Source organism: Embleya scabrispora DSM 41855, from assembly GCF_000372745.1.
Lineage (GTDB): Bacteria > Actinomycetota > Actinomycetes > Streptomycetales > Streptomycetaceae > Embleya > Embleya scabrispora.
On record NZ_KB889671.1, the window covers coordinates 57672 to 115342 of the forward strand.

At 71.9% G+C, this 57671-nt stretch carries 50 protein-coding genes and 2 pseudogenes; 25 read left to right on the forward strand and 27 right to left on the reverse strand.

The genetic code is table 11. The features are described from left to right. Nucleotides 1-104: 104 nt before the first annotated feature. Nucleotides 105-758 (reverse strand): TetR/AcrR family transcriptional regulator, encoded by a 654-nt coding sequence (locus A3IC_RS0123440; protein ID WP_026218635.1) that lies wholly within the window; start codon nt 756-758, stop codon nt 105-107. A gap of 249 nt (nt 759-1007) precedes the next feature. Here A3IC_RS0123440 and A3IC_RS0123445 point away from each other — a divergent pair, with 249 nt between their 5' ends. Together A3IC_RS0123445 and A3IC_RS0123450 are read left to right on the forward strand one after the other, a co-directional pair. Then, a complete protein-coding gene (locus A3IC_RS0123445; RefSeq protein ID WP_020552500.1) occupies nt 1008-1631 on the forward strand; it encodes a TIGR03086 family metal-binding protein in 624 nt (207 codons plus the stop codon). Next, nucleotides 1628-2503, forward strand: coding sequence for an alpha/beta hydrolase (locus tag A3IC_RS0123450; protein WP_020552501.1), 876 nt, complete (start codon nt 1628-1630; stop codon nt 2501-2503). Before A3IC_RS0123445 ends, A3IC_RS0123450 begins: the two co-directional genes overlap by 4 nt. An 8-nt stretch (nt 2504-2511) precedes the next feature. Here the strand turns inward: A3IC_RS0123450 and A3IC_RS62575 are convergent, their stop codons facing one another. The 7 genes from A3IC_RS62575 to A3IC_RS56155 form a co-directional block, all read right to left on the reverse strand. Next, nucleotides 2512-3234 carry an NlpC/P60 family protein gene (locus tag A3IC_RS62575; RefSeq protein ID WP_158696071.1) on the reverse strand — a complete coding sequence of 241 codons (723 nt, stop codon included), beginning with the start codon at nt 3232-3234 and terminating at the stop codon, nt 2512-2514. 133 nt (nt 3235-3367) lie between these two features. Continuing rightward, entirely contained in the window at nt 3368-3994 is a 627-nt protein-coding gene (locus tag A3IC_RS0123460) for a hypothetical protein (protein WP_020552502.1), read from the reverse strand. A gap of 202 nt (nt 3995-4196) precedes the next feature. Further along, nucleotides 4197-5012, reverse strand: a complete 816-nt coding sequence (locus A3IC_RS56145) for a hypothetical protein (protein WP_158696072.1) — start codon at nt 5010-5012, stop codon at nt 4197-4199. Beyond that, a complete protein-coding gene (locus A3IC_RS0123470) occupies nt 4999-5529 on the reverse strand; it encodes a SigE family RNA polymerase sigma factor (protein ID WP_020552504.1) in 531 nt (176 codons plus the stop codon). Before A3IC_RS0123470 ends, A3IC_RS56145 begins: the two co-directional genes overlap by 14 nt. A 657-nt stretch (nt 5530-6186) precedes the next feature. After that, the gene (locus tag A3IC_RS0123480) at nt 6187-6750 is read right to left on the reverse strand and encodes a rhodanese-like domain-containing protein (protein ID WP_020552506.1); all 564 of its coding nucleotides are present in this window, start codon (nt 6748-6750) and stop codon (nt 6187-6189) included. A 117-nt stretch (nt 6751-6867) separates the two neighbouring features. Next, nucleotides 6868-8124 (reverse strand): homoserine O-acetyltransferase MetX, encoded by a 1257-nt coding sequence (gene metX / locus A3IC_RS56150; RefSeq protein ID WP_020552507.1) that lies wholly within the window; start codon nt 8122-8124, stop codon nt 6868-6870. A gap of 27 nt (nt 8125-8151) precedes the next feature. Beyond that, nucleotides 8152-9501, reverse strand: coding sequence for a bifunctional o-acetylhomoserine/o-acetylserine sulfhydrylase (locus A3IC_RS56155; protein ID WP_020552508.1), 1350 nt, complete (start codon nt 9499-9501; stop codon nt 8152-8154). Nucleotides 9502-10342: 841 nt separating this feature from the next. On the opposite strand from A3IC_RS56155, the pseudogene A3IC_RS71245 reads away from it, so the two are divergent. From A3IC_RS71245 to A3IC_RS0123535, 10 genes and pseudogenes are all read left to right on the forward strand, one after another. Continuing rightward, a pseudogene (locus tag A3IC_RS71245) lies at nt 10343-11167 on the forward strand (isopenicillin N synthase family dioxygenase); the annotation flags it as partial. Nucleotides 11168-11323: 156 nt separating this feature from the next. After that, on the forward strand, nt 11324-12691 hold the full coding sequence (locus A3IC_RS71250) for an O-acetylhomoserine aminocarboxypropyltransferase/cysteine synthase family protein (protein WP_245599407.1): 1368 nt from the start codon (nt 11324-11326) through the stop codon (nt 12689-12691). Further along, entirely contained in the window at nt 12688-13530 is an 843-nt protein-coding gene (locus A3IC_RS56165) for an alpha/beta fold hydrolase (RefSeq protein WP_020552510.1), read from the forward strand. Before A3IC_RS71250 ends, A3IC_RS56165 begins: the two co-directional genes overlap by 4 nt. 237 nt (nt 13531-13767) lie before the next feature. After that, on the forward strand, nt 13768-15321 hold the full coding sequence (locus A3IC_RS0123505; protein ID WP_020552511.1) for an ABC transporter substrate-binding protein: 1554 nt from the start codon (nt 13768-13770) through the stop codon (nt 15319-15321). A 79-nt stretch (nt 15322-15400) separates the two neighbouring features. Next, nucleotides 15401-16369 (forward strand): ABC transporter permease, encoded by a 969-nt coding sequence (locus tag A3IC_RS0123510; protein ID WP_020552512.1) that lies wholly within the window; start codon nt 15401-15403, stop codon nt 16367-16369. Beyond that, the gene (locus A3IC_RS56170) at nt 16366-18171 is read left to right on the forward strand and encodes a dipeptide/oligopeptide/nickel ABC transporter permease/ATP-binding protein (RefSeq protein ID WP_020552513.1); all 1806 of its coding nucleotides are present in this window, start codon (nt 16366-16368) and stop codon (nt 18169-18171) included. The genes A3IC_RS0123510 and A3IC_RS56170 overlap by 4 nt, the downstream gene beginning before the upstream one ends. After that, nucleotides 18168-19295, forward strand: coding sequence for an ABC transporter ATP-binding protein (locus tag A3IC_RS56175; RefSeq protein WP_020552514.1), 1128 nt, complete (start codon nt 18168-18170; stop codon nt 19293-19295). The genes A3IC_RS56170 and A3IC_RS56175 overlap by 4 nt, the downstream gene beginning before the upstream one ends. Next, the gene (locus A3IC_RS0123525) at nt 19181-19660 is read left to right on the forward strand and encodes a (2Fe-2S)-binding protein (RefSeq protein ID WP_026218637.1); all 480 of its coding nucleotides are present in this window, start codon (nt 19181-19183) and stop codon (nt 19658-19660) included. The genes A3IC_RS56175 and A3IC_RS0123525 overlap by 115 nt, the downstream gene beginning before the upstream one ends. Nucleotides 19661-19666: 6 nt before the next feature. Next, complete coding sequence (locus A3IC_RS0123530) at nt 19667-20770, forward strand: FAD binding domain-containing protein (RefSeq protein WP_020552516.1); 1104 nt, start codon at nt 19667-19669, stop codon at nt 20768-20770. Then, nucleotides 20767-22959, forward strand: coding sequence for a xanthine dehydrogenase family protein molybdopterin-binding subunit (locus A3IC_RS0123535; protein WP_020552517.1), 2193 nt, complete (start codon nt 20767-20769; stop codon nt 22957-22959). Before A3IC_RS0123530 ends, A3IC_RS0123535 begins: the two co-directional genes overlap by 4 nt. On the opposite strand, the gene A3IC_RS0123540 is transcribed toward A3IC_RS0123535, so the two are convergent. Both A3IC_RS0123540 and A3IC_RS0123545 read right to left on the reverse strand, forming a co-directional pair. Beyond that, a complete protein-coding gene (locus A3IC_RS0123540; protein ID WP_245599390.1) occupies nt 22942-24645 on the reverse strand; it encodes a sensor histidine kinase in 1704 nt (567 codons plus the stop codon). The two genes, A3IC_RS0123535 and A3IC_RS0123540, sit on opposite strands and share 18 nt — an antisense overlap. Before the next feature lie 147 nt (nt 24646-24792). Then, a complete protein-coding gene (locus A3IC_RS0123545) occupies nt 24793-25368 on the reverse strand; it encodes a hypothetical protein (protein WP_020552519.1) in 576 nt (191 codons plus the stop codon). Between the two features lie 258 nt (nt 25369-25626). Here A3IC_RS0123545 and A3IC_RS0123550 point away from each other — a divergent pair, with 258 nt between their 5' ends. The 6 genes from A3IC_RS0123550 (at nt 25627) to A3IC_RS0123575 (ending at nt 31819) form a co-directional block, all read left to right on the forward strand. After that, nucleotides 25627-26580, forward strand: a complete 954-nt coding sequence (locus tag A3IC_RS0123550; protein WP_020552520.1) for a GlxA family transcriptional regulator — start codon at nt 25627-25629, stop codon at nt 26578-26580. A 201-nt stretch (nt 26581-26781) separates the two neighbouring features. Next, the gene (locus tag A3IC_RS0123555) at nt 26782-28527 is read left to right on the forward strand and encodes a glycoside hydrolase family 13 protein (protein WP_020552521.1); all 1746 of its coding nucleotides are present in this window, start codon (nt 26782-26784) and stop codon (nt 28525-28527) included. Nucleotides 28528-28556: 29 nt separating this feature from the next. Further along, the gene (locus A3IC_RS66835; RefSeq protein WP_020552522.1) at nt 28557-29078 is read left to right on the forward strand and encodes a DUF4232 domain-containing protein; all 522 of its coding nucleotides are present in this window, start codon (nt 28557-28559) and stop codon (nt 29076-29078) included. 121 nt (nt 29079-29199) lie between these two features. Next, the gene (locus A3IC_RS0123565; RefSeq protein ID WP_020552523.1) at nt 29200-30351 is read left to right on the forward strand and encodes a N(5)-(carboxyethyl)ornithine synthase; all 1152 of its coding nucleotides are present in this window, start codon (nt 29200-29202) and stop codon (nt 30349-30351) included. Nucleotides 30352-30395: 44 nt separating this feature from the next. Then, a complete protein-coding gene (locus A3IC_RS0123570) occupies nt 30396-30677 on the forward strand; it encodes a hypothetical protein (RefSeq protein ID WP_020552524.1) in 282 nt (93 codons plus the stop codon). 236 nt (nt 30678-30913) lie between these two features. After that, a complete protein-coding gene (locus A3IC_RS0123575; RefSeq protein WP_020552525.1) occupies nt 30914-31819 on the forward strand; it encodes a Gfo/Idh/MocA family protein in 906 nt (301 codons plus the stop codon). A 100-nt stretch (nt 31820-31919) separates the two neighbouring features. Here the strand turns inward: A3IC_RS0123575 and A3IC_RS0123580 are convergent, their stop codons facing one another. From A3IC_RS0123580 to A3IC_RS0123620, 8 genes are all read right to left on the reverse strand, one after another. Continuing rightward, nucleotides 31920-33203: an MFS transporter gene (locus A3IC_RS0123580; RefSeq protein ID WP_158696073.1), complete on the reverse strand. Its 1284-nt coding sequence runs from the start codon at nt 33201-33203 to the stop codon at nt 31920-31922. Between the two features lie 666 nt (nt 33204-33869). Then, nucleotides 33870-34907, reverse strand: a complete 1038-nt coding sequence (locus A3IC_RS0123590; protein WP_020552528.1) for an N-acetylglucosamine kinase — start codon at nt 34905-34907, stop codon at nt 33870-33872. Then, nucleotides 34895-36199 carry a 6-phospho-beta-glucosidase gene (locus tag A3IC_RS0123595; protein WP_020552529.1) on the reverse strand — a complete coding sequence of 435 codons (1305 nt, stop codon included), beginning with the start codon at nt 36197-36199 and terminating at the stop codon, nt 34895-34897. Before A3IC_RS0123595 ends, A3IC_RS0123590 begins: the two co-directional genes overlap by 13 nt. Next, nucleotides 36196-37101 (reverse strand): carbohydrate ABC transporter permease, encoded by a 906-nt coding sequence (locus A3IC_RS0123600; protein WP_020552530.1) that lies wholly within the window; start codon nt 37099-37101, stop codon nt 36196-36198. Before A3IC_RS0123600 ends, A3IC_RS0123595 begins: the two co-directional genes overlap by 4 nt. A gap of 101 nt (nt 37102-37202) precedes the next feature. Next, the gene (locus A3IC_RS0123605) at nt 37203-38168 is read right to left on the reverse strand and encodes a carbohydrate ABC transporter permease (protein WP_020552531.1); all 966 of its coding nucleotides are present in this window, start codon (nt 38166-38168) and stop codon (nt 37203-37205) included. A gap of 4 nt (nt 38169-38172) precedes the next feature. Beyond that, on the reverse strand, nt 38173-39459 hold the full coding sequence (locus A3IC_RS0123610) for an ABC transporter substrate-binding protein (protein ID WP_020552532.1): 1287 nt from the start codon (nt 39457-39459) through the stop codon (nt 38173-38175). A 244-nt stretch (nt 39460-39703) separates the two neighbouring features. Next, the gene (locus A3IC_RS0123615) at nt 39704-40915 is read right to left on the reverse strand and encodes an ROK family transcriptional regulator (RefSeq protein WP_020552533.1); all 1212 of its coding nucleotides are present in this window, start codon (nt 40913-40915) and stop codon (nt 39704-39706) included. Nucleotides 40916-41050: 135 nt separating this feature from the next. Then, the gene (locus A3IC_RS0123620; protein WP_020552534.1) at nt 41051-41563 is read right to left on the reverse strand and encodes a VanZ family protein; all 513 of its coding nucleotides are present in this window, start codon (nt 41561-41563) and stop codon (nt 41051-41053) included. 167 nt (nt 41564-41730) lie between these two features. Between A3IC_RS0123620 and A3IC_RS0123625 the strand changes: the two genes are divergently transcribed. Further along, nucleotides 41731-43164 carry a sugar porter family MFS transporter gene (locus A3IC_RS0123625; protein ID WP_026218641.1) on the forward strand — a complete coding sequence of 478 codons (1434 nt, stop codon included), beginning with the start codon at nt 41731-41733 and terminating at the stop codon, nt 43162-43164. A 108-nt stretch (nt 43165-43272) separates the two neighbouring features. On the opposite strand, the gene A3IC_RS0123630 is transcribed toward A3IC_RS0123625, so the two are convergent. Next, nucleotides 43273-44916 carry an ABC transporter permease gene (locus A3IC_RS0123630; RefSeq protein WP_020552536.1) on the reverse strand — a complete coding sequence of 548 codons (1644 nt, stop codon included), beginning with the start codon at nt 44914-44916 and terminating at the stop codon, nt 43273-43275. Next, nucleotides 44913-45827 carry an ABC transporter ATP-binding protein gene (locus A3IC_RS0123635; protein ID WP_020552537.1) on the reverse strand — a complete coding sequence of 305 codons (915 nt, stop codon included), beginning with the start codon at nt 45825-45827 and terminating at the stop codon, nt 44913-44915. The genes A3IC_RS0123630 and A3IC_RS0123635 overlap by 4 nt, the downstream gene beginning before the upstream one ends. A gap of 101 nt (nt 45828-45928) precedes the next feature. Between A3IC_RS0123635 and A3IC_RS56185 the strand changes: the two genes are divergently transcribed. After that, nucleotides 45929-46453 carry a GbsR/MarR family transcriptional regulator gene (locus A3IC_RS56185; protein ID WP_052173749.1) on the forward strand — a complete coding sequence of 175 codons (525 nt, stop codon included), beginning with the start codon at nt 45929-45931 and terminating at the stop codon, nt 46451-46453. A 34-nt stretch (nt 46454-46487) separates the two neighbouring features. Here the strand turns inward: A3IC_RS56185 and A3IC_RS62580 are convergent, their stop codons facing one another. Beyond that, nucleotides 46488-47207 carry a DUF4097 family beta strand repeat-containing protein gene (locus A3IC_RS62580; RefSeq protein WP_020552539.1) on the reverse strand — a complete coding sequence of 240 codons (720 nt, stop codon included), beginning with the start codon at nt 47205-47207 and terminating at the stop codon, nt 46488-46490. Nucleotides 47208-47287: 80 nt separating this feature from the next. Further along, nucleotides 47288-49846, reverse strand: coding sequence for an ABC transporter permease (locus A3IC_RS0123650; protein WP_020552540.1), 2559 nt, complete (start codon nt 49844-49846; stop codon nt 47288-47290). A 342-nt stretch (nt 49847-50188) separates the two neighbouring features. On the opposite strand from A3IC_RS0123650, the gene A3IC_RS0123655 reads away from it, so the two are divergent. Continuing rightward, nucleotides 50189-51388 (forward strand): sensor histidine kinase, encoded by a 1200-nt coding sequence (locus A3IC_RS0123655; RefSeq protein WP_020552541.1) that lies wholly within the window; start codon nt 50189-50191, stop codon nt 51386-51388. After that, nucleotides 51385-52086, forward strand: a complete 702-nt coding sequence (locus A3IC_RS0123660) for a response regulator transcription factor (RefSeq protein ID WP_020552542.1) — start codon at nt 51385-51387, stop codon at nt 52084-52086. Before A3IC_RS0123655 ends, A3IC_RS0123660 begins: the two co-directional genes overlap by 4 nt. A 176-nt stretch (nt 52087-52262) precedes the next feature. On the opposite strand, the gene A3IC_RS0123665 is transcribed toward A3IC_RS0123660, so the two are convergent. Further along, a complete protein-coding gene (locus A3IC_RS0123665; RefSeq protein WP_020552543.1) occupies nt 52263-52910 on the reverse strand; it encodes an HNH endonuclease family protein in 648 nt (215 codons plus the stop codon). Nucleotides 52911-53121: 211 nt separating this feature from the next. Between A3IC_RS0123665 and A3IC_RS0123670 the strand changes: the two are divergent. Then, nucleotides 53122-53313: pseudogene (locus A3IC_RS0123670) on the forward strand (RraA family protein); the annotation flags it as partial. Nucleotides 53314-53329: 16 nt separating this feature from the next. On the opposite strand, the gene A3IC_RS0123675 reads toward A3IC_RS0123670, so the two are convergent. Further along, nucleotides 53330-54031 carry a hypothetical protein gene (locus tag A3IC_RS0123675; RefSeq protein WP_020552545.1) on the reverse strand — a complete coding sequence of 234 codons (702 nt, stop codon included), beginning with the start codon at nt 54029-54031 and terminating at the stop codon, nt 53330-53332. Between the two features lie 49 nt (nt 54032-54080). Further along, nucleotides 54081-54524, reverse strand: a complete 444-nt coding sequence (locus tag A3IC_RS73600) for an ATP-binding protein (RefSeq protein ID WP_079026635.1) — start codon at nt 54522-54524, stop codon at nt 54081-54083. Nucleotides 54525-54765: 241 nt separating this feature from the next. Between A3IC_RS73600 and A3IC_RS0123685 the strand changes: the two genes are divergently transcribed. Beyond that, the gene (locus tag A3IC_RS0123685) at nt 54766-55626 is read left to right on the forward strand and encodes a helix-turn-helix domain-containing protein (protein WP_026218644.1); all 861 of its coding nucleotides are present in this window, start codon (nt 54766-54768) and stop codon (nt 55624-55626) included. Continuing rightward, complete coding sequence (locus A3IC_RS56200) at nt 55623-55817, forward strand: DUF397 domain-containing protein (protein WP_020552548.1); 195 nt, start codon at nt 55623-55625, stop codon at nt 55815-55817. Before A3IC_RS0123685 ends, A3IC_RS56200 begins: the two co-directional genes overlap by 4 nt. Nucleotides 55818-56044: 227 nt before the next feature. On the opposite strand, the gene A3IC_RS0123695 is transcribed toward A3IC_RS56200, so the two are convergent. After that, a complete protein-coding gene (locus A3IC_RS0123695; RefSeq protein WP_020552549.1) occupies nt 56045-56659 on the reverse strand; it encodes a TetR/AcrR family transcriptional regulator in 615 nt (204 codons plus the stop codon). Further along, nucleotides 56659-57507, reverse strand: coding sequence for an oxidoreductase (locus tag A3IC_RS0123700; RefSeq protein ID WP_020552550.1), 849 nt, complete (start codon nt 57505-57507; stop codon nt 56659-56661). Before A3IC_RS0123700 ends, A3IC_RS0123695 begins: the two co-directional genes overlap by 1 nt. Nucleotides 57508-57671 lie beyond the last annotated feature (164 nt).

Genomic DNA, 57671 nt, shown 5'->3' on the forward strand with positions numbered 1-57671 from the left:
GGAACCTCTGCGCCGTCGATGAACTGCGCTTCAACCGCGAGGGGTTGGTGTCTCCGGTCGATCCCGGCAGGGGCCGCGCGCGGCCGTCGCGGGGCGAGGCCCGGCTACCGATCCGTGAGGTGGGGGGCGAGGGCGGTCGGATCGGTGGCCGCGCCGAGGAGCCGAGTGCGGATCGCGGTGCAGGCTCGGGAGTAGGCGCTCTCGTCGTCGTGCAACATGCTGATGCCGTTGGCGGTTTCCAGGAACGCGATCAGTTCGAAGACGAGTTGGGCCGTGTCGAGGTCGGTCGGCGCCTCGCCGGTCGCCTTCGCGGTTTCGACCTCGGTGATCAACAGTTTGCGCCAGCCCTGCCAGGCGCCCGCGAGGGCGTCCCGGACTCGGCCCGGTCGTGCGTCGAACTCGGCCGAGGCGTTGAAGAAGAAGCAGCCGCCGGGGAACACCCGGTCGCGCGAGTAGGCGATCCAGCCATCGGCCAGGCGCCAGAGCCGGATCAAACCGGCGGGCTCGGCGAGGGCGGGTGTGACGACGTGCTCGATGTAGACGTCGACGGCCGCGCCGACCGCGGCGAGCTGGAGTTCCTCCTTGGAGCCGAAGTGCGCGAACACCCCGCTCTTGCTGATCTCCAGGTCGCCCGCGAGTCGGCCGATGGAGAGCCCTTCGAGGCCCTCGACGGACGCGATGTCCGCGGCGCGGCGGACGATCGTCTGTCGGGTGCGATCACCCTTGCGGACTCGCCCATCCGTCGGAGACGTGCTCACGACCACTCCTACCTCCGGCGGTTCGGCGGATCAGCGGTTCGGCGGATCGGCCGGACGGTCGTTCGACCGGTCGCCGTCGATTATCTCCCGGCCGACCTTGACAGGGTCTCGATGGTGATTAAATAGTACGACCGGTCGTGCAGTTTTCAACCCGCGCTTTTCGCTCTTCCGTGACCGGCCGCCCCGCTCCGACGCCCATCGGCCGACGACCGACCCGTGCCCACCAGTCCTCGCCCATGGAGGCGCCTGATGATCGATACCGAAACACCCGTCACCATCGACCCCGCCGTAGACATCGGTGGGATCGACGTACAAGCGTCGGACCGCCGGGCGACCGTGATCGCGCTCGATACGCTGCGGCTCGTCCGGCGTGACCAGTGGGAGCTGCCCACCCCGTGCGAGGGGTGGGATCTGCGCGGTCTGCTCGGCCACATGGTCGCGGAGAATCGAGGTTTCGTCGCCGCGGCCGGCGGCGCCACGGACCCGGACGTCTGGCGTGACGACTCGCTCGGCGAGGATCCGTGGGTCGACTTCGCCGCCTCGGCGGTGGCTGTCACGGCGGCGTTGTCCGGTCCCGAGGTACTGGAACGTCGCTTGCGCATCCGGGAGTTCGGTACGTTTCCGGGCTCGGTCGCGATCGCGATGCACTTCGTGGACAACCTCGTGCACGCCTGGGACCTCGCCCGCGCGATCGGCCTGCCCGGCGCCGTCGATCCCGAACTCGCCATGAGCGCGTTGGCGTTCGCCGAGCGCTGGGAACCGGGCGAGTCCGGCGGCGCGTTCGGCGGCGCGGTCGAGCCGCCCGTGGACGCGACGCCGGGGGAGCGTCTCGTCGCGCTGCTCGGTCGCACGCCGCACCGGCGGTCGGCATGAGTGCCGTCGAGGCGTCCGCGCGCATCACGCTGCGGGCCACCGGTGCGCTGTCCCCCCGGGCGGCCGGCGCACTCGCGTATCTGCTGTTCCGACGCCCGTTCGTCCGCGGTCGGGTGCGGCCCGGCGAGCGTTCGGCGCACATGTTCGCGACCACCGACACGATGTACGTCGGCGGCAAGCGGGTGGTCACCTATCGGTGGGGCGACGGGGCCGAGCCGGTGCTCCTGCTGCACGGCTGGCAGTCGCGCGCCTCGCGATTCGCGCCGTTCGTCGAGGAGTTGCGGGCTCGCGGATTGACCCCGATCGGCTTCGACGCGCCGGGACACGGGGATTCCGGCGGGACGAGTACGACCGTGCTCGAGTATGCCGAAATCGCTCGCCGACTCCAGGAAAGGTACGGCGACTTCCGGGCCGTGCTCGCGCACTCCTTCGGGGTGCTCGGCGCGTTCCAGGCGCTGCGTTCGGGAGTGCGGGCCGACCGAGTGGTGGCGGTGGCCGGGGTGTGCGACATGGAGTACCTGTTGGACCGGTTCAGCGCCGAACTCGATCTCGACCCACGGGTCAAGGCATCGGTGCGGGAGCGGGCGGACGCTCGGCTCCTGGCGCCGGAGTCGGCCATCTGGCAGCGGTTCTCCGCGTCCCATGGAGCCGGCCCGAGGCAGGTGCCGATCCTGGTCGTGCACGACGAGGACGACGCCATGGCGGTGGCCGATCAGGGCTATCGACTGGCGGCGGCCTACCCCGAGCAGGCCCGACTCTTCGTCACCCGGGGCCTGGGCCACAACCGGGTACTGCGCGACGCCGCGGTAGTCGCCGAGGTGCTCCGCTTCCTCGAAGCACCCCGGCCAGAGCTCGTGACGGAGTGTGTCTGAACGCGCGATCACCGCGCCCGGCCGGCGCCGACCCGCAGCGGCTGCGGTGTGCCGACCCCACGGATGGCCGACTTCCACGGCGCGGGCCACGGATAACGATCCAGGGATCGTGCCGGCGGAAGGGCGGCCGATGTCCCGTCGTCGGTGATCCGGTTGTACCGCAGGGCGAAGTAGTTCGCCGTCGGGTGGCCCGCGAGCAGCGGAGCGGCGAAGCTGCCGGTGCCCTCGGCCATGTTCGAGTTCGCGTTGGCCAGGTGGATGTAGGTGAACGTGCTCGCGTCGCGACTCACCCACCCGGTGAAGATCACCACGTGCCCGTCGTCGGTGTCGTCGAGCACGTCGCCCCGGAGCAGGTCGTCCCGCGCGATCCGCACGGTGACCGTACGCCGGTCGAGCGAGTCGGTGTTGACGTCGGTGCTCGGGAGGTGCCAGGCCATCGCGACCAGGCCCGAACAGTCGGTGCGGTAGTCGTGCGCCCCTTCCGGGTCCGGGGCTTCGGCCCCTTGGTCGTACCGGATGCCGCGGACGTACCAGTCCTCGGCGCGCTCCAGGACCTCGGCTCGGGTGATGCTCCCACCCGGCTCGGAGACGGTCGGCAAGACGGCTCCGAAGGGGGCGGAGGCCGCGGCGCCGAGCATGACGGCGGCGAGGAGGGAGAGGACGGCCAGGGCATGTCTGTGGCGATATGCGAAGAAAGTGGTGATGTGCTGCATTCCCCAAGACTTGGTCATGCCGGTGCGCTCGTCGTGGAACGCAACGCGTGTCGGTGCGGGGAATCTCGACACGGACGGCCCGACCCGGGACCGCCCGGCGTGATGATCGGGATCATCGCGGCCGATCACCGCGGTCGAAGGATTCGAGGCCCTACGGCCGGGCGAACGTGTACGCGCGGATGACGGTCTGCGTGCGGTCGTTGCCCCGCGCGTCCCGCACGGTGGTGCGCAACGCGACCGCACCGTCGCCGCTGCCCGGGCCGGTCGGCGGCACCAGCGCGACGTACCCGCCGCCGCCGATCGCCATCGTGGTCAATCGGTGCCACGTCGTGCCGCCGTCGAAGGACGCCTCGGCGCCGAGCGAGCGCACGTCGGGCGCCGGGCCGCCGGTGTCCGATCCCGCGACCCCGAGCCGCAGGACGAACGGCCGGCCCGCCGGCGCCCGGCCGTCCGGGTCGAAGTCGCCGGTGATTCGGGTCGTCGACAGCCCGTCGACCTCCGGCGCGGAGCCGGACGGGTGGGTGGGCCGACTCGACGCGAACGTCCACTCGGGGCTCACCCGCGTCGAGTCCGGGCCGCCGGGGCGGGACGCGGTCGGGCGCACGGGGTCCGGCGCCGGGTCGGCGGGCCCCCCGGCCGCGCCGACGGGGGCGAGCGGTTCGGTCGGCGGTCGACCGGCGAACGCGCTGCCACCGGTGCCCAGGCCGATCACCAGGATGAGGGCCCCGACTCCGACGGTCGCCCGTCGGCGGCGCGGGTGGTGGGTGGGCTGGTGCACGGTGTCCTTCCTTGGCCCCGATCGGGCCGCGTGCGGCACCGGACGGGATCGGCGGTGGGGGAATCGGGGGCATGGGTCGGTGGGGGTCGGTCGGTTCGTGGTGTGGCGGCGGGACGGGCGGTGGTCGACGCCGGGTCGCCGCGGTGGGCACGCCGGATGGCGCGGACGCGACACGGGGGAGCGGAGCCGGCGCGGGTTGGGGCTACTTGGCCGCGCCGAGCGCGATGTCCGACACGGCCTCGATCTCGCGGCCCTGCGCGTCCTGCATGTGCAGTGAGCCGCCCACGCTGTAACCGGCGCCGCCCGGGACCTGGATCGTGAAGTACCTGGTGTCGTTCCCGCCGCCGTAGGCGGCCGTTTTCACGGTGATCGGCGCCTTGTCGTTGTCGAACCTCGCGGTCACCGAGGCCACCTCGGCGGACACCTGGCCGAACGTGATCGTCCCCAGATACCCGACGCCCGGCCGGTACAGCGCGGTATCGCCGACCGCGACGGAGGCGATTTCCATGGGCTGAACACCCGGCCTCACGGTACTTCGCAGGTTCGTCGCGCACCACGAGCCGCCCCTGTTGTCCAGGTGCCCGTCGAGGAACACCTCGACCACGTCGCACCGGTACGGAGCGGCCCCCGTCTGCGGCGTGTTTTGTGGCACGTTCTCCGGCGAGTGCACCAGTTCCCAGCGGTGTCCCGCGAATTCGCCGGTGGCGATCGGGTTCCGCGGGGGCACCTCGGCCTCGGTGGTGGGCGTTTCGGGCTGCGTGGGAACGCCGGTCGGGGCCGACGGGGCCTGGTGCGCCGGCCCGGTCGCCCGGGTGCTCGATCCGGACAGGGAGGCCGCGGTCAGCGCCGCGACCGCGATCACCGCGGCGACCGAGGCGCCGATCAGCGCGGTGCGCCGGCGCCGGGCGCGCCGGCCGCCCTGCTCGATCCGGTCGATCGGTGCGACGCTCGGTGACAGGTCCTCGACCCCGGCGGCCAATTCGGCCCGTAGCCATGATCCCTGGTCAGGCCCGGTCATCTGCGTACTCCTCGTCTCGCATGCGGATCCCGGCAAGCCCCGGGTGGGCGCGCAGTCTGGCCAGCCCCTTGGCGGCCTGACTCTTGACGGTGCCGAGTGAGCAGCCGAGAATCCGGGACACCTCCGCCTCGGGCAGATCGTCCCAATAGCGCAGCACGACGACCGCGCGCTGACGGACCGGCAGGTCGGCGAGGGCGGTGCGCAACATCTGCCGCTGGTCGGCCCGGGCGTACGGGTCCTCGCCGATCCGCTGCGGCAGTTCGGCCCGCAACTGCTCGGCCACCCGCCGCTTGCGAAAGCGGCCGGTGTTGGTGTTCACCAGGACGCGCCGCACGTAGGCATCCGGATTGTCCGCCTGGCGGACCCGACGCCAGTTCACGTACGTCTTGGTCAACGCGCTTTGTGCGACGTCCTCCGCGATGGCGTGGTCGCCGGTCAGCAGGTAGGCGGTTCGTACCAGTCCGCGCCAGCGTGACTCCACGAACGCCCGGAACTCCGCGACCTCTTCGGCTTTCACTTGGCCTCCTCCGAACTCACAGAGCACCGACTCGGCGCGGAAGGTTGCCTGCGTACCGATCCTTTCGGACCCGACTTTCGCGAGCGGGCCCGGGGCCACCCGCCCGGGGGCGAGGGCCAGGGCCGCTCGGGAGGCGGCCAGGGGGCGTCTTCGATCGACGCGGGCGGGATGCGGCCGGCCGCAGGGTGACGCCGGACCGCCGCGTGATCGGCGGTGTGCACGGGGCCGACCTCACGGAGCCGTCGGTGGCCTACGCGACGTTCCACGCACGGGCCGAACCCGGCTGCGACGGGCCGAAGTCGACGGCCCTGTGGGACGAGGCGCAGGGGCCGTTCTTCCCGGCCGGACCCACCGGCGGCGACTTCGCGCTCGTACGCCTGGTGCCGCCCCGGGTGGAACCGGTCCGCTTCACCGCCGGTATCCACCCGGACCCGGATGGGCTGGTCTCGGCGGTGTCAAAGGTGGCGCAGGGGCGGGTGCGTAGGGCGCGGTCGGGCCGGGAGGTCGAAGGTGCAGCCCTGCTCGACCAACCGGGGCGACAACCGCTCGCAGCCGCAGACGTGCGACACACGGCACGTTACGCACGGCACGGCCCGATCGGGTGGGTGCCGATCGGGCCGTGCCGGCTTCGTTTCGTTCGGCTCGGGGCGAGTGGGTTCAGGGTCGGTCGAGGGCGGTGAGCGTGCCGGCCAGGTCGGGGGTTTCCGAGGCCGGGCGGTTGTACGGGAGCTTGCCGAGCACGGACGCCATGCCGCACGTGTTGGTGACGGCGGAGAAGATCAGACCGGAGCCGATCGCGCCGGCCAGCAGGCGGCCCTTGGGCGCGCGGCGGCCGGCGGCCAGGCCGAGCACGACCAGGGTGCCGGCGGCCAGCCGGACCTGACGCTCCATCGGCCACACGTTGCGGGCGCCGGCCGGCCCGTCCAGGGCGTGACCGTCGGCGACCCAGGCCGAGGTGCCGCCGGTCAGGTGCGCGGCCTCGATGCCGGCGGCGGTCAGCTCGGCGCGGGCGCGCTCCGAGCGGGCTCCGGACGCGCAGACGATCAGCAGGTCGGCGTGTTCGGCCCGCTTGAGCACCGGTACCGCCTCGCGCAGCCGGTCCAGCGGGACGTTGTGCGCGCCGGGGATGTGGCCGGTCGCGTACTCGCCGGGGGTGCGCACGTCGAGCACGGTGAACTCGGTCAGCCGGGCGCGGACCTGCGCGGGGGCCAGGGCGGTCATGGTGATCGGGCCTTTCGACGGAGCCCGGTGCCGGGACCGGGAGGGTGCACCGGCGCGCGGTGAGTTCTCCGGTCGGGCACCGGGCGGGCGATGTGGAGGGGTACCTACCGGTTGCGACTACCTCCGGGTAACGGTGGGATCGAGCTCGGTGTTCCGGGTCCGGCCCGGGTTTCCGGTCCGGTCCCCGGGCCGGCCCGGGTGGGGGGTCGGGGTCGGGGGCGGTGCCGCGGCGCGGTTCGGGGTCCTGTTCGGGTCCGTGTTCGCCGTTCGTTCCAGCAACTCCGCGAGCAGGGGTGCCACCTGATCCAGTTCGATCAGGAAGCCGTCGTGGCCGTAGGGCGACTCGACCACACGCAGCGGACCCGCTCCCGGTATGCCGTCGGCGAGGGTCTGCTGCTGGCTCGGTGGGTACAGCCGGTCGCTGTCGACGGCCGCGACCACGGTCGGTGCGGTGATCCGGGCCAGGGCCGCGGCCACGCCGCCGCGATCCCGGCCCACGTCGTGACTGTTCATCGCCTCGGTGAGGCTTACGTAGCTGCCCGCGTCGAAGCGCGCGGTCAGCTTGGCGGCGTGGTGGTCGAGATAGGACTCCACCGCGTACCGCCCGTGCGGGCCCTCGCCCGCCTGGCGGCCCCGGCCGAAGCGGGTGGCCAGTTCGGGTTCGCTGCGATACGTGACGTGCGCGATCCGTCGGGCCAGGCCGAGCCCGCGCCAGGGCCCGGACTCGGCCGGCCGGTCGTGGTAGTCGCCCCCGGCCCAGCCCGGATCGGCCCGAATCGCGTGCAACTGGGTCGAGCACCAGGCGATCTGCTCCGCACTCGCCGCCGCGGTGGTGGCGATCAGGAACAGCGCGCCGACCCGGTCCGGGTGCGTCACCGCCCATTCCACCGCGCGCATCCCGCCCATCGACCCGCCCACCACCGCTGCCCACCGCTCGATCCCGAGCAGGTCCGCGCCGGCCACCTCGGCCGTCACCTGATCGCGAACGGTCAACCGGGGAAAGCGGCTTCCCCAGGCCCGGCCGCCCGGCCCGGGCGAGGCCGGTCCGGTGGTGCCCCGGCAGCCGCCGAGGGCGTTCGGGGCGACCACGAAATACCGATCGGTGTCGAGCGTGCGGCCCGGCCCGATCAGGCCGTCCCACCAGCCCGGGGTGGGAAAACCCGGCCCGGCGGGACCGGCGACGTGGCTGTCCCCGGTCAGCGCGTGCAGGACCAGGACCGCGTTGGAGCGGTCCGGGGCGAGCCGACCCCACGTCTCGTAGCCGACGTGGACCTCGGGCAACACCTCCCCGGACTCGGTCCACAGCGGTTGCGGCAGGATCAGCGAGCGCGGCCCCGCCGGGGTGGCGGGAGCGGTGGGCGTGTCGTGCGACATGGTGAGCCGTTCCGTCCGAATTCCCGGCTAGCCCGCCTGCGCGGCGCGGAAGCCGGCCACCAGGTCGGCGCGCAGATCGGCCAGGCCCTCGATGCCGACGGAGAGCCGGACCAGGCCCGGGGTGACCCCGGTGGCCAGCCGCTCCGCGTCGGTGAGTTGCGCGTGCGTGGTGCTCGCCGGATGGATCACCAGGCTGCGCACGTCGCCGATGTTGGCCAGGTGGCTGAACAGGGACAGCCCGTCCACGAACCGGCGGCCGGCCTCGATGCCGCCCTTGAGCTCGAACGCGACGATGGCACCGGCGCCGCGCGGCAGGTAACGCTTGCCCGCGTCGTACCACCGGCTGCTCGGCAACCCCGCGTAGTGCACGGTCTCCACCTCCTCGCGGGCCTGCAACCACGCGGCCAACGCGCTCGCGTTCGCCACGTGCCGCTCGATCCGCAGCGACAACGTCTCCAGGCCCTGGAGCAGCAGGAAGCTGGTCAGCGGCGCGATCGAGGCGCCCACGTCGCGCAGCAACTGCACCCGCAACTTGGCCGCGTACGCGCCCGGGCCCAGGTCCGGCCAGTAGCGCAACCCGTTGTAGCTCGCGTCCGGCTCGGTGAAGCCCGGGAAGCGGTCCGGGTGGGCGCCGAAGTCGAAGGTGCCGCCGTCCACCACGATGCCGCCGATCGCGGTGCCGTGTCCGCCGAGGAACTTGGTCGCCGAGTGCACCACGATGTCCGCGCCGTGTTCGAGCGGCCGGAGCAGGTACGGCGTCGGCACCGTGTTGTCCACCACGAGCGGCAGCCCCGCGGTGTGCGCGAGGTCGGCCACCGCCGACACGTCGAGCACGTTGCCGCGCGGGTTGCCCAGCGTTTCGGCGAACAGCAGCTTGGTCTGCGGGCGGATCGCCGCGCGCCACGCGTCGAGGTCGTCCGGGTCGTCGACGAAGGTGACCTCGATGCCGAGCTTGGGCAGCGTCCAGTGGAACAGGTTGTAGGTGCCGCCGTACAGCGACGAACTGGACACGATGTGGTCGCCGGCGCCCGCGAGGTTGAGCACCGCCAGCGTGGTGGCGGCCTGCCCGGACGCGGTCGCCACCGCCGCCACGCCGCCTTCGAGGGCGGCCACGCGCTGCTCCAGCGCATCCGTGGTGGGGTTGTGGATCCGGGTGTAGATGTGCCCTTCCTCGGACAGGTCGAACAGCCCGGCGGCGTGCGCGGTGTCCTTGAAGACGAACGACGTGGTCTGGTAGATCGGCACCGCACGGGCGCCCGTGGTCGGGTCGGGCGAGGTCCCGGCGTGCACCTGCCGGGTCTCGAAGGACCACGCGGCGGGGTCGTCGGCGAGGGCGGCTTCGGTGGCGGGCGGGGCGTCGGTTGCTTCGAGGGTCATCGGGAAACTCCTTGCGGGGTAGGGGAGTCGACGTGAGGCCGGGCTCTGGGGCGGTCGGGACTCGGGGATCTCGGAGCCGGCCGGGGCAGGCATGCCGCGGGTGTGGCGATCGGGTACGCGGACTCGACCGCGGGCGCGCCGAACCGGACTCGCGACGCGGTGATCCGCGGACGAGGGCCGGGCCGGAGCGGACCGGCGGGAAGAGCGGAGCGGGACGCGGGGAGTCGGCGGGTCAGCGCCCGGACTCACACACCGCGCGAACCACCGGGACCGAAACGGTCACCGAGGTTCGGTCGGACATTCGACACGCCATGCTGGTCACGCGCACGAGATCCACGTGGCGGCGACTGACGAGCATGGGGCTGGACATGGCCGCGAGTCTAGGCGGCCCGACCGGCTTCGCGCCACGGGGTTGCCCGGAGGACCCTGCCCGTTTCCCGCGCGCTTCGCGCCACCACGCACAGCGCGTCACGAAAAGCCGGCTGGACCAATGCGCCTTCCTCGTGCTTTCATCACCGCCATGACTCCGCGTCAGGTCGCTTCCGCGCTGCTCGACCCCTTCTGGGTGGGTCGACGAGCCGACCACTTCGACCAGATCTGTCGCTGAACCCTGCGTTCGTGCGGCTTCCCGTCGCCGAATGAGCAGAGCGCGCCCCGCCCCGCGTGACCTTCGTCGGTCCGCCGCGCCCGGGCCCGGCTCTGCCGCGTCGCCGCCTTCCGTGCCGCGCCGCCTCCGCACCCGATCCCCGCCCCACCCGCCGCAGGTTCGTCCCACCGCGCTCGGCCCGTCCCAGGCCGCCGCCCGGCGTGCTCGGACCGAGGCTGTACCGAGGACCCAGTCATGGCAACCACCGCACCGCCCACCCTCCCCGTGATCGATATCTCCCGGTTCCGCGACCCCGCCGCGGACTCGGCCGGCTTCCTGGCCGAACTGCGCTACGCCGCACGCGAGATCGGCTTCTTCTACGTGGTCGGCCACGGCGTCGACCCGGAGCTGCGGGCCCGCGCCCTGGAGGTCTCCAAGCGCTTCTTCGCACTGCCCGAGAAGGACCGGCTCGCGGTCGAGAACGTCAACTCGCCGCAGTTCCGCGGCTATACGCGCACGGGCACCGAATACACCCGGGGCGGCCCCGACTGGCGCGAGCAACTCGACATCGGACCGGAACGCGCCGCGCTCACGCTCGGTCCGGACGACCCGGCCTATCTGCGCCTGATCGGGCCCAACCAGTGGCCGGCCGCACTGCCGGAGCTGCGCGAGACGGTGCTCGCGTGGCAGGACGAGGCGCTGCGGGTCAGCCGCGAGGTGCTGCGTGCGCTGGCCGCGGCGCTGGGTCAGGACGCCGGCTACTTCGACGAGTGGTTCGACGAGGAGGCCGCGGTACACGTCAAGGTCGTGCACTACCCGGGTCGGCCCAGCGCCGAGGTGGACCAGGGGGTGGGCGCGCACAAGGACTACGGCTACCTCGCGCTGCTGCAACAGGACGACGTCGGCGGCCTCCAGGTGCAGGCACGGGACGGCTCGTGGATCGATGCCACCCCGCTGCCGGACGCGTTCGTGTTCAACATCGGCGAAATGTTGGAGATCGCCACGCGCGGCTACCTGCGTGCCACGCAGCACCGGGTGATCGCCCCGCAGCCCGGCGTGGATCGTTACTCGCTGCCGTTCTTCCTCGGTCCGCGGCTGGACGCGGTGGTCGAACCGCTGGTCCTGCCCGCCGAGTTGGCCGAGGTGGCCGACGGCGTCACCGAGGACCCGACCAACCCGCTCAAGCCGGCGTACGGCGAGAACGCGCTGATCGGCTGGCTGCGTTCGCATCCGCGCGTGGTCGAGCGCTGGTGGTCGGATCCGGTGCCGGCGGAGCCGGCGTTCGAGACCCTTCAGGTGCACGCCGGCGCTCGACCCGATCCGAGTACCGGCGCCCGTGCGGTGCCGATCTACCAGACCAGCAGCTACGTCTTCCGGGACGCGGCGCACGCGGCCGACGCGTTCGCGCTCACCGACCTGCGGACGCACGCCTACACCAGGCTGTCCAACCCCACCACCGCCGTGGTGGAGGAGCGGATCGCCGCCCTCGAAGGCGGCACCGCGGCGGTGGCCGTGGGCAGCGGTCAGGCCGCCACCACGCTCGCGCTGCTCAACCTGGCCCGGGCCGGCGACCACCTGGTCGCGGCGGCTTCGTTGTACGGCGGCACCCGTACCCTGCTCGAACACACCTTTGCCGACCTGGGCATCGAGGTCACCTTCGTCGAGGACCCGGACGACGTGCACGCGTGGCGCGCGGCGATCCGGCCGCGGACCAAAGCGCTGTTCGGCGAGAGCGTGGGCAACCCGCGCGGAAACGTGCTCGACCTGGCCGCCGTCGCCGGCGTCGCGCACGAGGCCGGCGTGCCGTTCGTGGTGGACAACACCGTGCCGACGCCCTACCTGCTCCGGCCGTTGGAGCACGGCGCGGACATCGTGGTGCACTCGACCACCAAGTTCCTCGGCGGACACGGCACCGCGATCGGCGGCATCGTGGTGGACGGCGGCACCTTCGACTTCGGCGCCCACCCGGACCGCTATCCGGGCCTGGTCGCACCCGACCCGACCTATCACGGACTGTCCTTCTGGGAGCGGTTCGGCGCCGACCGGGTCGCCTACGCGCTGCGCCTGCGGGTGCGGTTGCTGCGCGATCTGGGCCCGGCGGTGTCACCGCTGAACAGCTTCCTGCTGCTCCAGGGCATCGAGACGTTGTCGCTGCGGATCGAGCGGCACACCGCCAACGCCGAACGGGTCGCGGCCTGGCTCGACGCGCGACCCGAGGTGTCGCGGGTGGACCACCCGAGCGTGCCCACCAGTCCGTGGCACGGGGCGGCGAAACGCTACCTGCCGCGCGGCGCGGGCGCCGTGCTTTCCGTGGACCTGGCCGGCGGGTCGGCCGCGGGTCGGCGATTCGTCGAGGAACTGCGGCTGTTCAGCCACCTCGCCAACATCGGCGACGCGCGCAGCCTGGCCATCCACCCGGCGTCCACCACACACGCCCAACTCGATCCGGCGCAGCAGGCACACGCCGGCGTGACCCCGGGGCTGGTCCGGCTGTCCATCGGCCTCGAAGGCATCGACGACCTGCTCGCCGACCTGCGCCGCGGCCTGGCCGCGGCGGCCGAGATCGGCGACCGGGCCGACAGCGTGACCAAGGGTGCCCGATGACGACACGTCAGGCCGTACACGAGAGCCGGATCCGGGGTGCGCGCGGCGAGTTTCACCTGCGTGTGTGGCCCGCCGCCGTCGAGCCCGTCGCGGTCGTGCTGTTCCTGCACGGCCTGGGCGAACACGGCGGCCTGCACGAGCCGTTGGCGCACCGCCTCAACGCCGAGGGGATCGAGGTCTGGGCCCCGGACCAGATCGGCCACGGCCTCAGCGACGGCACCCGCGTCCTGGTGGAAAGCCTGGACGCGCTCGCCGACGACGCCGAACTGATCCTCGAACGCATCGCGGCCGGCCGCCCCGGCGTGCCGCTGATCCTGGCCGGCCACTCGCTCGGCTCGGCGGTCACCCTGTTCCTCGCGGGCACCCGAGCCGCCGCCGCACCCGCCCGCGCGCTCGTGCTGGCCGGTGCCGGGACCGGCCTGTCGTCGGGGGAGAGCGGCCTGCGCAAACTGTTGGCGGAGCAGGGCATCGACCCGATGTCGCTGCGCAAGGACCCGGGCGAGCTGTGCGGGAACGCCGAGTACGCCGAGCGGCTGCGCAACGACCCGCTGGTGTGGTCCGGCGGCCTGCGCCCGCAAACCCTGGACGCCCTGGAGGCGGGGGGCGAGCGGATCGCCGAACTGATCGCCTCCGGCGCGATCACCCGACCGGTGCTCTTCATCCACGGCGAGGCCGACGACCTCGCGCCCGCAAGCGCCGTGCGGGCGGCCGCAGGGGCGTTGCCGAACGCCCGGGCCCGGATCTTCCCGGGCGACCTGCACAATGTGCTCGCCGAAAACGACCGCGCCCAAGTCCACGGCGAGATCGCCGAGTTCGTCCTGGCCGCCGCACGCGACTGAACATCCGTCCGCAGCCCGGGCGGGCGACCGAACGCCCACTCGGTCCCGGGCGGGCGTTCGCTCGTCCACTCGGTCCCCGGGCGGGCGAGCGAACGCCCACCCAAGGGTGATCGAATCGGCGACCGAGCGCCCGCCCGCAGCCCCGGGCGGGCGACCGAAAACCCGTCGGTCCGGCATCCCGGGCGAGACGCACCGCGCAACACCCTTCCCCGCTTCCAGCAAGGAGATCGATCCACCATGCGCCGCTCCGCGCTCCGCATAGCCGCCGCCCTCGCCCTGGCCGGACCGGTCCTCGCCGCATGCGGCTCCGGCGGCACCCCCACCCCCGGCGCCACCGGCGCCGACACCCAGCCGCCGGCGCCCGCCGACAGCGCGCTGGACCCGAACGCGACGGCCAAGGTGCGATTGGTGCTGGAGCCGACCAGTCTCAACCTGACCACCACCGCCGGTGTCGCGGTCGAGCAGGTCCTGCTCGACAACGTCTACCAGGGCCTGCTCAGGGTCGACACCAACGCGGACAACAAAATCGTGCCCGCGCTCGCGACCGGCTTCGAGACCTCCGCCGACGGCCTCACCCACACGTTCCACCTCACCCCCGGCGCCACCTTCCACGACGGCTCGCCCGTCACCGCCGAGGACGCCGCCTGGTCGCTGCAACAGGTGCTCGCCCCCGGTTCCAAGCAGCCGAACGCCAAGTCCCTGGCCACCATCGCCAACGTCGCGGCGCCCGACCAGGCAACCGTGGTGATCACGCTCAAGCAGCGTGACACCAACCTGACCTGGGCACTCACCCAACGTGTCGGCGTCGTCTACAAGAAGGGCACCGACTTCACCAAGCTGGACGCCGCCGAGAACGGCACCGGACCGTTCAAGCTGGACGGCTGGCAGCGCGGCTCGGCGATCACCCTGGTGCGCAACGACGCGTACCAGGGGGCCAAGGCCAAGGTGGCCAAGGTCGTGCTCAGCTACATCCCGGACCGCAACGCCGCGAACAACGCGCAGGCCACGGGTCAGACCGACATCGAGACGGCGGCCGAGGCCACCCTGCTCCAGCCGTTCACCGGCAACGACAAGTTCACCGTGCTGCGCGGCACCACCACCGACAAGTACACACTGGCGATCAACAACGCCAAGGCGCCGCTGAACAACCCGGCCGTGCGACACGCGATCCGCCGCGCGATCGACAAGGACGCGCTGATCAAGACGCTCGGCGGAGCCGGCGTCCGGCTCGGCGGACCGATCCCCACCTCCGACCCGGGCTTCCAGGACCTGGCCGCGATCGATCCGCACGACGCCGCCGCGGCGAGGAAGACGCTGGCCGACGCGGGCGTGGACAACCTCAAGCTGACCTTGAAGATCCCCAACATCTACCCGGCCGCGATCGGCGACGTGCTGGTCGCCGATCTCAAGGAAGCGGGCATCGAACTCACGGTCAAACAGCAGGAGTTCACCGCCTGGCTGAGCGAGGTCTACACGGCGAGGGACTACGACCTGAGCCTGGTCAACCACGCCGAGCCGCACGACATCGCCAACTTCGCCACCCCCGGCTACTACTTCGGCTACGACAACGCGCAGGTGCGCGACTGGTACGCCCAGGCGGTGGCCGCACCCGACGAGCGCACCCGGACCGATCTGCTCACCAGGATCGGCCGCCGGGTCACCGAGGACGCCGCCGCCGACTGGCTGTTCCAGGCCCAGACGCTGACTGTCGTACGCAAGGGCGTCAGCGGCGCACCGCAACACCACACCAGCAGCCGACTCGACCTCGCCACCATCGGGATCACCAAGTGAGCGCGCGGCGAGACCCGTTGCGGTCGGAGCGGGTCGAACGAGCTGTCGACCCGCGTCGCACATCACGGCGGCGTCCGACATGACGGTGTTCGTCGCGCGCCGACTGGCACTGCTCGCGCTGTCCCTGCTCGGCGCGAGCGTACTGACCTTCGCGCTGCTTCGGCTGCTGCCCGGTGATGCCGCCACCTCGGTCGGCGGCATCACCGCGGACTCGGCGCAACTTCGCGCCATCCGGCACGACCTGGGCCTGGACCGGCCGTTGCTCGTGCAGTACTGGACCTGGCTGACCGACGTCCCCACCGGCGACCTGGGCAACTCGCAGCTCAACGGCTCCTCGGTGACCGACGAACTGGGCGAGAAATTGCGGGTGACCGGTCCGCTGGTGCTCGGCGCGCTGCTGCTCGCACTGGCCTTCGCGGTGCCGCTGGGAATGCTCGCGGCGGTGCGCCGCGAGCGTCGAGACGCCACCGTGATCAGCGTCGCGAGCCAACTCGGCATCGCACTGCCCACGTTGTGGGTGGGGCTGCTGCTGATCCTGCTGTTCGCCGTGCAGACCCCGCTGCTGCCCGCACAGGGCTTCCCGGTGGACGGCTGGGCGGACCCGGGCGAGGCGGTTCGCAGTCTGGTGCTGCCGACCCTGACCCTGGCCCTGTCCGAGGGCGCGGTACTGCTGCGGTTCGTCCGCTCGGCGACCCTGGACGTGCTGCACCGCGACTACCTGCGCACCGCGCGGGCGGCAGGGCGTACCCGCACCGGCGCGCTGCTGCGACACGGCGTGCGCAACGCGGCCGGCCCGGTGTTGTCCATGCTCGGCGTGCAGGTCGCCGCCCTCCTGGTCGGCGCGATCGTGGTGGAAAAGGTCTTCACCCTGCCCGGCGTCGGCTCGATGCTGGTCGCCGACGTGGGCAATCGCGATCTGGTCAAGGTGCAGGGCGAAGTGATGCTCCTGGTCGCGATCGTGCTGTTCGTCGGCTTCCTGGTGGACGTCGCGCAACGGCTGATCGACCCGCGCCTGGCGGATGTTCGCCGCCCGGAGGTGTCCGCGTGAAGGCCCTGCGGGCGCCCGGCGCACCCACCCGTACCGTCCTGCGCGCGCTGGTCCGCGACCGCAACGGCCTGATCGGCGGCACGCTCGTCGCGATCCTGGTCGGCGCGGTGCCGCTGTCGCTGGTGTGGACCCCGTACGACCCCACCGCCGTCGACCCGAACGCGCCCTGGTTGCTCCCGTTTCGGGGCGGCCACCTGCTCGGCACCGACATGCTCGGGCGCGACCAGTTCAGCCTGATCCTGGTCGGCTCCCGGGAGACCCTGCTGATCGCGCTCGCCTCGGCCGGCATCGCCGCCGCGCTGGGCCTGCCGCTCGCGTTGGCGGCGGCGCTGGGACCCCGGCGGTTCGCCGCGGGCGTGGTTCAGCTGATCGACGTCGCGATCGCCTTCCCGGCGCTGCTCACCGCGATGATCCTGGCCGCCGTGTTCGGCGGATCGGTGTGGACCGCGGCCGGCGCGATCGGCGTCGCGTTCGGCGTACACCTGGCCCGGATCGCGCGCGCCGAGATCGAGCGTGTGCACGGCAGCGACTACGTGCTCGCCGCGACCGCGAGCGGATCGAGCACGTGGCGCACGGTACGCCGGCACATCCTGCCGAACATCGCGCCCACATTGCTGGTGCAACTCTCCCTGGTGATGGCGGTGGCATCGCTGACCGAGGCCGCGCTGTCCTACCTCGGCTACGGCAGCCCCGCGCCCGCCGTGTCCTGGGGCCGGATCCTGCACGACCAGCAGCCCTACATCTCCGCCCGGCCACTGCTGGTGGTCTGGCCGGGACTGGCCGTCGCGCTGTCCGTCCTGGGCTTCAACCTGCTCGGCGACGCGCTGCGCGACGCGACCGATCCGCGACTGCGCCGGCGGGCGCCCGAGGCCCCGACGGACACCGTCGACGTCGAGCGGACCGATGAAGTGGGCACATCCCGCGCATCGTTGCCGGCGCACGCCGCGCTGCTCCGGGTCACCGACCTCACCATCCGAATCGCCGGACGGACCGTGGTGGACGGCATCGACCTGACCCTGGCTCCCGGCGAACGGCTCGGCCTGATCGGCGAATCCGGCTCCGGCAAATCGCTCACCGCGCTCGCCGTACTCGGCCTGTTGCCCGAAGGCGCCGAGGTCACCGGCAGCATCCGCCTGGACGGTGTGGAACTTCTGGGCAAGCCCGAGCGCGAACTCGCCCGAGTCCGCGGGAGTCGGGTCGCGATGGTGTTCCAGGAGCCGCTCACCGCACTCGACCCGACCATGCGGATCGGCCGCCAGATCGCCGAACCGCTGCGCCTGCACCGGGGCATGACCGGCCGTCAGTCCGACCGGGCGGCGATCGACCTGGCCGCCCGGGTGGGCCTGCCGGATCCGGCCGAGCTGGTCCGGGCCTGGCCGCATCAACTCTCCGGCGGCCAGCGCCAGCGCGTGGGCATCGCGATCGCGCTCGCGTGCCGACCCGCGCTGCTGATCGCGGACGAGCCGACCACGGCGCTGGACGTGACCGTGCAGCGGGACATCCTGGCGCTGCTCGACGAGTTGGCCCATGAGCAGGGCACCGCGCTGCTGTTCATCACGCACGACCTCGCGGTGGTCTCCCGGGTGAGCGACCGGATCGCGGTGATGCGGACCGGTCGGGTGATCGAACAGGGACCGCTGGAGCGCATCCTGCACGACGCCGACGCGGACTACACGCGTGCGCTGTTGGCGGCCGCGCGGGCCACGGCGTTCGACGCCACCGCCTTCGACGACGCCTTCGGTGCGGGCGACCCGACACCGGGCGTCCATACCTCGACCGAGACCGTGGAGGCACCACTGTGACCGCGCCCGCCGTACTGCTGCGCGCCGAGGGACTGACCCGGACGTACCGCCTGCCGCGTCGGTCGTTGTGGGGCCCGGCCGGGCGGCGGTACGCGCTGCGCGGCGTGGATCTGGAACTGGTCGAGGGCGACGCGCTCGGCGTGGTCGGCGAATCCGGCGCGGGCAAGTCCACCCTGATCCGGCTGCTGCTCGGGCTCGACCGGGCCGACGCGGGCACGGTGCACTACCGCGACCGCGAGGTTCGGCCGGGGCCGGCGCGCTCGCTGACCTGGTTCCGGCGCGAGGTGCAGATCGTCCTCCAGGACCCGATGAGCTCGCTCGACCCGCGCTCGCGGGTACGCGACATCGTGGCCGAACCGCTGGAATGCCTCCGCGTCGAGGGTGACCACGACGCGCGCGTGGACGAGGTGTTGGCGGCCGTCGGGTTGGATCCGCAGACGCGCACCCGCTACCCGCACGAGTTCTCCGGCGGCCAGCGACAACGAATCGCGATCGCCCGGGCACTGGCACCCGACCCGCGCGTCCTGGTCGCCGACGAGCCGGTCAGCGCACTCGACGTCTCCGTCCGAGCACAAATCCTCGACCTCCTCCGCGACCTCACCACCCGCCTCGGCCTCTCCCTGATCCTGGTCTCCCACGACCTCGGCGTGGTCCAACACCTGTGCAACAACGTCCTGGTCCTGAAATCCGGCGAACCCCTCGAATCCGGCCCATCCCCCCAAGTCCTGGGCAACCCCCAACACCCCTACACCCAAGCCCTCCTCTCCGCCATCCCAACCCTCCCCACCCATACGCCGCACCCAAAACCTGCGACCCTCACCAAGCCCGCCGCACCCGATTCGGCCCGGCCGGCGTTCGAGGCCGGCAAGCCCGGCCGGCGTTCGACGCCCCCGTCGACCAAAGGCCCGGCACCCCCGGCCCAACGTGCGCGCTTGAGGCCACCGCCTGTGGGTACCAGCGAAGATCCCGGGCCGGGCCGACGGCCCGAGTGCGCCCCTCGGGAGGGACCATGGCCGCCGACGAAGCCGAAGTCGTTCATCTCCGCGTCAACGGCGAAGCCCGAGCGCTCCGCATCGACCCCCGCGTCACCCTCCTGGACGCGTTGCGCGAAACGCTCGGCCTGACCGGCCCCAAAAAGGGCTGCGACCTCGGCCAATGCGGTGCCTGCACGGTACTCGTCGACGGCCGCCGGATCACCTCGTGCCTGACCTTCGCGCTCATGCACGGCGGCCGCGAAGTGACCACGATCGAGGGCCTCGGCGGCGACCCCGAAGGGGACTTGCACCCGGTGCAACAGGCATTCGTCGACCACGACGCGTTCCAGTGCGGGTTCTGTACGCCGGGCCAGATCATGTCCGCCGTCGCGCTCCTCGCCGAGGGCCACGCCGGTGACGACGACGAGATCCGCGAATGGATGAGCGGCAACCTGTGTCGGTGCGCCGCATACCCCAATATCGTCGCGGCGATCACCGCCGCGGCCGGACGGTAGGCCCGCATGCGTTCCTTCACCTACACCCGTCCGGCCGAACCGGCGCAACCCTGGACCGAACTCGGCCCGGACGCGATGTACATCGCCGGCGGCACCAACCTCGTCGACCTGATGAAGTGCGGCGTCGCCGCGCCGGGCCGACTCGTGGACATCGGCCGACTCCCGCTCGCGGACATCGAGGTGGACGCGGCCACGGACACGCTCCGGATCGGCGCCCTGGTACCCAACAGCGACCTCGCCGCGCATCCGGTGGTGCGCGAGCGCCTGCCCGTGCTCTCCCGCGCCCTCCTGGCCGGCGCGTCCCCGCAGTTGCGCAACCTGGCCACACTCGGCGGGAACCTGATGCAGCGCACCCGGTGCGGATACTTCCGCGACCTCGCGATGCCCTGCAACAAGCGCGTGCCCGACTCCGGGTGTGCCGCGCTGGACGGCGAACACCGCGGCCACGCGGTGCTCGGCACGAGCAGCCGGTGCATCGCCACCCACCCCTCCGACCTCGCGGTCGCGCTGCTGGCGCTGGAGGCGCGGGTGTCGATCGACGGGCCGAACGGCCCGCGCGCCGAGCCGATCGAGGCGTTCCACCTGCCACCGGGGGAGACCCCCGAGCGGGAGACCACGCTGACCCACGGCGAGCTGATCACCGCGGTGGAGGTGCCGATGACCACTCTCGGCGCCCACTCGTACTACCTCAAGGTGCGCGAGCGGGCCTCGTTCGCGTTCGCGATGTGCTCGGCGGCGGTCGCGCTGGAGGTGCGCGAAGGCACGGTACGGGCCGCGCGGATCGCGCTCGGCGGCGTGGCGACCACGCCGTGGCGGGCGTACGCGGCCGAGGCGGCGCTGATCGGCGGCCCACCGAGCACCGGCGCGTTCGCCCGGGCGGGGGACGCCGCCACGGAGGGCGCCGTGCCGGGCCGGGACAACGGTCACAAGGTCGAACTGATCCGCCGCGTCGTCGCCCGCGCCCTGAGCACCCTGGCCGCAACCGACACCCCGGCAACCGATACCCCGGCAACCGACACCCCCGCCACAGGCACCCCGAAATCTCCGGGCACCGGCGAGGCCCCACGCACCGGCGAGGCCCCCGGCAGCACGGAAGGGGAGCACCGATGAGCCCGCAGACCACTCCGTGGATCGGCGCCGCCGCAGCCCGCGTGGACGGCCCGGTCAAGGTCACCGGCACCGCGATCTACACCGGTGACGTGGCGCTGCCCGAACTCGCGCACGCGGTGCTGGTGCAGAGCACGATCGCCAAGGGCCGGATCACCGACATGGACATCGCCGCCGCCGAGACCGCACCCGGCGTCCTCGCCGTGTGCACCTCCGACGGGTCGCTGGGCATCGGCCGGGTCGCCTCGTACTACTCGGCCGACAACGGCCCGATGGGCGACGGCCGTACCCCGCTTTCCGACGCGGTGATCCACCACCACGGGCAGCACATCGCGATGGTGGTGGCGCAGACGCTCGAAGAGGCGGTGGCCGGCGCCGAGCGCATCCGTACCCGCTATCGCCACCAATCGCCGCTGGTCCGGATCGAGGACGCCATCCCGCAGACCCCGCCGGGCCGCGAGGACATCGTCCGGGGCGACCTGACCACCGGCCTCGCGGTGGCCGACGTGACGGTGGAGGCGTACTACGAGACGCCGCCGCAACACATGAACCCGATGGAACCGTGCACCACCACCGCGCACTGGGTGGGCGACCGACTCACGGTGTACGACTCGACGCAGTACGTGAGCGGGGTGCGGGATGCGCTGGCGAGCGCGTTCGGCGTGCCGCCGGCGAACGTGCGGGTGTTGTCCGGCTTCGTCGGTGGCGGCTTCGGCAGCAAGGGCACGGTCTGGCCGCACGTTCTGCTGGCCGCGGCGGCGGCGCGGCTGGTCGACCGGCCGGTCCGGCTCGCACTCACCCGACCGCAGATGTTCACCTCGTGCGGCACCCGGCCGGCCACTCGGCAGCGGATCGTGCTCGGCGCGCACCGCGACGGCCGGCTGACCGCGATCGGCCACGACGGCACCTCGGCGACCTCGCCCGGCGAGAACGTGGTCGAGTCGACCGGCGGGCTCACCTCGATCCTGTACGCCTGCCCGAATGTGACGATCCGTCAGCGGATCGTCCGGCTGGACATGCAGGCGCCGACCTTCCAACGGGCACCGGGGCGAGCCCCGGGATCCTTCGCGCTGGAGTCCGCGCTCGACGAACTGGCCCACGAACTGCGCATGGACCCGGTGGAGTTGCGGCTGCGCAACCACGCCGACGCGGACCCGTCGTCGGGCCGGCCGTGGTCGGGCAAGCACCTTCGCGAGTGCTACCGGGTGGGCGCCGAGCGGTTCGGCTGGGACCCGGCCGATCGCACCCCCGGCACCCGCCGCGAGGGCGACGTGCTGATCGGCACCGGGATGGCGTCCGCGACCCACGAGATGGACCCCGGTCCCGCCGCGGCGTACGCCGAGCTACGCGTCGACGGCACTGCGGTGATCGGGGTCGCGTCGCACGACATCGGCACCGGGACGTACACCGTGCTCGGCCAGATCGCCGCGGACGTGCTCGGCCTGCCGCCGGAGCGGATCATCGTCCGACTCGGCGACACCGATCTGCCCGAGGCGCCGCCGTCGATCGGTTCGCAGACCGTCGCCTACGTCGGTCCGGCGATCCGGCGCGCGTGCGAGGCGGTTCGCGACGACCTGCTCGCGGCGGCCGTCGCCGATCCGGAATCTCCGCTGTACCGGCGGGAGATCGGTGCGATCGAGTTCGGCCCGCGGACGTACGTCGCCGAACTGGCCCGGATCGGCGAGCCGTCCGTGTCGGCGGTCGGCCACCACCACCCGGATGCGAACTCGCGATACGCGGTGCACTCCTTCGGCGCGCATTTCGCCGAGGTCGCGGTGGACGCGCTCACCGGTACGGTTCGGGTGCGTCGCATGGTCGGCGCGTTCGACGTCGGCCGGGTGATCAACCCGCGTACCGCGCGCAGCCAACTGCTCGGCGGGATGACCTTCGGCCTGGCCCAGGCGCTGATGGAGGCGACCGTGATCGATCCGCGGCGCGGTCATGTGGTCGAGCCGCATCTGGCGGGCTACCACCTGCCGGTCAACGCGGACATCGGCACGTTGGACGTGCTCTTCGTCGGCGAACCGGACCCGCACATCAGCGATCTCGGCGCGCGCGGGGCGGGTGAGATCGGCGTGGTCGGCGCGGCGGCGGCGATCGCCAACGCGGTGTTCCACGCGACCGGGGTGCGGGTGCGTACGCTGCCGATCACGCCGGATCGGGTGGTGGCCGGCTCAGCCGTCGGCGGGTAGCCCGTCGTCGACCGGGGTCGGTTCCTTGGTCGGGATCCGCCTCGCGGTCGGCGTCCTCTGTTCGGTCGAATTCCGTTTCGCCGTCGGGACGGTCGCAGGCGCGACGGATGCGGGCGCGACGGCGGGTGCCGCAGCGGGCAGGGTGAAGGTGATCCGGGTGCCGGTGGTGTATTCGGTGTCGAGGGCGATCGTGCCCCCGTGGAACTCGACGATCTTCTTGCACATGGCCAGGCCCATGCCGTTGCCCGGAAACGCGTCGCGAGTGTGCAGCCGCTGGAAGAGCACGAAGATCCGGTCCGCCTGCGCCGGATCGATGCCGATGCCGTCGTCGGTCACCGAGATCCGCCAGATCCCGTCCACCTGCTCCGCGCCCACCACGACGTGCACCGGCCGGTCCGGCTCGCGGAACTTCACCGCGTTGGCGATCAGGTTCTGCAGCACCACGGACAACTGGGTGCGGTCGCCGCGCACGGTGGGCAGCGGATCGCGCGTCACCTCGGCGTCCGCCTCACGGATCGCGAGGGCGAGATCGCCGACGACCGTCTCGTACACGGCGTTCAGGTCCACCGCCGTCTCGTCCACGGGGCCGCGGCCGACCCGGGAGAAGGCGAGCAGGTCGTTGATCAGGGCCTGCATCCGGACCGCGCCGTCGACCGCGAAGGCGATGTAGCGGTCGGCACGCTCGTCCAGTTGCCCCTGATACCGCTTCTCCAGGAGGCGACAGAAGCCGGCCACCTTGCGCAACGGCTCCTGGAGGTCGTGCGAGGCGACGTAGGCGAACTGTTCCAGGTCGGCGTTGGAGCGGCGCAGCTCGGTGGCCCGCTCGTCCAGGCGGCGGCGGGCATCGTCGGAGAAGGCCAGCTCGTCGGCGAGTCGGCGGCGCATCGCCTCCATCGCGTCGGCCAGCGCGCGCAGGTCGGCCGGTCCGCTGGGGGTGATCGGGTGCCCGAAGTCGCCCCGGGTCACCACGTCCGCATCGGCCACCAGTCGACTCACGGGCAACGTGACGCCGCGGCGCAGGCCCGCGAACACCATGATCACGCCCGCGACGATCACCAAGGCGATCGCGCTGAACACCCACGTACGCAGAGCGCGGACATCCTGGAGGTCGGCCCGGGCGATGTCGCGTTGGCGCTGGAGGTGGTCCACTTGGGCGCGGGTCGCCGCGCGCAGCGCCGTATAGGGCGACGGGTCGGCGACGGCCGCGCGTACCTCCGCCGGCGGCGCCGTCCCGGGCGCGACGGCCAGGGCCGGGCGGACCACCCGGTCCTCCCACACCCGAGCGCGCTCCAGCACCACCCGCAGATCGGCGGTCGCGCCGGTGTCGTCGCGCAACAGCTCGCGCAGCACGGCGACCTGCTCGCGCTCGGTTTCGCGACCGGCCGAATACGCGTCCGGAAGCGGCGCGTTGCCGGACAGGACGCGGTCCCGGATGGCGGCGTCCTGATCGGCGTACGCGGTCTCCAGCCGCACCGCGGCGATCAGCGCCGGCGAACTGTGGTCGACCAGGTGCCCGTTGACCGACGTCGACCGCGCGAACACCCAGGTGCCCAAGAGCGCGAGCAGGACCAGCACGGCCAGCGTCGCGGACACGCCCACGAGCAACCAGCGTCGGGTGTCCCATCTCCACCGGCGCGGGTCGTTCGACGACTCGGATCGCGGGTCGTCTTCGTCGAGTTGCTCCACCACATCGTCCCCATCGTCGCGAACCCGCGGCCACGCCGGCCGTGAGCCCGGACGCCGTACGGGATCGATACCTGCCCGGATCGCGGATCTTTGCACCCGGCGGGGACGTGTGATCGAACACCGGCGGGCCGGCGCGGGGGCGGGCGATCAGGCGCCGGTGGTCGAGCCCGGTCGCACGATCATCAGGACCGTCACGGTCGCCCAGAGCAGGTTGAAGACGCCGGTGAACATGGCCAGCCGCGCGGTGGCGCGGAACGCGGCCGACGGTGGGGCGGGCGACGTGGGCTCGGGAGCGGGTTCGGCCGCGGCGGCATGCGCAGGCGCGGCTTCGGTCGCGGGTACGCGGCGGGCGGGCGCGGGCTCGGTGGTCGCGGGCTCGGTGGTCGCGATGGTGGCGAGGAGGGCGTCCTGGCGGGGGAGTACGAGCAGCGCCAGGACCGCCGCGGCGAGCGCGGTGAGCACGATCGAGACGATCAACCAGGTGTCCCCGAGCACGTCCATGTTCAGCGCGACGCCCAGGCCGAAGACCGGCACCACTACCCCGACGACCGTGTAGACCCGGCAGATCCGGTGCAGGTTCCGGACGATCGCGAGGGCGTGTTCGTCGTGCGGAGCCGCGAGGGCGTGCCGGGCGGCGGGCGGGAACATGCTCGCGGCGACCGTCACCGGTCCGATCGCGATGATCGCGGCGAGTACGTGGATGGCGAGGAGGAACTTGGTCACGGACCGAGGCTAGGAGCGCTGCCGGGGTGCGACGAGTGGCAATAATGACACTCTTCCACGGATTCTCGCCAGGCGAATTCAGCGGCCGGCGGCAGCCGTGGAGTGCGGCAACAGCGTCGAACAGCCTTGACGCCGATGACCCTGCTCGGGCCTTCGACCTGTGACAGCGGCTACCGCAGGCGCCGACCACAGCGCGACCGTCGCGGCGTCGGCTTTCCCACGTTTGGCGAGAATTGGGTGAACGCATAGCTTATTGCCATGCATACCGTCGCCATTCTGGCCCTGGACGGCGTCATCGGCTTCGATCTGACCACGCCGATCCAGGCTTTCGGGCGCACTCGGTTGCCGGACGGGCGCTCCGCCTATCGGGTGCGCGTGTGCGCGGTCGAGGCGGGCGCCGAAGTGGACGCCGGCGAGTTCACGCTGCGCGCGCCATGGGGGCTGGAGGCACTGGCCGAGGCGGACACGATCATCTGTCCCGGCCGGACCGACCCGACCGAGCCCACGCCCGCGGCCGCGGTCACCGCGCTGCGGGAGGCCGCGGCGCGCGGGACTCGGATCGCGTCGATCTGCGTGGGCGCGTTCGTGCTCGCCGAGGCCGGCCTCCTGGACGGTCTGCGGGCCACCACGCACTGGCTCGGCACGGCCGAGCTGGCCGAGCGCTATCCCGAGGTCGTGGTGGACCCGGACGTGCTCTACATCGACAACGGCTCGATCCTGACCTCGGCCGGTGCCGCCGCCGGCCTGGACCTGTGCCTGTACATGATCCGCCTCGACCACGGCTCGGCGGTCGCCGCGGACAGTGCCCGGGACGCCGTGATGCCCCTGGAACGTGCGGGCGGCCAGGCCCAGTTCATCGTGCACGAGCCCCCCGCCCCGGACGGCGCCGGCCTGGAACCGCTGCTCGGCTGGTTGCGCGAGCACAGCGACCGCGAACTGCTCCTGGACGACATCGCCGCGCAGGCCGGGATGAGCGCACGCAGCCTGAACCGGCACTTTCGCCAACAGACCGGCACCACCCCGCTGCAATGGCTGCACCGAGTCCGGATCAGCCGGGCCCAGCACCTCCTGGAAACCACCGCCCACTCGGTGGACCGGATCGCCGCCCAAACCGGCTTCGGCTCGCCCACCGCCTTCCGCGACCGCTTCAAACGCGTCACCGGCACCACCCCCCAGTCCTACCGCCGCGCCTTCCGCGCCCGCACCACGTAGCCACCGGCGGCCACCGCGGCCGGCGAGCCCTTGGTCGTCCGCCCACCGCTGCTCGCCCCGCTCGCCGTTCGCCCGCTCGTCTCGCCCGCCGTTCGCAACGCCCGTCGTCCGCCCGCGGATCGGTGAACCAGGGCTCCGTGGGGCAGGACAGTCACGAGCCCTGATTCGCCGGGGCGTGATGTGGAGGGGGTGGGTCGAGGGATGGCACTCGACGGTGTGGGGGCCGCGGACGACGTGTGGTGGAAGTCCGCCGTGGTGTACCAGATCTATCCACGCAGTTTCGCCGACTCCGACGGCGACGGGATCGGGGACCTGGCCGGGATCACCGCCCGACTCGACTACCTGGCGGACCTCGGGGTGGACGTGTTGTGGTTGTCGCCGGTGTACCCGTCACCGCAGGACGACAACGGCTACGACATCAGCGACTACCGGGACATCGAACCGATGTTCGGCACCCTGGCCGACTTCGATCGGCTGCTCGCCGCGGTACACGAGCGCGGCATGCGGCTGGTGATGGACCTGGTGGTCAACCACACTTCGGACGAGCACCCGTGGTTCCGCGAATCGCGCGAGGGGCCGAACAGCGCGAAGCGGAACTGGTATTGGTGGCGGCCGGCACGCAAGGACGTCGACACGACCGGGGATCGGGCGGGGGAGGAGTCGCCGGACGCGCCCGGCGCGCCGCCGAACAACTGGGGGTCGTTCTTCTCCGGGTCGGCCTGGCAGCACGATGCCGGGAGCGACGAGTACTACCTGCACCTGTTCTCGCCCAAGCAGCCCGACCTCAACTGGGAGAACCCCGAGGTCCGGCAGGCCGTACACGCGCTGATGCGATGGTGGCTCGATCGCGGCGTCGACGGCTTCCGGATGGACGTGATCAACCTGATCTCGAAGGACCCCGAGCTCCCGGACGGGCGGCTGCACGGGGACGGCCTGTACGGAGACGGCTCGCCGTACTACATCTGCGGCCCCAGGGTGCACGAATACCTCCAGGAGATACACCGCGAGGTCTTCGCCGGTCGGCCCGAACGCCTGCTCACCGTGGGCGAGATGCCCGGGGTGACGCTGGAGCAGGCCCGGCTGTTCACCGATCCGGGCCGCGGCGAGGTGGACATGGTCTTCCAATTCGAGCACGTGGGCCTGGACTTCGGCCGGCACAAGTTCGACGTGCGGCCACTGCGCCTCACCGACCTCAAGGCTTCGCTGGGTCGCTGGCAGACCGGCCTCGCCGAGGTGGGCTGGAACAGCCTGTACTGGAACAACCACGACCAGCCCCGGATCGTCTCCCGGTTCGGCGACGACGGCCCCGAACACCGGGTGCGCTCGGCGACCATGCTGGCCACCGTGCTGCACCTGCACCGCGGCACGCCCTACATCTATCAGGGCGAGGAACTGGGCATGACCAACGCGCCGTTCGCCACGATCGAGGACGTACACGACATCGAGGCGCTGGGCCACTACGCGCAGGCGGTGCGGGCCGGCGAGGACCCGGACCGGGTGCTGGACGGACTGCGCGCACACGGCCGGGACAACGCCCGTACGCCGATGCAGTGGGACGCGTCCGAGCACGCCGGCTTCACCACCGGCACGCCCTGGTTGCCGGCCAACCCCAACCACATCACGATCAACGCCGCGGCTGCCGTGGCCGATCCGAACTCGGTGTATCACCACTACCGCCGGCTGATCGCCCTCCGACACACCGAACCGGCGGTCGTACACGGCGACTTCACCATGCTGCTCGCGGAGGATGAACGGCTGTACGCCTTCACCCGCCGCCACCGCGACACCACGCTGCTCGTGCTCGCCAACTTCACCGGCGAGGCGGTGGCGGTACCGGCCGGCCTGGCGGCGGAGTGGGCGCGGGCGCCGCTCGTACTCGGCAATGCCGGGCCGATCGACGAGATGGTGCTGCGCCCGTGGGAGGCCCGGGTACATCGGCACGTGTAGCCGGCCGGCAAGTCGGATACAGGCGGTGCATGAGGATTATCGTTTCCGTCACCACACTCGCCCTCGCGTCGTCCGTCCTGGTCGCGGGCGCGGCCACGACGGCCGGCGCCCAGGAGAGCACCATCGGGCGGCTGCGCACGTGCGCCGAGGGCTCGCTCGGCTACGACGCACACGCGCTGCCGCCGATCGCGGGCAGCGTCGTGCTGGTCACCGTCACCAACCTGACCGACTCGGCCTGCACGATCGACCGGTTCCCGACGGTGACCTTCGCCGGCCTGGACGGCACGGCGCAACCGGTGCCGTCGGTGCCGAGCGGTGTGCGGCGGATCGACGCCGCCGGGAAGTTGTACGCGGCGCTGCGCACCGACGACCGCGGCGGCGCGGCGCGGTACGTCCCGAGCCTGACCGTCGCGGCCCACCCGGCCCACGTCGGCGGCACCTTCACCGCGAGCGAGATGGGCGCACCCACACCCGGCATCGCCGTGTCCGACCCGATCACCACGCAGTGGCAGAACAGCGTGGACGAGGCGGTGGGCGCGCTCCCGGAGTGACCCGGGCGGCGGGGCCGCGCGGGGCCGCGCGGTCCGTACGGCGGCCGGTACCGCGGTCGGGTGAACGCCATGGCGGATACTTGGGGTCTACCTAAGGAATCTCATGATTCGCAGGACTCGCATGACCCTCGGCATTCTCGGCTCCTCACTGAAGGAGAACGAGCACCGGTTGCCGGTCCACCCGCTGCACATCGAGCGGATCGCCCCGGACGTGCGCGAACACCTGTTCCTGGAGGAGGGGTACGGCGAGCGTTTCGGCGTCGCCGACGCGGAACTCGTCCGGCACGTGGCGGGCCTGCTCCCGCGTAAACGGTTGCTCGCCGAGAGTGATGTGGTGCTGCTGCCCAAACCCACCCACGAGGACGTGGCCGCGTTGCGCGACGGCCAGGTGCTGTGGGGCTGGCCGCACTGTGTGCAGGATCCGACGATGACCCAGCTGGGCATCGATCGCAAGCTGACGATGATCGCGTGGGAGGAGATGAATCACTGGACCGCGTCGGGCGCGTTCAGTGTGCACGTCTTCCACAAGAACAACGAACTGGCGGGCTACTGCTCGGTGTTGCACGCGCTGGCGCTCGGCGGTGTGACCGGCAGCTACGGTCGCCGGATGCGGGCGGCGGTGCTCAGCTTCGGGGCCACGGCGCGCGGCGCGGTGATAGCGCTGGAAGCGATGGGCGTTTCGGACGTGACGGTGCTCACCGCGCGGGACGCGGTGGCGGTGGCGTCGCCGATGCCCTCGGTCGTGATGGGCCACTTCCGGTTCGGCGAGGACGATCCGACGCGGTTGGAGGCGCTCACCGAGGATGGGCCGGTGCCGCTCGGTACGCATCTGGCCGGCTACGACATCGTGGTGAACTGCATACGGCAGGACACCGACGCGCCCTTGACGTTCGTGCTGGACCGGGACCTGCCGGAGTATCGGCCGGGGTCGTTCTTCATCGACGTCTCGTGCGACGACGGCATGGGCTTCGAGTGGGCCCATCCGACCACCTTCGAGGCGCCGACCTTCACCGTCGGCGACAACTGCCAGTACTACGCGGTCGATCACAGCCCGTCCTATCTGTGGGATTCCGCGACGTGGGAGATCAGTGAGGCGCTGATGCCCTATCTGGGCACGGTCATGGACGGCCCGACCGCCTGGGACGCGGACCCGACCATCGCGAAGGCGATCGAGATCCGCGACGGCGTCGTGCAGAACCCGAAGATCCTCAGCTTTCAACACCGTTCCGCCGACTACCCACACCCGGCGATGACGGCCCACGCGGGAGGATGACGCGGGCGGTTGCCGCGGGCGGGGCGGGGGGACGATGCGGATTCGTGGGCGCGGGCTACGACGTCGAGGTGGATCCGCCGGGCGAGGTGGCCGACTGGACGCGGGTACGGGCCGGGGCACCCACCGGGTTCTCACCCGTGCGCGGCGGCATGTCGGTGTCGGGCCGGCTGGAGCAGGTCGTCCGGGACGGTGAGCCGCAGGTCCTGATGCGGCTGGGTCCGGGGATCATGACGGTCGACGTGGCGCGGGGGTTCGAGGAGTTGTCGTTCGGCGACGTGATCCGCTTCGAGGTTCCGTGGGTCGAACTCTGGCCGTACGTGGTGTGAACACGCGCGCCGAAGGCCCTGCGTGTGCTGCGAGGGTCTTCGGCGCGGGTCGGCTTGCGCGTCTGCCCGGTCACTCGTCGTCGCGGTTCGGGCGGTGGGCGCCGCCGCGTTCGGGCGTCGTGGAGCCGGGGGAGCGCGGATCGGTGGCGTGGTGTGGGTGGGGCGACGCGGGGGCCGGCTGGGGCGGGGCTAGGGTCGGGGCGACTTGATCGTTGTTCGAAGGGGACGTCCGGATCATGCGTCTTGCGTTTGCCGGATTCGCGCACAGCCACCCGTTCACCGACGCGGGTGTGGCCCGTGACCTGGGGGTGCGGCGGATCGATGGCTGGGATGCCGGTGAGCCGGAGCGGTTCGCGGCCTTTCGGGAGCGGCACGAGTGCGAACCGGCCGAGTCGCTCGCGGAGTTGCTCGGCCGCCGGCCGGATGCCGTGGTGGTCACCGTGCGGCCGGCGTTGATCGCGGACACCGTGGCCCGGGTCCTGCGAGCCGGCGTGCCGTGCTTCGTGAACAAGCCGGCCGCCGCATCGGCCGCCGCGCTCGCCGAGTTGGATCGGGCCGTGGCCGGGTACGAGGAGCGTTTCCTGACCACGTCCGTACTGCGCTTCGCGCCCGCCGTGACGGAGTTGGCCGAACGGATCGCGGGCCGCCGGGTGTTGAGCGCCCGGGCGCTGGTCCGGCACGACATCGCCGGGTTCCTGACGCCGGAGCGCGCCTGGCAGGACGATCCGGCCGAAGGCGGTGGCACCCTGGTCTCGCTCGGCCTGCACGGCGCCGAACTCCTGGACGCGGCGGCCGGCCCCGGCGCGCGGGTGCTGGCCGCGACGGGCTCGGTCCTGGTACATCCGACCACCCGCTCGGAGGACGTCGGCGCGATCCTGCTCGGCTGGCCCGACGGCCGCGTGGGCACGATCGAGGTCGCCGGGGTGGGCGGCGACGAGGTCTACGAGGTGGCCGTACAGACCGAGGACGGCGTCGAGACCGCCCGCCTCGGCGGCACCGACTGGCAGGAGGCCCTCGGCTACCGGGCCACCATGCGCGCCGTACTGGCCATGGCCGCCGGCGATCCGTCCCCCGTCCCCTGGCCCCGCACCCGCGCAGTCCTCACCTGCGCCACAACCGCGGCCACGCTCTCCCGAACCTGACTCACCCGCGCAGACACCCGTCGCCCACTGCCCGGAAAGCCCGAGCCCGGCCAACCCTTCGCCGCGCCCGTCGCATCGCGCTCGGGCCTTCGGGGCGTGGTCAGGGGCGGGGCTTGGGGTGGGTGGTTTTGTGGAGGATGGGGAGGGAGGCCAGGAGGAGGATGGGGAGGAGGAGGAAGGCGGTGCGGACGGGCATCAGGTCGGTGGCCAGGCCGAGCAGGAAGGGGGCGCCGCCGGCTGCCAGGGTGGTGGCCACGGCGAGGCGGGAGACGGCCAGGTCGGCTCGGCCGGCGGCGGCGCGGATGGCCGTTGCGGTGGCCAACGGGAACTGTACGGACATGCCCAGGCCGGAGACGAACAGGCCGAGGTAGGCGAGCCAGGGGACCGTGGCCGACCAGAACAGGGCGAAGCCGACCAGGTTCACCGCGACGGCGCTGCCGTACAGCCGGTCCAGCGGGATGCGCAGCGCGAGCCGACCGCCCGCCAGGCGGCCCAGGCACAGGCCGGCCACCACGGCGGTCATCGCGGTGGCGGCGGCGCCCTCGGACATGCCGGTACGGTCGCGCAGCAGCGTCGAGGCCCACAACGACAGCGAGAACTCGACGCCCACCGAGCAGACCGTCAACAGCCAGGCCCACCAGTACGCGGCGGGCAGCGACCCACTCGACGTCGAGGCCGGCGAGGCCCCTGTGGCCCGTGAGTCCGGCGATTTCGGCGAGGGCGAAACCGTGGGCGCCGACGGCGACGGCGACGGGGGCAGCGGAGCCGCCGAACCCGGCGACCCCGCCGAAGGCGACCCCGGCGCCGCCCGCGAAGGCGTCGCCGCGACCACGTCCGGGATCTGCGTCCGTCCGAAGCCCGCCGCCAGTGCGCCGAAGAGCACCGGGACCACCACCATCGCCCAGCGCCAGCCCGGCCCGGACGAGTCCATCACGCCGATCAGCAGGGGTGCGGCCATGCCGACCCCGGCCGCGAGGCCGTTGGCCTCGCTCAGGGCGCTCGGGCCGGCGATCGGGCCGTGGTGGTCCGCGAGCGCGGTGCCGGCCACGTTGACCACCAGGAACGCGCCGAAGCCGCACAGCAGGGCCGCGCTCAGCGACACCGCCGGCGTCCCGGCCGCGCAGTACGCCAACACCCCCGCACTCAACAACCCACAGCCCGCCCACAACGTGCGCCCACGCCCGAACCGGCGCATCGGCCGGTCACCGAGCAGCGCGATCAACACGCCGGCCCCCGCGTACGCCGTACTGTGCAGCGCCGCCACCGCGTTGCTCACGCCCAGGTCGTCGCCCAGCAGCGTGACGGACGGCCCGAAGCAGTAGAGGAAATAGCCGAAGGCGGCCATGTGCAGATACAGCAGCCAGGTCGCGCGGTCACGGGTCAAGCCCGACACCGAACCGCCGGTCACGCGAAATCGCCCACTGCCGTCCTCGTCCGCATCATGTGGGCCCCGTCGCGAATGGTCCCGCCCCGCCGGGATCGTATGCGACCGACGTGAACACCCGGCCACCGGCCGCCGAGGCGGGAAGACCACGGCAACCACCGACACCTGCCACCCACCCGACGCCGCACCCCCGGATCAGGCTGTACGCCCCCACCGGGCGCGCGGCAGCCGCAGCCGTTGCGCCGCGCCCCTCCGGATCCGCCGGCGCCCCCGACCGCCAGGGCCACAGTCGATCCGGATCCGGACACCCCCGCCTACCACCGACGCTTCCCCGCCCAGCCGACACCGCCCGCCCGGACCAGGCCGTACCGCCCCCACCGGGCGCGCGGCAGCCGCAGCCGTTGCGCCGCGCCCCTCGGATCAGCCGGTGCGCCCGCCCTGCCGCAGCCGATCCGGACCCCACATCCCCCGCCTACGGCCGACGCCTCCTCGCCCAGCCGACACCGCCCGCCCGGACCAGGCCGTACAGCCCCCACCAGGCGCGCCGCAGCCGCAGCCGCTTCACCGCGCCCCGCGATCCGCCGGCGCCCCCGCCCGCCGGCTCGCAGCCGATCCGGACCCGCCACCCCCCGCCCACCACCGACGCTTCCTCGCCCACCCCCGGGGTCAGGTCGTGCGCGCCCACCCGCTGCGCAGCAGTTGCTCCGCCTGGCCCGTCGGGTCCTCCGGTGCCCGGCCGTCGGCGCGGAGTCGGTCCAGGCCCAGCAGTGCCGCGCCGACCACCGGCGGATCCACCGCCACCCGAAGGACCGCCCGCGGCGCGGAGCGCAGGATCAGTCGGGAGACCGCCGCCATCAACAGCGGGGGCTGGGCCGCCAGGACCCCGCCGCCCAGCACGACGTCGGCCTCCTCCGCCAGCAGATCGAGCCGACCCAGCGCGGTCACCGCCATCACCGCTATCTCCCCGGCCTGCCGCTCCACCACCTCGCCCGCCACCGGATCCCCGGCATCGGCGATCCGGAACAGCAGCGGGACCAGTTCGTGCAGCCGCTCGGACGGCAGCTCGCCCAGATGCACCGCCTCGGCCACGGCGGTCGCCGACTCCAGGCCGAAGTGACCGGCCGTCGCGTCGGCCAACGCGGTCGCCGGACCCCGACCGTCCTCGGCGCGCACCGACGACCACATCACCTCCTCCATCAGGCCGAGCCCGCCGCCCCAGTCGCCGGTCATCCGGCCCAGCGCCGGGAAGCGCGCGGTCCGGCCGTCCGGCAGCAGGCCCACGCAGTTGATCCCGGCCCCGCACACCACCGCGACGCCGCGCGGCGCGCCGGTACCCGAACGCAGCACCGCGAACGTGTCGTTGCCGACGGTGACCGTACGGGCCCAGCCCCGATCCTCGAACTCCTTGCGCAGTTGCAACTCCTCGACCGGCAGGTCGATGTTGGCCAGGTACGCCGCGACGTGCTCCACCGGTCCGGCCCCCGCGGCCGACCGCAGCACCTCCTCCACCAGCGAGGCGATCCGCTCGACCGCCGCGTCCTGGCCGAGTTGGTACGGCGCGTAGCCCGCGCCCCGGCCGCGCCCCCACACCCGACCGTTCGCGTCGACGACCGCGACGTCGGTCTTGGAGTTGCCCGCGTCGATCGCGAGCACGGCCGGGGCCGATTCGGAGGAATCGGCCCCGCCCTCCGTCACCGGGCCCACGGCAGGTGCTCCTTGCCCGCCGCAAGCAGCCGATCGGTGAGTGCCTCGGCGATGTCGTACTGCCCGACCAGCGGATGCGCGAGCAAGGCGGTGACCACCCGATCGCGCCCGCCGCGCAGCGCGGCGTCCAGCGCGAGTTCCTCGTACGCCGCCACATGCGCGATCAACCCGGAGTGCAACGGCCCCAGCGGTGCCACCGGCAGCGGCGTCGCGCCGTTCGCGTCGATCCGCGACGGCACCTCGATCACCGCGTCGTCCGGCAGGAACGGCAGCGTGCCGTTGTTGCGCACGTCCGCGACCTGGATGCGATCGGCCCCGTCGAAACCGGACCCGGACCCGGAACCCGTGCCCAGCAGCGCGGCCACCAGTGCCACCGCCGCCTCCGAGTAGTAGGCCCCGCCCCGGCGTTCCAACAGCTCCGGCTTGGTGTCCAGGGTCGGATCCGCGTACAGCTCCAGCAGTTCGCGCTCGATCGCGGCCACCTGCTGGGCCCGGGACGTGGTGTGCCGCTGAGCGGAGACCACCGCGTCGTGCGCGTAGAAGTAGCGCAGGTAGTAGGACGGCACGGTGCCTTGCGCGCGCAGCAGTTCCACCGGCAGTTCGATGTCCTCGGCGATCGCCGGACCGTGCTCGGCCAGCAGCGTCGGGAGCAGGTCCGGACCCGGCTCGCCGTGCTCGTCCAGCACGCGCAGCCCGCGTTCCCAGGTCAGGTGGTTGAGCCCGACGTGGTCGAGCCGCAGCCGGTTGGGCGCCACGTCGAGCATCGCGGCGAAGCGACGCTGGAAGCCGATCGCCACGTTGCACAGCCCCACCGCGCGGTGGCCGGCGTCCAGCAGCGCGCGGGTGACGATGCCCACCGGATTGGTGAAGTCCACGATCCACGCGTTCGGCGCGGCCCGGCGCACCCGTTCGGCCGCGTCCAGCACCACCGGCACGGTACGCAGCGCCTTGGCCAGCCCACCCGCGCCGGTGGTCTCCTGCCCCACGCAGCCGCAGTCCAGCGGCCACTCCTCGTCCTGCGCGCGGGCCTCCTGACCGCCCACCCGGAGCTGGAAGAGCACCGCGTCGGCGTCCTCGACCCCCGCGTCCAGGTCGTCGGTCAGCACCACCCGGGCCGGATGTCCGTACCGGGCCAGGATGCGGCGCACCACCGCGCCGACCGGCTCCAGCCGTTCGATCACCGGGTCGACGAGCACGAGTTCGTCGACCGGCAAGGTTTCGCGCAAGCGGCCGAGGCCGTCCGCGAGTTCGGGCGTGTAGGTGGACCCACCGCCCACCACCGCGAGCTTCAACCCTTTACTCCCGTCAAAGTCACGCCCTCGATGAACGCCTTCTGGGCGAAGAAGAACACGAGGATCACCGGCGCCATCACAAGGAGCGTGGCGGCCATCATGAGATTCCAATTGACCTGGTGTGCGCCCTTGAACGATTCCAGGCCGTAGGACAGGGTCCACGCGCCCGGATTCTCGGACGCGTACACCTGTGGACCGAAGTAGTCGTTCCAGCAGTAGAAGAACTGGAACAGTGCGACCGCTGCGATCGCCGGCCGGATCATCGGCACCACGATCGAGATCAGGATGCGCAGTTCGCCGCACCCGTCCACCCGGGCCGCGTCCAGGTATTCGGACGGGATGGTGAGCAGGAACTGGCGGAGCAGGAAGATGGTGAACGCGTCGCCGAAGGCCATCGGGATGATCAGCGGCCAGAGCGTCCCGCTCAGGTGCATCTGCTTGGCCCAGAAGATGTACATCGGGATGATGATCACCTGCGGCGGCAACATCATCGAGGAGATCACCAGCATCAGCGCCACGCCGCGGAAGCGGAACCGGAACTTGGCCAGCGCGTAGGCCACCGGCAGGCTGGAGACCACGGTGAACAGGGTGCCGAGCCCGGCGTACATCAGCGTGTTGCGCCACCAGGTCCCGAAGCCCGGGGTCTTCATCACCTTGGTGTAGTTGCCCCACTCCCACGAGGTGGGCCACAGGTCGCTGGTCAGCGCCTGCTTGTTGCTCATCACCGAGGTCAGGAACAGGAATACGAACGGCAGGATGAAGAACAGTACGGCGGTGACGGCGAGCGTGTGCACGCCGATCCAGGTCAGTACGCGCTTGCGCCGTCGCGGGCGCGGCGGCGTCCGGGCGGGCGCGAGCGGCGGCGCGATGCCGGCGGCCTCGGCCGTGACGGTCTGGGCCATGGATCCGATCCCTTCTGGGCACGGTGGATCGTCGAACTGGGGCTACCGGCAGGGGCCTTCCGTGACCGGTAGAGGATGCGGGCCGCCTTCGACCCGGGTGCTCAGTCGTCGTCGAGCAGGCCCGAGCGGCGACGCAGCAGCAGGAAGGTGAACGCCATCGCGATCACGAACAGGAGCAGCGAGATCACGCACGCCGCGCCCGTGTTGAAGGTGGAGAACCCTTCCTCGTAGACCAGTTGCGGCAGGGTCAGCGTGGTGCCCTGCGGGTAGCCCGGTTCGAACGACTGGCCGGAGTTGCCGATGATGCCGCTCGCGACCTTTCCGGCCACCATCGCCTGGGTGTAGTACTGCATGGTCTGGATCACGCCGGTGACCACGGCGAACAGCACCACCGGGGTGATCGCCGGCCAGGTCACGTAGCGAAAGCGCTGCCACGGCCCGACGCCGTCCAACTCGGCCGCCTCGTACTGCTCGCGCGGCACGTCGAGCAGCGACGCGGTGAAGATCACCAGCAGATCGCCGATGCCCCACAGGGCGAGCAGGGTCAGGGCCGGCTTGGACCAGTCCGGATCGTTGAACCAACCCGGTTGCGGCATACCGACGTTGCCGAGCAGGTGGTTGACCGGCCCGGTGCCCGGGTTGAGCAGGAACGCGAAGCCGATCGTGGCGGCCACCGGCGGGGCCAGGTAGGGCAGGTAGGACAGCGTGCGGAAGAGCCCGCCGCCGCGCTTGAGCCGGATCGCCAGCATGCCCAGGCCCAGGCCGAAGATCACCCGCAAGGTGACCATCACCACGACCAGCCACAGCGTGTTGCGCAACGCCTGCCACAGCGGCGGGTAGTCGTTGAGCACGTAGTTCCAGTTGCGCATGCCCACCCAGACGGGCGGGTTGATCAGGTCGTAGCGGGTGAACGAGTAGTACACGGTCGCGCCGAGCGGATACGCGAAGAAGACCGAGAAGCCGATCAGCCACGGGGACAGGAACGCGAGCGTGCGCAGGTTCCGCCGGCGGCGCTGCCTGCGCAGCGCCGCCGGGACCTTCGCCGCCGCGGGGGCGGTCGTGGTCATCGGATCACTTGACCTGGGCCACGTCGGTGTCGATCTGCTTGTCCAGATCGGCCAGACTCTTGGTCAGATCGCCGCCTTGACCGGCCTCCCACTTGTAGGCGTACTCGGAGAGGGTGACCTGGTACTTGCCGCCGTTGGGGCTGGCGGGCGTGGTGTTGCTGGCGGGGTGCTTGAAGGCGTCGATGAACGGCTTGAAGTGCTCGTCGTTCGCCAGCGGCGACGCGGCCAGCGCGGCGTTGGTGCTGGGCACGTTGTGGATCGCCTGCGAGAACGCGACCATCGCCTCGGTGTCGGTGGTGACGAACTTGACGAACTCCCACGCGGCGGCCTGGTGGTGGCTGGACTTGGCGATGCCGACGGTGGTGCCGGTGAGGTAGCTGCGGCCGTACTTGTCCAGCTGGTCGTCCGGGACCGGGAACGGCGCGGTGCCGTAGTTCAGGTTCGGCGCGTCCTGGGCGAGCATCGCGGTACGCCACTCGCCGTCCATGGTCATCGCGAGCTTGCCGCTCATGAACGGGTTCTCGGCGGAGAACTCCTCACCGAACGTGGTGCGGAACTTCTCCAGCTTGTCGAACCCGCCCTGGCTCTCCACGAATTGCTTCTGCCAGTTGAAGAACTGCGGGACGACCGGGTCCTTGGACAGGTTCGACTTGCCGTCGGGCGTCTGGTAGGTCGGACCGAACTGGGCCAGCGTGTGCGCGGCGGAGAACTCGTAGGCGTGGAAGGTCGGCAGGAAGCCGGCGACCTTGAACGTGCCGTCGCCGTTGAGCTGGTTGAGCTTCTTGGCGGTCTCGGTCAGTTCGGTGAACGTCTTGGGCGGAGCGGTGATGCCCGCGGCGGCGAACATGTCCTTGTTGTAGTACAGCCCGTAGGAGTCGGCCAGCAGCGGCAGTGCGCAGCGCTTGCCCTGGAACTGGGTGTAGTCCAGGACCGGCTTGGGGAAGGTCGCCGCGGGGTCGATGTTGGACTTGGCCAGCCACGGCGCCAGGTCGGTCCACGAGCCCGACGTACAGAACTGGCCGACGTTGTCGGTGGTGAACGAGGAGACCACGTCCGGGCCCTTGCCGGAGCGGATGCCCTGGGTGATCTTGTCGTCGGTGACGTTGGAGACGACCTTGACCTTGATGTTCGGGTGCTTCGCGTTGAACTTGGCGACCAGGTCGTCGACCGCCTTGACCTCGCTCTCGGCGCTCCAACCGTGCCAGAAGGTGATGGTGACCTTCTTGTCGGGCGCCTCGTCCGCACCGGTTCCCGAGCCGCCGTCGTCGCCTGCGCACGCGGAGGCCAGCATGGCGAGCGTGGCGGCGCACGCGAGGGTCGTGATGGAACGACGGAGCCGTGGGAGTCTGTGCACTGGGTCCTCCTCCGGAGATGGCGACGGCGCGGCCGGGACGAGCGGCGCCGGGGGCCTTGCGGTGGTGCGGGTCGAGCGACAGAGCGCGCGGCCGGGTACGGGCACGGCGCAGCGAGAGCGCGGTGCCCGGTCGCGAGCGAGGGTGTTCTTCGTATGTGGTGCCGGGTCGGGCGAGGATGCGTCAGGTCGTGGTGAAGACGACGTCGCGGGCGATGTCGAGCGCCGCGTGCACGGCGCCGGTGAGAACGGGATTGGCCGGTACGTCGCCGAGCACGACGCGCGGGCGCGCGATCGCGAGGCGGTGCAACTCGTCGACCACGCGCGAGCGCAGCGCCTCGCCGCCGGCCATCGGGATGGCCCCCGACAACACGACGAGCCCCGGATCGAGCACGGAGACGATCACCGCGAGGCCCACCGCCAGCCGGTTGGCCAGCTCGTCGAGGAAGGCTCCGCCGCGCGAATCGGTCGCGCGCACCGCTCGGGCGACCGCCTGCGGAGCGGTACGACTGCCCACCCCGTAGGCGCGGGCCAGGGACAACACGGCGGGCGCGCCCGCCAGTTGCTGGAAGCCGCCGGTGTTGCGGCGGCTGACGTCGTGCGGCAGCGGGGCGCCGGGCATCGGCATGTAGCCGACCTCGCCCGCGCCACCGGTGGAACCTCGGTGCAGTCGGCCGCCGAGCACGATCGCACAGCCGATGCCCTCGTCCACCCACAACAGGACGAAGTCGCCGCCGTCGCGGGCCGATCCGTCCCGTTGCTCGGCGAGCGCGGCCAGGTTGACGTCGTTCTCCACGTCCACGGTCAGGCCGAGTTCCTCGCGGATGAGGTCCAGCACACCGGGGGAGTGCCAGCCCGCGAGGTGGCGGCCGTAGCGGAACTGTTCGGTGGTCGGGTCGAACGCCCCCGGAATGCCGATCACCACGTGCGCGAGGTCGGCGAGGTCGAGCCCGGCGGGCTTGGCCGCGGCGCGCACCGCGTCTCGGATCCGCCCCGGCGTATCGGCCGCTTCCCGGCGCGGGGTGGGCAGTTCGTGCTCGCCCACCACCCGTCCGGTCAGATCGGCGATGGCCACCCGGACCCGGGCGGGCGTGACGTCCAGGCCCGCGACGTGTCCCGCCGCGGGGTTGATCTCGTACAGCTGGGCGCCGGGCCCTCGGCCGCCCTCGGTGGTACCGACTCCGACGACCAGGCCGGCCGCCTCCAGGCGGGAGAGCAGCTGTGAGGCGGTCGGCTTCGACAAACCCGTCATCGAGCCGATCTGGCCCCGGGACAGCCGCCCGTGCCGCAACAGGAGTTCGAGCGCGGCCCGGTCGTTGATGGCCCGCAAAAGGCTCGGCCGCCCGGCCTGCTCCCGCCCGGACGCTCCCGCGCCGCGCTCGGTGCTTCCGGCCATGAGCGGTTCTCCCCTTCGCCACTGTTAGGAAACCTTCCTAAGAGTTGTAGAGGAAATTAGGCCCGCCATCTCGGCACTGTCAAGGGTGTCCGCCAAGGTCGTTTCCCTTGCCTGCCAGGGGAATCGGCCCCGACGTCAGCCGGCACGCGGATGCGTGGCACGTACGGCGGCTCGGCATACGGCGCAGAGCCCGGCCGCGAGCACCGCACCGGAGGCGTTCAGGAGCACGTCGTCCACCGAGGACACCCGCCCGATCGCGAGCAACCACTGGGCGATCTCGATCGCGGCGGACGCCGACGCGGCCAGGCCGGCGATTCGCCGCGCGCCGGACCGACCGGCGAAGCGCGGCGCGTGGAAGGGCAGCAGGAAGCCGAGCGCCGCGAACACCGCGAGATTGCCGCCCACCTGGATCACCGCGGTCACCGGGTCACCACGCAGCACGGCCGCGAGATCGCGCAGGGGCAACAGGCTGAGCGCGTGGCCGGAGCCGACCGGGGTGAGCACCATCCACACCCACGGGAGGGTGCCGAGCACCATCCCGGCGACGACCGCGACGCGCGGCCGGCGCAGTGCGAGCAGCAGCACCAGCGGCGCGGCGATCGCGCACGCGAGCAGCACCGCGCCCCACCGGGACCACACCCCACCCATTCGGCGGACTGTACCGGCCGAAGGCGGGGCGCGGGCGCCATCCGGGCGCATGGGCATGGTTACGGCGGTGATCTCGGGCAACCCTCCAAGTCCGGCGAGTTCTTTGGACCACGGCACCACGCACCGCGCCGGATCGGGCCGAGGTGCACGAAGCGCAGGAGGCGGCGTTGGCCGGCAGTAGAGCGACGACCGGGCACTCGGGTGGGGACACCTACTCGGAGCACCTCGGCCACGTCATCTTCATCACCGCTGCCGCCGCGATGGGCGGGTTCCTCTTCGGCTACGACAGCTCGGTGATCAACGGCGCGGTCGAGGGCATCCGGGGCAGGTTCGACCCCGGATCCAGCCTGCTCGCCCAGGTGGTCGCCGCCGCGCTGGTCGGTTGCGCGATCGGTGCGGCGGTCGCCGGGAGGATCGCCGACCGGATCGGCCGGATCCGGGTCATGCAGATCGCCGCCGTGTTGTTCGCGGTCAGCGCGGTCGGCTCGGCGCTGCCGTTCGCGCTGTGGGATCTGGCCATGTGGCGCGTGCTCGGCGGGACGGCGATCGGGATGGCCTCGGTGATCGGCCCGGCCTACATCGCCGAGGTCGCCCCGCCCGCCTATCGCGGTCGGCTCGGCTCGTTCCAGCAGGCCGCGATCGTCACCGGCATCGCGGTCTCGCAGCTGGTCAACTGGGGCATCCTCAACCTCGCCGACGGCGACCAGCGCGGCAAGCTGCTCTTCGGCCTGGAGGCGTGGCAGGTGATGCTCGGCGTGATGGTGATCCCGGCCGTGCTGTACGGCCTGTTCACCTTCACCATCCCCGAGTCGCCGCGCTTTTTGATCTCGGTCGGTCGAGACGATCAGGCCAAGAAGGTGCTCGCCGAGGTGGAGAGCGACCAGGTCGACCTGGACGCGCGCGTCGCCGAGATCAAGGAGGCGATGCGCCGCGAGCACAAGTCCACGTTCAAGGACCTGCTGGGCGGCGGCGGATTCGTGTTCCTGCCGATCGTGTGGATCGGCATCGGGCTCTCGGTGTTCCAGCAGTTGGTCGGCATCAACGTGATCTTCTACTACTCGGCGTCGCTGTGGCAGTCGGTGGGCATCGACCCGACCAGCTCGTTCCTGTACTCGTTCACCACGTCGATCATCAACATCATCGGCACGATCATCGCGATCTCGCTGGTCGACCGGGTGGGCCGCAGGCCGCTCGCGCTGGTCGGCTCGGCCGGCATGGCGCTCTCGCTCGGCCTGGTCGCGTGGGCCTTCTCCGCCCGGACCGGCTCGGGCAAGAACATCAAGCTCCCGGACACCGAGGGCACCGTGGCGCTGATCGCGGCCCACTCGTTCGTGTTGTTCTTCGCGCTGTCGTGGGGCGTGGTGGTGTGGGTCTTCCTCGGTGAGATGTTCCCGAACCGGATCCGCGCCGCGGCGCTGGGCGTGGCCGCGTCCGCCCAGTGGATCGCCAACTGGGTGATCACCGTGTCGTTCCCGACGCTCTCGGACTGGAACCTGTCGGCGACGTACGTGATGTACGCGTGCTTCGCGGTGTTGTCCATCCCGTTCGTGCTCAAGTTCGTCAAGGAGACGAAGGGCAAGACGCTGGAGGAGATGGGCTGAACCCGGCGCCGGCGGCCGAGCCTTCCGGATGCGGGCTCGGCCGCTTGCGACGGTTCACCACCGCTTTCGGCCGCCGGGTTCGATGTCGGGCCGGACCGGAGGCCGGGGTCAGTCCAGGTCGCGTCCGCGCAGCGCGAGCAGGCCCGCGGTCGGCAGTGCGAGCGCCAGGGCGAGCAGCCACAGGTACGGCGTGGCCGTGACGTCGGTGCCGGGCAGCTTCGGCAGGTGGCCGAACGGCGACACGTCCAGCACCGCCTGCGGCAGCTTGAGCACCGGTCCCAGCCAGCCGAGCGCGATCACCAGCCCGACCGGGCCCCACACCGCCGCGGCGAGCCGCGGCAACGCACCGACGACCAGTACGGCAAGCCCGGTCAACACCCACACGGCCGGAACCTGGGCGAGTGCGGCGAGCAGGATGCGCGGCAGTTCGCCGGACACGTCGCCGGCGGTGATTCCGTACGACAGGCCCATCGCGAGACCGCCGGCGGCCAGGATCAGCACGGGGCCGGCGTACGCGATCACCAGGTGCCCGCCCGCCCAGCGCAACCGGCCGACGGTGTTCGCCAGCAGCGGCTCGGCCCGGCCGTTGCTCTCCTCGTCGCGCAGCCGCAGCACCGAACCGGCGGTGAACAACGCGCAGATCAGGCCGAGCATGCCCACCAGCGTGGACAGGAACGCGTCGGTCAGTGCCGGATGGCCGCCCATCCGGCGGATCAGGTCGCGGGTCCCGGTGTTGTCGCCGACGATGTCCTGCGCGCCGTCGGCGATGCCGCCGAACACCGCGCCCGCGAAGGCGAAGCCGACCGTCCAGGCGAGCAGCGTGCCGCGTTGCAGACGCCAGGCCAGGCCGTACACGCCGGCCAGCGACGCGGGCGCGTGTGCCGGTCCCGGTCGGGGCCGCACGAACCCGGCGCCCAGGTCGCGCCGGTCCGCGAGGGCGTAGGCGAGCGCGACACAGCCGGCGACGAGGCCGACCGGCAGGAGCAGTACCCACCAGCGGTCGCCCGCGAACGGCCGTACGTTCTCGGCCCAGCCCAGCGGCGAGGCCCAGACCAGTGGGTGGCTGCCGGCCGAGGCCGCCTCCCGGGCAGCGTCGCCGGCGGCGCGCAGTACGAAGGCGACGCCCAGGACGGCGCCGGCGATGCCCTTGGCGTGTCGGGCGTTCTCGGTGAGCTGCGCGGCGACCGCGGCGACGGCGGCGAACACCAGCCCGGACAGCGCGACGGTGAGGCCGAACGCGAGCGAGCCGGCCACCGGTCGGCCCGCACCGAGCAGGATCGCCGTGCACAGCGCCAGGAGCAGCACATCGGCCAGCGCGGCGGTGGCCAGGGCCGAGGTGAGCGGCGCCCGGCGGCCCACCATCGCCGCCGACAGCGCCTCCTGGCGACCGGTCTCCTCCTCCTCGCGGGAGTGCCGGATCACGATGATCAGGCTCATCAGCCCGGCGAGCAGTGCGGCGTACCCGCCGATCCGCCACGCGGTGAGGGCGCCGTACGAGTCGCCGAACACCGCGCCGTACAGGGCCCGGAGCGAGCCGTTGGCGTTCATGTCGGCGGCGAGCTCGGCCCGTTCGGTGCCGGTGCCGTAGAGGTTCTCCAGGGAGCGTTCGACGCCGGAGACGGCGCCGGCCACGACCAGCACCCAGACCGGGAGCAACACCCGGTCGCGGCGCAACGCGAGGCGGATCAGGGTGCCGGTGCCGGTCAGGTGGCGCGCGCCGCCGCGCGGCAGCGGGAGGACGGCGGCGGTCATCGCGACGCCACCAGCGGGGCGTCGGTGTCCTGGTCGCGGTAGTGCCGCAGGAACAGCTCCTCCAGGGTGGGCGGGCTGCCGGCCAGGCTGCGTACGCCGATCTCGGCGAGCCGGAGCAGTACCGGGTCCAGATGATCGTTGTCCACCTGGAGCACGACGTGGCCCTCGCTCTCCGTTACGTCGTGCACGCCCGGGAGATCGGCCAAGTCCGCGCCCGGCCCGCGTAGTTCGGCGCGCACCGTGGTCCGGCTCAGGTGCCGTAGGTCGGCCAGTGAACCCGACTCGACAGTGCGGCCGTTGCGGATGATGCTGACCCGATCGCACAGCGCCTCGACCTCGGCCAGGATGTGGCTGGACAGCAGCACGGTCCGACCGCGCTCGCGCTCCTCGCGCACACAGCCCCGGAACACGTCCTCCATCAGCGGGTCCAGGCCGGACGTGGGCTCGTCCAGGATCAGCAGGTCCACGTCGGAGGCGAACGCGGCGACCAGGGCCACCTTCTGCCGGTTGCCCTTGGAGTAGGCGCGGCCCTTCTTGGTCGGGTCCAACTCGAACCGGGCCAGCAGATCGGCGCGCCGAACCGGGTCCAGGCCGCCGCGCAGCCGGCCGTACAGGTCGATCACCTCGCCGCCGCTGAGGTTGCGCCACAGCGTGACGTCGCCGGGCACGTACGCGACCCGGCGATGCAGGGCGACGGCGTCGCGCCACGGGTCGCCGCCCAGGAGGGTGACGTCGCCGCGGTCGGCGCGGATCAGGCCGAGCAGGACGCGGATGGTGGTGGACTTCCCGGCCCCGTTGGGGCCGAGGAAGCCGTGTACCTCGCCGACCGCGACACGCAGATCGAGGCCGTCGAGGGCGTGGGTACGCCCGAAGGACTTGTGCAGACCGGAGACGCTGATCGCCGTGTTCATGTTTCAGAACATACGCTTCGTTCAGAAACTTGTGAAGTTTGGAAAGGTCAAGAATCATGGAGGAACGACGGTCGGAACGGCGTGAGCGGAAGGTGACCCGAATGCGAGACGACGGGCCGGTGCGCGACGAGGCCGAGGTCGTTCGGTACATCGAACGCTTCGCGAGCGAATTGGCCGACGCGGGCATGCAACGGATGGCCGCGCGGGTGTTCGCCGCACTGCTCGCGGCCGACTCGGCGAGCATGACCTCCGCCGAACTCGCCGAGTCGTTGCGGATCAGCCCGGCCGCGGTGTCGTCGGCGATCGCCTACCTGTCCCAGGTGCGGATGGTCCACCGCGAACGCGAGCCCGGCTCGCGCCGGGACCGCTACCGGCTGCACGACGAACTCTGGTACGAGACCTACGGCGAGCGCGACAAGCTCATGGCCCGCTTCGAGATCATCCTGCGCGATGGCGCGAACGCCCTGGGCCCGAACACCCCCGCAGGCGCCCGCGCCCGCGAATCGGCCGAGTTCTTCGCCTTCCTCCAGGCCGAGTTCACCGGAGTCATGGACCGCTGGCGAAACCGGGAGCGCCGGCCGCCACCGGACCACCCGCCTCGGAGACAGGGCCACCCGATCCGATGACACCGCGCGTCGGTCGGAGCCGCACGAGCCGGCGCTATCGCGTGGGGAGGATGTCCGCCGCGCCGGACGTGGCATGCACCCGCACCCGGTGCGGTGCGGCCGGATCCCGGGCCACGTCGACCCTGGCCGAGCCGTGCTCGCTGCTCGCGTCCGTCGCGTAGGCGGTGCCGGCCGGCAGCCGGACCCGGGCATTGTCGCCTTCGGCGTCGACCCGATCGGGCGGCGCGGCGAAGGACATGTCCACCGCGTCCCGGTCGGCCCGGGCGACGACCGTACGCGCGGTCAACCGCTCGCCGCGGATGCCGCCGTGTGCCGTCCGCGCGTCCAGATCGCCGGACAGGCCGATGAGCGTGACCTGCCCCGAGGTGGTGCCGACCCGGACCGCGAGCCCCGGCGGCACGCTCACCTCGTACGAGACCTGCGCGCTGCCGCTCACGGTGTGCCGCAGCGTGAGCGTGCCCTCGGCCGACACGTGTTCGGTGGCGGGTTCGTCGGTGCCGAAATGCTTGATCTCGGTGACCCGCACCGACCCCGGCTCGCCCTGAACCACCTGCACCCGGCCCGCTCCGCCGACGATCACGAGCCGGGTGAGCGGCGCGTCGACGGTGTACCGCGCCCGGCGGGTGGTTGCCCGGGACGGCGAGTCCGGTTCGGCACACGCGGATCCGCCCAGCAGGAGGCCGGCGAGCACGCACAGGCGCACCGGGCGACCGAGTGCGCGGCCGGCGAACGATGGCGAACGCTTGGGCCACATGGGAGTTCCCGTCCTGATCGGAGTCGGCGAGCACGAGCTCGTGGGCACGAGCGCGGCGGCGGACCGGACTCGGCGTCGCACTACTGCGCCCCGATCGCGGTGAGGACCGGGATCCGTGCCGCCCGGCGTGCGGGGAGCAGCGCCGCGAGCACACCCACCACCGCGGATCCGGCTGCGATCACGGCGAGCGTCGACCACGGGACGGCGAGCACCTCCAGGCCCTGATCGGCCAGTCCGCGCCGGGCGGTCATTCCCCAGCCGACGCCCAGCAGCAGTCCCAGGAGCGTGCCGTACGCCGACAGTGCCACCGACTCGGCCCGGACCATGCGCCGGATCTGCCCGCGCGAGGTGCCGATCGCCCGCAACAGGCCGATCTCCCGGGTGCGTTCGAGCACCGAGAGGGTGAGCGTGTTGACCACGCCCAGGGCGGCGATCAGGATCGCCAACCCGAGCAGCGCGTAGACCAGGTCGAGCACCCCGTCGATTCCGGCCCGAACCACGTTCTTGTACTCCTCCCGGTCGCGGGCCGCGGCCTGGGGGAACGGCGCCAGGGCCCGGGCCAGGCTCGCCTTCAGCGCGGCTCGTCCGGTGCCCGGCGCGGCGTCGACGAAGATCATCGCCTCCTGTGCGCCCGGCGCGATCCGGGCCAGCGTGTCCAGGTCGGTCAGCGGTGCGTCCCGACGGCCGATCGACCGACCCGCCGGGTCCGGCGCCCGCAGCGCACCGACCGTCACAGTGGCCTCGGCACCGGCGGGGCCGCGCAGACGCACCGGGCCGCCGACGGACAGCCGCAGGTCGGCCGCGTATCCGGCGCCCAGGCTGATCGTGCCCGGCGGCGGCGCCGGCAGCAGCACGCCGGTCGGCGACCGCATGCGCAGGACCGCGGGCAGGTCCGGATCGGCGCCCTGTACCCACGCGTGCCGGGACCCGCCGTCGGTGACCAGCTCGACCCGGGCCTCGCGCAGCCGGATCACCCGGCCCACGCCCGGCGCCCGGCGAACCGCCTCGACCACCTCCGCGGTCAGCGGGGCGTCGCCCTTGCTGCTCTGAACCGTGATGTCGGACCCGAGAGTGCGATCGATGCGGGCGTCCATCGACGCACTCGCGGACGCGGCGACCACCGCGGTGGCCGCGACCACGGCCACGCCGATCGCCAGTGCGGCGGCGGTGGCCGAGGTACGCCGGGGGTCGCGCACCAGGTTCTCCCGCCCGAGTCGATCGATACCGGCGCCGCGCCGGCCGGTGAGCCGCGTGAGCACCGGGATCACCGTGCGCACCAGCAGCGGGCCGAGCACGATCACGGCCACCAGGCTCAGCACGACCCCCACGATCGCGAGCGGCCCGCCGACCACGGCCGCCAGGACGCCGGCCGCGCCGATCCCGGCGCCGATCACCGTGCGCCGCCGGGCGGGACGTGTGGTCGCGGGGCCGGCCGCCTCGCGCAGCGCCGCCATCGGCGCGACCCGGCTCGCCCGGGCGGCGGGCACGGCAGCGGCAAGCAGGGTGCCCGGTACGCCGACCAGATAGGCCGCGATCGGCGTGCGGGCGGTGATCGCCAACGGGGCGTCGGCCGGGCCCACGCCCGCGCCGCCGATCGCCTCACGCAGCAGCGCGGCCAGGCCGATACCCGCGGCCAGGCCCAGGGTCGAGCCGATCGTGGCGAGCAGCAGCGCCTCGACCTGTACCGAGCGACGGACCTGGCCACGACTGGCGCCCAGCGCCCGCAGCAGCCCCAGCTCCCGGGTGCGTCGGGCGACAAGCATGGAGAACGTGTTGACGATCAGAAAGCCGGCCACCAGCAGCGAGACGCCCGCGAAGCCGAGCATCGCCGTGCGCACGAAGTCGACACCGGCACCCGCCTCACCACCCTCGGCGGCGGCGAGCTGCCCCCGTGTGCGCACCTGCGCGCCCTCGCCCGAGCCCAGGGCGGTGGCCACCCGCCGGGCCAACTCGGTGTCGGCGACACCGGCCGCCGCGTCCACCCGCACGGAGGTCAGCACGTCCGGCACACCCAGGAGCCGGGAGCGGGCGGCGTCGGTGTCCAGGAAGACCGCCGGATATCCGGGATCGAGGGCGCGAAACGTCGCGATGCCCACGATCACCGCCTCGAAGCCGCCGGGCACCGCGACGATCCGGACCCGATCACCGAGCCCCAGATGCGCCCGCCGCGACGAACCCGCGTCGAGCACCACCTCACCGGGGCCGTGCGGCTCCCGGCCCGAGGTCAACCGGACCGGCGAGCCCGGATCGGGAAGCCAGTTCCCGGCCACGGTCCGGCCACCCGCCGCGCCCTCCACCCGCTGATCGCCGCGCGCCGCCACGGCCACGTTGTGCACCTCGATCACCGGATGGGCGGCGGCCACCCCCGGCACCCGCCGGACCGCGTCGAGTACGCCGGCCGACAGGGTCGGCGGCCCACCGGGCGCGGCCGAGCGCAGCCCGGCGGCGCTGTCCGGATCCGGCGCCCGCACCGTCACATCGGCCGCGCCGTCCGCCGCCAGATCCGTCGCGGCCCGGGTCGTCGTATCGGCGAGCACCAGTGTGCCCGTCACGAACGCCACCGACAGCAGCACCGCGAGACCGGACAGCAGCAGCCGACCGCGATGTGCCAGGAACCCGCGCAGGGTTGTCCGCAACATGCGCTTACCCCCGCCCGATCCGGAACCGACGGGCCCGCGCGGCCGATTCGACCGGGCCCGGGCCCATGCGGTCGGCTCGGGTGGTGTGCCCCGGTGCTCCCGGGGCGGGCGCCGGTGTGCGGTGTTTCATGATCGTCCTCACTCGAAGCGGACCGCGTCGACGCGGTCCCGGTGCCGCAACGCTCCCGCCGCCACCCGTTCGCGCGCGTCCGGCTCGCGACCCCCGGGCGGGACCGGGTCGCCCGGTCCGGGTCCGCCTGGGGCATCGGTCGTGCGACCGATGCCGGGAGGTCCCTCCCCGGGGGGACGCGCGGTCGAGCGGGGACGAACTACCGTCTGTCCGTGGAACACAGCCGACCGCCCCTCACCCAGCGCCTGACCCTGCGTCACCTGGTCGCGCTGGACGCGATCGCCGCCGTCTTCGTGGCGGTCATGATCAGCCCGGACCCGCGGCGCCTGGACGAGCGCGGCCTGCCGCCGGCGCTGTTCGTCCCGGTCGTGATCGCGCTGGCCGCGGCCGTGTTGGTGCGCCGACCGGCTCCGCTGCCGGCCTTCGGGCTCTGCTGCGTGGGATACGCGACCATGGCCACGCACGGCTACGCCAAGTCGCCGCTGATCCCGCTGATCTTCGTGATCTACACGGTGGGCCTGACCCAACCACCACGGCGGTCGGGCGTGCTGGTGGGCACGGCGGCGCTGATGGTGGGCATCGCCCCGCGCCTGGCCGGCTCCGACGAGTCGACCTGGTCCTACCTGACCGGCTGGCTGCCGGCGGAGATCGGGCCGCTGCTGGCCTTCTGGGTGATCGGGGTGACCGTGGGCAAACAACGGGCGTACAACGCCGGCCTGCGCGAGCAGGCCGAACGCCGGGCCCGGGCCCAGGCGGAGCAGGCACGCCGCACACTGATCGAGGAGCGGCTGAGGATCGCCCGGGAGATGCACGACGTGGTCGCGCACAGCATGAGCGTGATCGCGGTGCAGGCCGGCGTCGGCCACCACGTGAGCGGCACCCGACCGGACGAGGCGGCCAAGGCGCTCGCCGCGATCGAGACCACCAGCCGCTCGGCACTGCGCGAACTCCGGGCGCTGCTCGGCGTGTTGCGCGAGGAGAAGGCGCCGGCCGACGACCGGTCGAGCTTCCACGCGGCGCCCGGTCTCGCCGACGTGCCGGGTCTGGTGGAGAAGACCGGCCGGGCCGGCCTGCGGGTCGCGGTCCGAGTCGAGGGCACCCCGCGCGAGTTGCCCGCCGGGATGGACCGCGCCGCGTACCGGATCATCCAGGAAGCCCTGACCAACGTGGTCAAGCATGCCGGGACCGCGCGCGGCGACGTGCGTATCCACTACGGCGCCGGCGACGTGCGGATCGAGATCACCGACGAGGGTGTCGGCCCGATCGCCGACCTGCCGGGCCCGGCCGTGGGCCACGGCCTGGTGGGCATGCGCGAGCGGGTCGCGCTCTACGACGGCGAGTTCCAGGCCGGCCCGGGCATCCAGGGCGGATTCCGGGTGGTCGCCCGGCTGCCGCTGGGGGCGGGCGGATGAGCATCCGGGTGTTGGTCGCCGACGACCAGGCGCTGGTCCGGGCGGGCTTTCGGGTCCTGGTCGAGTCCGATCCCGAACTGACCGTGGTGGGCGAGGCCGCGAACGGGGCGCAGGCCGTCGAGTTGATCCGGCGCGAACGACCGGACGTGGTCCTGATGGACATTCGGATGCCGGAGGTGGACGGCATCGAGGCGACTCGGCAGGTACTCGCCGAGGGCCCGCGACCGCCGACCACCCGGGTGCTGGTGCTGACCACGTTCGACCTGGACGAGTACGTGTTCGCCGCACTGCGCGCCGGGGCCAGCGGTTTCCTGCTCAAGGACACCCCGCCCGCCGACCTGCTGTCCGCGATCCGGGTGGTCGCGGCGGGGGACGGGCTGCTCTCGCCTGGCGTCACCCGGCGCCTGATCGAGGAGTTCGCGCAGCGCCCGGTCGCTGCGGTGCGTGCTCCGGCGCTGCTCGGTGGCATCACCGATCGGGAGCGCGAGGTGTTGCACGAGGTGGCGCGCGGCCGATCCAACGCCGAGATCGCCGAACGGCTGCACCTGTCGCTGTCCACGACCAAGACCCACGTCAGCCGGCTGCTGCTGAAGCTCGACGCGCGCGATCGGGCCCAGTTGGTGATCGCCGCCTACGAGGGCGGGCTGATGAGCCGGGTGCACCGACGGCCGACTCCCGCACCTGCCGCCGAGGAGTGAGCTTGTCCGTGGAGACAACCGACGCCGTGGCGGCTCAGCGACGCGATGCGCAACGCGCAGCCCCGGACCGAGACATCCACCCCTGTGGGACACCTCAGTTGTTCCCAACCGCCGTGCCAGGCAGGTCGTCATCTCCGGCCCGGCCGGCGCATGGGGTCGAGCAAGCCGCCGAGGCCCTACCGTGTGCCCGGCGAAATCGGCACGTTGGGGCACTGCGCGCCCAATCGATCGAGCGTGGCGAGTTCGGTGGCGTCGACCGTCAGGTCGTACTTGGTCTTCACCGTCACCCAGTCCGTCAGGTACGTACACCGAGCCCCCTCGTAGGGCGGCAGCCAAGTGCCCGGGTCCTGATCGGCCTTCGAACGGTTGTACTTGGCCGTCACCGCGACCAGCGCCCGAGGCTGGTCGAGATCGTTCGCGTACTGCTCACGCTGGATCGCCGTCCACGCGGACGCGCCCGAGTCCCACGCCTCGGCCAGCGGCACCATGTGGTCGATGTCCAGGCCGGACGCGCCGTCGACGTAGGCGTCTTCGTAGTACGAGTACCAACGCCCGCCGGTGAGCACGCACTTGGCGCCGATCTCGGGCGGCGTGACGGCCTCCTCGATGAGTACCTCGGCGCGCGTCGAGCACCCGTCCTTGTCCGCGTCGACCCAGTGCCGGAACGCGTCCCGGTCGTAGCCGGCGCGGTTCTCGTCGGCCACCCGCAGGCCCGCGATCGCGTCCCGGAGCGGAATCCGCGTGCCGGTCTCGGTGGCAACCGTCGCTGTCGTGGGCGCGACCGCCACCGCGTTCGTCGCCGGCGCGAACAGCAGTGCGCCCATGCTCGTTGCCGCCACCAGCAGCGAGGCGGCTCGACGTCCCACCGTGATTCCCGTGTGCATCATCGCGTTTGCCCCAGAGTCGCCGTGACAGGTCCGCTCCTGTTGTAGCGATGTGCCCGAGCGAGATCGACAACGGCGCAGTTGTGCCACTCGAAAGAGTGATCCCGGGTGGGCATTTGCCGGCAGCTCCGCCGCGGGGCGCTTGGCGGAGGTGGACGCCGGCGACATCGAGGTGGCCGACGAGGAGGGCGTCGTGGTTGTCCCGGGCGCGCGTCGCGAGCAGGTACTCCGGGACGCCCGGGCGAAGTCGGCCGAGGAGGTGGACGAATCGCTCGACGCGTGGGAGGCGGCGCACCGTGCGAAGGTCGACGCGATCCTGGCCGAGCACGGGTTCGAGGGCTGAGCGGCGGCCCTCGCGGTCAGGGCCGGACCGGGCGGGCGCTTTCCCAAGAAGGGTAGTGCCGCATGGTGTCGCGTCCGCAGGGGCAGTACACGGCGGCGCGCTGATCGAGCACGAAGACCACGCCGATCCAGTAGTTCCGGAGTGCGCGCACGCACCACTGGTGGGGCAGGAGTTCGCCGGACGGGACGAGGGTGGTCAGGTAGGTGCCGAGGTTGGCGCCCATCGGTACGAGTGGCATGCGCTGCGGCAGGAGGGTGTGCCAGACGCCGCGATCGGTGACCTGGATGGAGCCGCCGGCGTCACCGCTGCCGTCGGTTTCGGCGATCACGGCGATGGTCATGGGTACGTCGTCGGTGACGCCCGAGTGCGGGAAGAGCGCGGAGGCGCCGTCCGGGCGCGATACGGCGAGGTCGCCGTCGCGGTGGGCGCCGACCGGCGATACGTGCATGATCGCGTCGATCCTGCCGAGGTATTCGGGGACTTCCTCCAACCACGCGACCCGATTGCGGGCGACTTCGAGCACGCGCGGTACGGGCTTGCCCGGTGCCTCCCAGGCCACGGTCGCGTGGCCGCCCGGGACGCCGGGGAGAAGCCGGATGTCCGCGAGGGAGAGGCAGGTCAGGAAGGCCCGAGCGGCGTCGAAGCTCTGGAGCAGACCCACCACCCGATCGGGTGACAACAGGTGGGTGCCGGCGGAGCAGGGTCGGTTTTCGGACATGGCGACTCCGAAGTCGATGAACGTGGCGGATGGTCGAACACCCGACTCCTCAAAGCCGAGCAACAACAAACGGCGCAACCAACGCGGGCCCCTGGCGAGGCGGTTCGGGCACAATCTCCGCCCGAACCCACTTCCCCCCACCACGCACGGGCCCGGACCCCAACCCGCACCCGAGCGCCCAGACGAGGAACAGCCCCCGCCCGGAGCACTCTTCGTCGTCCCCGGGCGGGTCGACGCTGAGCGCGAACGGCGCACCGTCGTCGACGACTTCGACGACGACGACCCCGTCGACCACCTCACACGAGATGGACCGCGCCCCACCGGCATGCCGGATGGCGTTGCCGACCAACTCGGAGGCCGCGAGGCGCAATACGTCGACGGCTGCGGACGCACCGCGCGCAGCGCCCGCTATCGCTACGAAATCTCTTGCCAGGGAGGCTGCTTCGGGACCGGGTGGCAGATTGATTCGGCTCGTTGCCGGCAACCGGGGCATGGCGCTTACTCCTCACTGCCATGTGGTGCGCAAGGCATTGCGATCCTGCTGCGCTTGGTGATTCGACAGGCGCAGAGGGTGACTGGAACGAGATTGCTCCTCTTTGCGTACGCGCGTCAAGCGACTCTCACGCAAAATGCAGAACTACTGCATGCGAGAAGCTGGATGGCTACGCTCGATCTGTCCGCAATGCTGTCCGGAAGTGCGTACACCCGCCCGCACACCTGAGCGAGGGAGAGACATGGCGAGCACAGGCCCCGGAAACCTGAAGGCCCGACGAGACCTCGGTGATCAGCTTCGCAAGCTCAGAGGGAAGCGCACTGCCACGAGTATCGCCGCAGAACTCGGCGTGAGTCCGTCCACCGTGACGCGCACCGAGACCGGCGAACGTGTCTGCACCGAGGAGTACTTCCATGCCTTGGCCGACGTCTTCGGCCTGACGGGGGAGAAGCGTCAGACACTCGAAGAACTGGCCATCGCCGTCTGGGACGCGGATCCACCCTGGTGGGCCAAGTTCGCCGACGTCCTGTCCGCGAACTACGCCGCGCTGCTCGAGTACGAGGAGACGGCGCTTCGTCGTCGCGACTACCAAATCAACCTGATCCCAGCCCACCTACAGACGGAGCCGTACTCCGAGGCGGTGACGGCAGTCGATTTCGCCGGCTTGAGCCGGGACGCGATCGATGATCTCGTGGCCATTCGGCTGGAACGGCAGCGTCGAGTGTTCGAGGCGGACCCGCGACTCGAAGTCGAAGCCGTTGTGACTGAGGGGGTGTTGCGATGGGCAGTGGGCGGTCCTGAAGTGCATCGCAACCAGCTCGCTCGGCTCCTCGACGTGACGGAGCTTCCGAACGTTTCGTTGCGGGTGATCCCATTCACGGCGGGAGCCGGTGGGACTTACGCCAGTTCGTTTCAGATCCTGTCGTACGGTGGGGACGAACCCGAAGTCGTCTTCGGTCAAGGTGTCTCCGGGAGCACCTTCATGAACGACCCTCGCGAGGTACGGCGATTCGGCCGATTGTTCACCACCCTGTCCAAGCACGCATTGAGCTTGGAAGATAGCCGTGCACTGATCGCGACCATCAAGAAAGACACCACATGACCCTGGCTATAGGTACCGACACCGTTCTGGTCTGGAGGAAGAGCACGTTCAGCGGTGCCAACGATGACTGCGTCGAGACCGCGCCCACCGCCATGGCCGTGGCCGTGCGCGACAGCAAGGACCTCACCGTCGGCAACTTCGCTGTCCCCAACCACTCCTGGGCTCGGCTGACGGAAGCGCTCAAGCGCTGATTCGCTCGACAAGCGAATCGGGGCTGCCCCTCGGCATGACGAGGGGCGGCCTCACCTGCGTCGAGGCGCGCGTAGCCTCTTCGAGACTCACCAGGGGTCATCGTCGGGCGGGCCGGGGGCAACCGTGATGGTGCCGACGTCGCCACCAGGCCCGAGCCCGGGCCGGCCTGACCCTCCTGAGAGGGCATTCGACGGTCGTTACCGCTTCATCGTCCATGCCGGATGCATCAGGTGTTCAGGCCGGCGCTGAGCAGCCAGATGTGTTCGCAAGTGGCCGATGCCTTCCGGAACTTCTCGCGGGACTCTTGCGAGGCGTGGTAGAAGGTTCGCTCGATCATCCAGCACAAAGAGCGTGCCATCGCCGATGCCTGGTCCGGTTCGGTGCCGGCCTGAACGCCGGCTCTTTCCAGGACGGCGGTGATGGCCGTGGTGAACAAGTCGGCTGTATGGCTCCACAGTTCGCCGACCTCCGGCACGGTCAACGACAGGTCGATCGCCGTGCGCATGACCAGGCCGTGTTCGTTCCACAACTCGACCGTGCGCTGCATGGCTGCCGCGATGGCCCGGCGCGGCTCGTCGGTCTGCGCGGTGGCACGGGACCGCTCCCACAGGTGCTCGACGGTCCGGGCCACCAGCGCCGTGACGACTTCCTGCTTGGAGCCGAAGTAGAAGTACAGGGCGCCGCGGGTGATCCCGGCGCCCTGGGCGATGTCGCCGACGGTCATGGCGTCGTAGCCCTTTTGCGCCAGCAGAGCTTCGCAGGTGTCCAGGATGGCCCGCTCCCGGACATCGCCCTTGCGCTCGGTGCCGCGTCGGCTCCGCGCCGGGTGGTGGCCGGACATCAGAGCTGAGCGCCCTCGTCGAAGTCGGTCGTACGGGAGAGCGCCCCCCATCCGCGGATGTCCTCGTCCACGGCCGTGCGCGCGGCGGTGACCAGGCGCAGCGCGTCCGAGCCCAGGAGGAGGTGGGCCGGCGGCCGGTCGACCGACGCGATGTGCACGACGGCCTCCCCGGCCCTGGCCGGATCGCCCAGCTGGTTTCCGCTCGCCTTCCGCCGCGCTGCACGGATGGGGGTGAACAGCTCGTCGTAGTCGTCGATGGACTGCGCGGCGCGTGTCATGGACCGACCGGCCCAGTCGGTGCGGAAGGAGCCGGGCTCGATCGCCGTCACGTGGATCCCGAACTGTGCGACCTCCTTGCCCAGTGCCTCGAGAATGCCTTCCAGGGCGAACTTGCTGCCGCAGTAGGCGGACATCCCGGGCACGGCCATGAGCCCACCCATGGAGGTGACGGCCATCAGGTGCCCGCTGCGGCGCCGGCGCATGTGGGGCAGTGCCGCCTGGAGGGTGGCCATCGCCCCGAATACGTTCACCTCGAACTGCCGCCGCACCTCGGCCAACGGGGTTTCCTCGAAGGTGCCCTCCAGGCCGTAGCCGGCGTTGGCGACGACGACATCCAAGGCGCCGATGCTCTCCTCCACCTCCGCGACCACCCGCGAGACGGCGTCGTCGTCGGTCACATCCAGGATGCGGCCGTGAGCGTACCCGGGCCGGAGCCCCTCGAAGGCCCGCAGGTCTTCCTCGGAGCGGACCGTGCCGACGACGGTGTGCCCGGCGGTCAGGGCGGCTTGGGCGAAGGCCCGCCCGAGGCCCGTACTGACGCCCGTGATCAGCCACTTCTGCTTCTGCATTGCTCCTCCAGAGAGGACTCGAACCGAGCCGGACTGCTCGCGGTCCCCAAAAGTCTACACTCCGTCGATTTTTCTCATCGCAGTGCAGATTCCGGCGACACCTACGGCTTCGCCGACCGCCCCATGCCGGCCTTCCCCGATCGAGAGCGGAGGCCGGAGGCGTA

Coding starts and splice junctions, on each gene's coding strand:
- A3IC_RS0123605 (WP_020552531.1), bottom strand. CDS start 38,168: ATGACCACGACCGCCCCCGCGGCGGCGAAGGTCCCGGCGGCGCTGCGC.
- A3IC_RS66835 (WP_020552522.1), top strand. CDS start 28,557: ATGAGGATTATCGTTTCCGTCACCACACTCGCCCTCGCGTCGTCCGTC.
- A3IC_RS0123565 (WP_020552523.1), top strand. CDS start 29,200: ATGACCCTCGGCATTCTCGGCTCCTCACTGAAGGAGAACGAGCACCGG.
- A3IC_RS56155 (WP_020552508.1), bottom strand. CDS start 9,501: ATGACCCTCGAAGCAACCGACGCCCCGCCCGCCACCGAAGCCGCCCTC.
- A3IC_RS0123695 (WP_020552549.1), bottom strand. CDS start 56,659: ATGTCCGGCCACCACCCGGCGCGGAGCCGACGCGGCACCGAGCGCAAG.
- A3IC_RS56145 (WP_158696072.1), bottom strand. CDS start 5,012: ATGACCGGGCCTGACCAGGGATCATGGCTACGGGCCGAATTGGCCGCC.
- A3IC_RS0123480 (WP_020552506.1), bottom strand. CDS start 6,750: ATGACCGCCCTGGCCCCCGCGCAGGTCCGCGCCCGGCTGACCGAGTTC.
- A3IC_RS0123530 (WP_020552516.1), top strand. CDS start 19,667: ATGCGTTCCTTCACCTACACCCGTCCGGCCGAACCGGCGCAACCCTGG.
- A3IC_RS56185 (WP_052173749.1), top strand. CDS start 45,929: ATGCGAGACGACGGGCCGGTGCGCGACGAGGCCGAGGTCGTTCGGTAC.
- A3IC_RS0123685 (WP_026218644.1), top strand. CDS start 54,766: ATGGCGAGCACAGGCCCCGGAAACCTGAAGGCCCGACGAGACCTCGGT.
- A3IC_RS0123510 (WP_020552512.1), top strand. CDS start 15,401: ATGACGGTGTTCGTCGCGCGCCGACTGGCACTGCTCGCGCTGTCCCTG.
- A3IC_RS0123615 (WP_020552533.1), bottom strand. CDS start 40,915: ATGGCCGGAAGCACCGAGCGCGGCGCGGGAGCGTCCGGGCGGGAGCAG.
- A3IC_RS73600 (WP_079026635.1), bottom strand. CDS start 54,524: ATGCCCCGGTTGCCGGCAACGAGCCGAATCAATCTGCCACCCGGTCCC.
- metX (WP_020552507.1), bottom strand. CDS start 8,124: ATGTCGCACGACACGCCCACCGCTCCCGCCACCCCGGCGGGGCCGCGC.
- A3IC_RS62580 (WP_020552539.1), bottom strand. CDS start 47,207: ATGTGGCCCAAGCGTTCGCCATCGTTCGCCGGCCGCGCACTCGGTCGC.
- A3IC_RS0123635 (WP_020552537.1), bottom strand. CDS start 45,827: ATGAACACGGCGATCAGCGTCTCCGGTCTGCACAAGTCCTTCGGGCGT.
- A3IC_RS0123575 (WP_020552525.1), top strand. CDS start 30,914: ATGCGTCTTGCGTTTGCCGGATTCGCGCACAGCCACCCGTTCACCGAC.
- A3IC_RS0123550 (WP_020552520.1), top strand. CDS start 25,627: ATGCATACCGTCGCCATTCTGGCCCTGGACGGCGTCATCGGCTTCGAT.
- A3IC_RS56200 (WP_020552548.1), top strand. CDS start 55,623: ATGACCCTGGCTATAGGTACCGACACCGTTCTGGTCTGGAGGAAGAGC.
- A3IC_RS0123620 (WP_020552534.1), bottom strand. CDS start 41,563: ATGGGTGGGGTGTGGTCCCGGTGGGGCGCGGTGCTGCTCGCGTGCGCG.
- A3IC_RS0123600 (WP_020552530.1), bottom strand. CDS start 37,101: ATGGCCCAGACCGTCACGGCCGAGGCCGCCGGCATCGCGCCGCCGCTC.
- A3IC_RS0123665 (WP_020552543.1), bottom strand. CDS start 52,910: ATGGGCGCACTGCTGTTCGCGCCGGCGACGAACGCGGTGGCGGTCGCG.
- A3IC_RS56165 (WP_020552510.1), top strand. CDS start 12,688: ATGACGACACGTCAGGCCGTACACGAGAGCCGGATCCGGGGTGCGCGC.
- A3IC_RS0123450 (WP_020552501.1), top strand. CDS start 1,628: ATGAGTGCCGTCGAGGCGTCCGCGCGCATCACGCTGCGGGCCACCGGT.
- A3IC_RS0123525 (WP_026218637.1), top strand. CDS start 19,181: ATGGCCGCCGACGAAGCCGAAGTCGTTCATCTCCGCGTCAACGGCGAA.
- A3IC_RS0123555 (WP_020552521.1), top strand. CDS start 26,782: ATGGCACTCGACGGTGTGGGGGCCGCGGACGACGTGTGGTGGAAGTCC.
- A3IC_RS0123650 (WP_020552540.1), bottom strand. CDS start 49,846: ATGTTGCGGACAACCCTGCGCGGGTTCCTGGCACATCGCGGTCGGCTG.
- A3IC_RS0123630 (WP_020552536.1), bottom strand. CDS start 44,916: ATGACCGCCGCCGTCCTCCCGCTGCCGCGCGGCGGCGCGCGCCACCTG.
- A3IC_RS0123610 (WP_020552532.1), bottom strand. CDS start 39,459: ATGCTGGCCTCCGCGTGCGCAGGCGACGACGGCGGCTCGGGAACCGGT.
- A3IC_RS0123660 (WP_020552542.1), top strand. CDS start 51,385: ATGAGCATCCGGGTGTTGGTCGCCGACGACCAGGCGCTGGTCCGGGCG.
- A3IC_RS0123675 (WP_020552545.1), bottom strand. CDS start 54,031: ATGTCCGAAAACCGACCCTGCTCCGCCGGCACCCACCTGTTGTCACCC.
- A3IC_RS0123445 (WP_020552500.1), top strand. CDS start 1,008: ATGATCGATACCGAAACACCCGTCACCATCGACCCCGCCGTAGACATC.
- A3IC_RS0123505 (WP_020552511.1), top strand. CDS start 13,768: ATGCGCCGCTCCGCGCTCCGCATAGCCGCCGCCCTCGCCCTGGCCGGA.
- A3IC_RS62575 (WP_158696071.1), bottom strand. CDS start 3,234: ATGACCAAGTCTTGGGGAATGCAGCACATCACCACTTTCTTCGCATAT.
- A3IC_RS0123535 (WP_020552517.1), top strand. CDS start 20,767: ATGAGCCCGCAGACCACTCCGTGGATCGGCGCCGCCGCAGCCCGCGTG.
- A3IC_RS0123700 (WP_020552550.1), bottom strand. CDS start 57,507: ATGCAGAAGCAGAAGTGGCTGATCACGGGCGTCAGTACGGGCCTCGGG.